This window comes from Mycobacterium innocens (assembly GCF_900566055.1).
Classification (GTDB): Bacteria; Actinomycetota; Actinomycetes; order Mycobacteriales; family Mycobacteriaceae; genus Mycobacterium; species Mycobacterium innocens.
In genome coordinates, this window is sequence record NZ_UPHQ01000025.1 from 1 (window position 1) to 50,471 (window position 50,471).

Genomic DNA, 50,471 nt, shown 5'->3' on the forward strand with positions numbered 1-50,471 from the left:
CGAGTACCCCAAGGGAATCAAGGTCAGCGACAAGCAGATTCGCGAACTGGAAGCCCGAGCCATCACCCGGCACGACTGGCACGGCGAATGGAACTACACCGTGACCGGCCCACCGCGGGCGCCGTAAGCACCGCCCGACGGTCAAATGCGCGTGTTATTTCCTCGCAGTCCCTTAGCTAGCCCCGAACAGTGCCGTGATGGCGGCCGAGACCTCGTCGGCGGCTGCGGGCAGCAATCCCGTCGTCGGCGCCGCCGCGGCGCTGTTGGCGGCGCGGATCGCCGGCTCGATTCCGGCCAGATCAGTTGCCGCTGCCGCTACGACGTCCGGCGCCGCAAACACAACTGGCATGAGCTACTCCCGGGTCCGCGCATCCTCGGTTAAAGGCGAGATCGTATCGCGCTGCGGACGCCGGATAGCGCCGTTGCGGCAAACTCCCCCCGGGCCCGTCCGCTACCTCGGCGCCGCGCGGGTCGCAGGGTGGACGGCCACCAGCCCTAACCGGCTGCGGCGTTTACACATTTCGGCCAGTTCCGCATACGCCTTCACGCCGAGCAGTTCGGTGAGCTCGTCGGCCAGGCTCTCCCATACCTGTCTGGTTCCGCTATGGGCGGCCGGATCGCCGGTGCAATACCAATGCAGGTCGGCCCCGCCGGAACCCCAGCCGCGGCGATCGTATTCGGTGACGGTGGTTTTCAGAATCTCGGTGCCGTCGGGCCGGGTCACCCACTCCTGACTGCGCCGGATCGGCAACTGCCAGCAGACGTCAGGCTTCATCGTCAGCGGCGCCACCCCCATCTTCAGTGCCTTGGTGTGCAGCGCACAACCGGGGCCGCCCTTGAAGCCCGGCCGGTTCAAGAAGATGCAGGCGTCCTTGTGTTTTCGGGTGCGGTACTGCGGTTGGCCGTCGTGCTCGTCGAGTTCCAGATATCCCTTGCGGCCCAGGCCTTTCTCGCGGAACTGCCAGTCCTCGTCGGTCAGGTTCTGCACCGCGTCGTCGAGCCGGGCACGGTCATCGTCATCGGATAGGAAGGCTCCGTGCGAACAACACCCGTCGTCCGGCCGGCCCGCCACCGTGCCCCGGCAGGCGGGCGTGCCGAACACACACGTCCAGTGCGAGAGCAGCCAGGTGAGGTCGGCCGCGATCAGGTGCTCCGGATTGTCGGGATCGTAGAATTCCACCCACTCACGGGGGAAATCCAATTCGACCTCTTGCCCCGGGTGCACCGGCCTCAGGCGCGAGTTTGCCACGGTTGCAACGTTAGTCCTCCCTACGGTCGTCCGGGCGGCCAGCGGCAGGCGCATCCTGCGCGGGCTCTCCCCGCAAGCCCGATGGTGCTCCCGCATCGGGTCGCTGAGCGACCCGCGTCGTCGCCAGCTAGTTTGATTTCGTGAGATTGGGCGTGCTGGACGTGGGCAGCAACACGGTCCATCTACTGGTGGTAGATGCTCACCGTGGTGGGCATCCGACGCCGATGAGTTCGACGAAGGCCACGCTGCGGCTGGCCGAAGCCACCGACAGCTCGGGCAAGATCACCAGGCGCGGTGCCGACAAACTGGTGTCGACCATCGACGAGTTCGCCAAGATCGCGGTGAGCTCCGGCTGCGCCGAGTTGATGGCCTTCGCCACCTCCGCCGTGCGGGAAGCCGAGAACTCCGAAGATGTGCTGGCCCGGGTAGGCAAGGAAACCGGTGTCGAGTTGCAGGTACTGGGCGGGGTCGACGAGTCCCGGCTGACCTTCCTGGCGGTGCGACGATGGTACGGCTGGAGTGCGGGCCGCATCGTCAACCTCGACATCGGCGGCGGTTCGCTGGAGTTGTCCAGCGGCGTGGATGAGGAGCCCGAGGTAGCGCTGTCGCTGCCGCTGGGCGCCGGCCGGTTGACCCGCGAATGGCTGCGCGACGATCCGCCCGGCCGGCGGCGGGTGGCGATGCTGCGTGACTGGCTCGACGCAGAGCTGTCGGACGCCAGTGTGGCCGTTCTGGAGGCAGGCAATCCTGACCTCGCGGTCGCCACATCGAAGACGTTTCGTTCGCTGGCACGGCTCACCGGAGCGGCGCCGTCGGCCGCCGGACCGCGAGTGAAACGAATGCTGACGGCCAACGGCCTCAGGCAACTCATATCTTTCATCTCTAGGATGACGACCGCTGACCGTGCAGAACTGGAAGGAGTCAGCGCCGAGCGCGCGCCGCAGATCGTAGCGGGGGCTCTGGTCGCGGAGGCAAGCATGCGAGCGCTGTCGATAGAAGCGGTGGATATCTGCCCGTGGGCGCTGCGGGAAGGTGTGATCTTGCGCCGACTCGACAGCGAGGCCGACGGGGCCGCCTTCATGGAAACTTCGCCGGTGGCGACATCGGTGCGCGATGCTGGAGGCCAGGTAGTAGATCGGAATGCCGCTCCCCGATCGAGAGGCAACAAACCATGACTGGACCACATTCCGACACGGAGGACACCAAGCAGATCTCGGTCGCCGAGCTACTGGCCAGAAACGGCACCATCGGCGCCCCTGCCGTGACCCGGCGGCGGCGCCGTCGCCGCGGTGATAGCGATTCGGTCACGGTGGCCGAGCTGACCGGCGAAATCCCGACCATTCGCGAGGACCGTCGCGAGGATCGTCACGGCGACCGGCGCGACAAGGCCGAGACTCCCGCGCCCGCTGTCCCGGCCGAACCGCCACGTCAGCCAAAGCCCGGCAAACCGCGAGTCGAGGTTGCCGAGCCGACCCCGCCGTCGCCTCCACAACCTGAGCCGGTCGCCGCAGAACCGGCAACCGAGGAGCCGGCCAAGGCCAGGTACTGGTCCGAACCCGAACCACGCTGGCCCAGATCCGAGCCGATCGCCCGACGCAAGTCGGGCCCCGAGCGCAGCGAGTACCCGCGACCGCTGCGTCACACCGAAGAAAGCGACATCTCCGAGCAGCAGTCCGGTGCCGAGCACATGAGTCCGGACCCGGTTGGGCACTACGTCGACACCTCGGTGGACGCGATGGACGTTGCGGTCGACGAGGCCGAACCGGTCGCCGACGAGACGGCTTACGTGCGTTCCTACCTGCGCGATGTGGACGGTGCCGCGGAGCGGACCCTGTTCGGCGGGCAGTCGCTGGCCGACGAGGTGGCCCGGCGGCGGGGCGAGGCGGCTCCGGCGGTGTTCGACGCGGAGCGGCTCGACAGTGACCTTGCCGACAAAACCGGAGGGTCGGGACGCGGTCCGGGCGCGCTGGTGGCCCTGTGGCGCGGCACGGTGGTGGTGCTGCAGTCAATTCTGGCCGTCGTATTCGGTGCCGGTCTGTTCATCGCCTTCGACCAGCTGTGGCGATGGAACAGCATTGTGGCATTGGTGCTCTCGGTCTTGGTGATCCTCGGGCTGGTGGTCGCGGTGCGAGTAGTCCGTAAGACCGAGGACATCGCCAGTACGTTGATCGCGGTTGCGGTCGGCGCGCTGATTACCTGGGGACCGTTGGTGCTATCCCTGCAAACAGGCTAGGCGCGCCGGTACACAGTGCGTCCAGCAATCAAAGTCGGCTTGTCAACGGCTTCGGTGTACCCGCTGCGGGCCGAAGCCGCATTCGAGTACGCGGCCCGACTCGGCTACGACGGAGTCGAGCTGATGGTGTGGGGCGAGTCGGTCAGCCAGGACGTCGACGCGGTCAGGAGGTTGGCGCGACGCTACCGACTGCCGGTGCTGTCCGTACACGCGCCATGCCTGCTGATCTCCCAACGGGTATGGGGCGCCAACCCGATTCCCAAGCTGGAGCGCAGTGTGCGGGCCGCCGAACGACTGGGCGCGCAGACGGTCGTGGTACACCCGCCGTTCCGGTGGCAACGGCGCTACGCCGAGGGGTTCGGTGAGCAGGTCGCCGCGCTGGAAGCGTCCAGCGATGTGATGGTCGCCGTCGAAAACATGTTTCCGTTCCGGGCGGACCGGCTTTTCGGGGCCGGCCAGTCACGGGAACGGATGCGCCGGCGCGGCGGTGGTCCGGGTCCGGCGATTTCGGCGTTCGCGCCGTCCTACGACCCGCTGGACGGCAATCACGCCCATTACACGCTGGACCTCTCGCATACCTCGACCGCGGGCACCGATGCGCTGGATATGGCCCGCCGGATGGGCCGGGGTCTGGTCCACCTGCACCTGTGCGACGGCAGCGGGCTGCCCGCCGATGAACACCTGGTGCCCGGTCACGGCACGCAGCCCACCGCCGAGGTGTGCCAGATGCTGGCGGGTGGTGGCTTCAGCGGCCATGTGGTGCTGGAGGTGTCCACCTCGTCGGCACGTTCGGCCAGCGAGCGTGAAGCCATGCTGGTGGAGTCCCTGCAGTTCGCCCGGACCCATCTGCTGCGGTGATATGAGCGCGATGTTCACCACCGCCATGGCGCTGCGGCAGGTCGACACTGCCGCCGATGACGCGGTATTTCACGGCGAGCTGAACCGGCACTGGACGATCGGTCCCAAGGTGCATGGCGGCGCGATGATGGCACTGTGCGCCAATGCCGCGCGGATGGCTTATGGAGGGGCGGCACCACAGCCGGCACTGCAACCGGTCGTCGTATCGGCCAACTTCCTGTGGGCGCCGGATCCGGGAGCGATGCGACTGGTGACGTCGATCCGCAAGCGTGGCCGCCGGATCGGCGTCGTCGACGTCGAGCTGACCCAGGGTGAGCGCACCGCGGCGCACGCCGTTGTCACGCTGGGTGAACCCGAGCACCAGGGGTGCGGCGCGGGGACCCCGCTGCTGTCGGCAAACCCGGTCGTGGATCTGATGGCACCCGAACCTCCCGACGATGTCGCGCCGATCGGACCGGGCCACCCGCTGGCCGGACTGGTGCACCCGGGCGAGGGCTGCGACGTGCGGCCGCTGCTGTCGACGCTGCAGCCCAATACCGACGGGCGGCCGCCGGTCATCCAGATGTGGGCGCGCCCGCGCGGGGTGGCTCCTGATCCGCTTTTCGCGCTCATGTGCGGGGATTTGTCGGCGCCGGTCACCTTTGCCGTAGACCGCACCGGCTGGGCGCCGACCGTCCAGCTCACCGCCTTCCTTCGGGCACTGCCCGCCGACGGCTGGCTGCGGATCATCGCCACCTGCACGGAGATCGGACACGACTGGTTCGACGAGGACCACACCGTCGTCGACAGCATGGGCCATCTGGTGGTGCAAGCACGTCAATTGGCGATGGTCCCGGCCGCTGGCTAGCAGTCCGGGGTCTGCGATGCTGTGCGGCATGGCAAGAATCGCGATCATCGGTGGGGGCAGTATCGGCGAAGCGTTGCTCGCGGGTTTGCTGCGCGCGGGCCGGCAGGTCAAGGACCTGGTCGTGGCCGAACGGATCCCCGAGCGCGCCAAGTACCTGGCCAGCAGCTACTCGGTACTGGTCACCTCGGTCAGCGATGCGATCGAGCACGCGACGTTTGTGGTCGTCGCGGTGAAACCGGCAGACGTCGAGGCGGTGACGGGGGACTTGGCGGCAGCGGCCACGGCTGCCGGCAGCGACAGTGTCGAGCAAGTGTTCGTCACGGTCGCCGCGGGTGTCACGACCTCCTACTTCGAATCCAAGCTGCCGGCGGGCACGCCGGTGGTCCGGGCGATGCCGAACGCCGCCGCACTGGTGGGAGCCGGGGTCACCGCGCTGGCCAAGGGGCGGTTCGTCACCCCGCAACAGCTGAAAGAAGTGTCCGCGCTCTTCGATGCCGTCGGCGTCGTGCTGAACGTTCCGGAGCAGCAGTTGGACGCGGTGACCGCGGTGTCGGGCTCCGGGCCGGCGTATTTCTTCCTGCTGGTCGAGGCCCTGGTCGACGCCGGCGTCGCAGTGGGCTTGAGCCGTCAGGTGGCCACCGAGCTGACCGCGCAGACCCTGGCCGGGTCGACGGCGATGCTGCTGGAGCGGATGGAGCAAGAGCGTCCAGGCGCCGGCGAGCCGGCGGGGTTGCGGGTCGACACCACGGCGCTGCAACTGCGGGCGTCGGTCACCTCCCCCGGCGGGACGACCGCCGCCGCGCTGCGCGAGCTGGAAAAAGGCGGGTTTCGGGCGGTTGTCGACGCGGCCGTCCAAGCCGCCAAAAGCCGCTCTGAGCAGCTAAGAATTACATCGGAATAATTCGGGAATTTTGAACTGATTTCCTCTCACCAGTACCAATAACCCCACTAGTCCCGCTATTCTCCTATTGTATGCACGTGTGGGTGCCAGCGGAGGGGAAGCCGCTGGCATTGCGCGTGCCTGACATGATTGGGTTGCGATGACGTCAACGAACGGGCCATCAGCACGGGATTCCGCAGGTAAATCGGTGCGGGACAGCGGCACGGGGGAAAGCCAGCAGGCCGGCACTCAATTCCTCACCGTGGCCGAGGTGGCTTCGCTGATGCGGGTCTCGAAGATGACCGTGTACCGGCTGGTGCACAACGGCGAGCTGCCCGCGGTTAGGGTCGGGCGGTCTTTCCGGGTGCATGCCAAGGCCGTCCACGACATGCTGCAGACCTCGTACTTCGCCGGCTAGCCGACAGCGCCGAGCGGGCTGCCACGGGTCTGCCTCGCCAGGCCCGGCGGCCACCAATCGGCGCCGGTTTGGTGTTGGGTGCGGCGGGCTGGGTAAAGTGACTGGGTCCTTTGTAGTCGTTGGTAGTCGCTTGTGAACATTGACAAGCGGGCACGGTCAGGTAGCGGAGTCCATGGGTTCAGTAATCAAGAAGCGGCGCAAGCGCATGTCGAAGAAAAAGCACCGCAAGCTGCTGCGCCGCACCCGGGTACAGCGCAGGAAACTCGGCAAGTAAGGCCCGACCGGCCCCCAGTTGTCGCGTACCGTCACCGGCTTGTAACGCTGCTGTCTCTCGTCGCCGCTAGGCTATCGGGGTGAACTCATCGAGCGGCCAGGGGGGCGGCGCCGGAGGAATCGGCGGCCGCAATGACGACACCCTGCATTACCCCAAGGTGGTGCTGGTTACCGGTGCGTGCCGGTTTCTGGGCGGCTACCTGACCGCCCGGCTGGCGCAGAACCCGTTGATCAACTCGGTGATCGCGGTGGATGCGATCGCGCCCAGCAAGGACATGCTGCGTCGCATGGGCCGAGCCGAGTTCGTCCGCGCCGACATTCGAAATCCCTTCATTGCCAAGGTGATTCGAAACGGTGATGTCGACACTGTGGTGCACGCCGCGGCGGCCTCCTACGCGCCGCGGTCCGGCGGAAGTGCGGCGTTGAAGGAAATCAACGTGATGGGCGCCATGCAGCTGTTGGCGGCTTGCCAGAAGTCACCCTCGGTTCGCCGCGTCGTGCTGAAGTCCACGTCCGAGGTCTACGGCTCGAGCCCACACGACCCGGTGGTGTTCACCGAGGACAGCACCAGCCGTCGACCCTTCCGCGAAGGTTTCGCCAAGGACAGTCTCGATATCGAGGGGTATGCGCGCGGGCTGGGCCGGCGTCGGCCCGATATCGCGGTGACCATCCTGCGGCTGGCCAACATGATCGGCCCCGCGATGGACACCACACTGTCGCGGTATCTTGCCGGGCCTGTCGTGCCCACGATGTTCGGCCGCGACGCGCGACTGCAATTGCTGCACGAGCAGGATGCGCTGGGTGTCCTGGAGCGCGCTGCGATGGCTGGCAAAGCCGGCACCTTCAACATCGGTGCCGACGGCATCATCATGCTGTCGCAGGCGATCCGCCGGGCCGGCCGAATTCCGTTGCCGGTACCGGGATTTGGGGTGTGGGCGCTTGATTCGCTGAGGCGGGCCAACGGATACACCGAGATCAACCGCGAGCAATTCGATTATTTGAGTTACGGCAGGGTGATGGACACCACCAGAATGCGTTCCGAACTTGGCTATCAGCCCAAGTGGACGACGGCCGAGGCTTTCGACGACTACGTTCGGGGCCGCGGCCTAACTCCCATTATCGATCCGCATCGGGTACGCTCCTGGGAGGGTCGCGCGATCGCGTTAGCGCAACGGTGGGGAACCCGGAAGCCAATTCCATGGGTGGGGGTCAGGTAGATTTGGGTAGCTATCGTGGCGGGTGAGACCAGAGCGAATGTCATTTCACTGCACAGTAATCGGGGTCGGGTAGCAGCGCGCCGCCGTGCCGGTCAACGCGCCGACGCGTCCCGTGAGCACCCGTCGTTGCTGTCCGATCCGAACGGCCGGGCATCGGCCGAACAGATCGCCGCAGTGGTCCGTGAAATCGACGAGCATCGGCGTGCCGCGGGTGCGACGGGCGTTCCCGGGTCGGGCGAAGCGCCCCTCAGCGATCTTGCGCAGCGTGTCGCCGCGGTCGCCGGATTCCTGCGGCAACGACTGACCGGTGATTACAGCGTCGACGAATTCGGATTCGACCCGCATTTCAATGACGCGATCGTTCGGCCTTTGCTGAGGTTTTTCTTCAGGTCATGGTTCCGCGTGGAAGTTAGCGGTATCGAGAACCTTCCGAGCGATGGTGCCGCGCTGTTGGTGGCAAACCATGCCGGAGTGTTGCCGTTCGACGGGTTGATGCTTTCGGTGGCGGTTCACGACGAACATCCCGCCCACCGGGATCTGCGGCTGCTTGCCGCCGACATGGTGTTCGACCTGCCCGTGGTGGGCGAGGCCGCCCGCAAGGCGGGGCACACCATGGCCTGCACCACCGACGCGCACCGACTGCTGGCCTCCGGCGAGCTCACGGCCGTGTTCCCCGAAGGTTACAAGGGCCTGGGCAAGCGCTTCGAGGACCGTTACCGCCTGCAGAGATTTGGACGCGGCGGCTTCGTATCGGCGGCGCTGCGTACCCAGGCGCCGATTGTGCCGTGCTCGATCATCGGGTCGGAGGAGATCTACCCGATGCTCACCGATGTCAAATTGCTGGCGCGGCTGTTCGGTTTGCCCTATTTCCCGGTCACTCCGCTGTTCCCGTTGGCCGGCCCCGCCGGACTGGTGCCGCTGCCGTCGAAATGGCGCATCGCATTCGGGGAGCCGATCCCCACGGCCGACTACGCGACCACCGACGCCGAGGACCCGATGGTCACCTTCGAGTTGACCGATCAGGTGCGTGAGACCATCCAGCAGACGCTGTACCGGCTGTTGGCCGGGCGCCGCAACATTTTCCTAGGCTGACGAACCGGGCGCGGCTTGCTAGGCGTGCGCGGGCGCAACGCCAGGGCGAAACTCCGGGGGGCCGGAATTCGCCCGTGGCGTTACGTTCGCGACTGAAGCAAAATGCGGGCGCTACTTCACCAATGTGAACTGGCAAACATCGGTGTAGTGGTCGCGGAACAGGTCCGAGCAGCCCCGCAGGTAGTGCATGTAGATGTCGTAGGTCTCCTGCCCCTTCAGGGCGATCGCCTCATCCTTGTGTGCCTCGAGCGCGTCGGCCCAGGCGTTCAGCGTCGGAACATAGTTGGAGCCGATGCGGTGGTAGCGCTCGACCTTCCAGCCGGCGTTGGACGAGTAGTGGTCGACCTGCGAGATCCGCGGCAACCGACCGCCCGGGAAGATCTCGGTCAGGATGAACTTGATGAAGCGCAGCAGGCTCATCGGCGACGTCAAGCCGAGCTCCTTGGCTTCGTCGGCATCCGGGATGATGATCGTGTGCAGCAGCATCCGGCCGTCGTCGGGCGTCAAGCTGTAGTACTTCTTGAAGAAGGTGTCGTAGCGCTCGAACCCGGCGTCGCCGGCGCCGTCGGCGAAGTGCTCGAACGCGCCGAGTGACACGATCCGGTCGACCGGCTCGTCGAATTCCTCCCAGCCCTGGATCCGCACCTCTTTGCGGCGGGGGCTGTCGATCTCTTCGAACTTCGCCACGTCGTGGGCGTACTGGTTCTCACTGAGCGTCAGGCCGATCACGTTGACGTCGTACTCCTGCACGGCGTGGCGCATGGTGGCGCCCCAGCCGCAGCCGATGTCGAGCAGCGTCATGCCCGGCTCGAGGTTCAGTTTGTCCAGGGCAAGTTTGCGTTTGGCGTACTGCGCCTCTTCCAGCGTCATATTGGGGCGCTCTTCGAAGTACGCGCAGCTGTACGTCATCGACGGGTCAAGCCAAAGCTTGAAGAATTCGTTGGATTTGTCGTAGTGGGAACGGACTGCTTCGACCGGCGGCTTGAGCTGCGTGCCACCCGTTTCACCCTGAGACGTCATTGAACGGACCCTACCTTCTTGCTTCAACTTGTTTCAAATAGCTGCAATTGCCGCCACGGTGGCATCGGCCTCGGCCTCGTGGTGCGCTGCTTCCCCCAACATGGTGACGACGCCGGTAGCGACCGGCTTGCCGTCGGCATCTGTGACTTCGCTTCGAATCTCGGCGAGCACTGTGCCGTGCGACTCGATCACAGAGTCTAGGTAAGTATGAAAGAAAAGTTTGTCGCCGGCCAGGATCGGCCGGTGGAACCGGAACTTCTGGTCGCGATGGAAGACCCGGGCGATGTTGATCGGAATGCTGAACTTGGTGAAAATCTCCATCTGCACGCGCCGCCCGGCGACCGCCAGGAAGGTCGGCGGGGCCACCAATGCGGGATAGCCCGCGTCGGCCGCAGCCGCCTCGTCGTAGTGCGCCGGATGCTCGTCGTTGACTGCGGCCGCGAACTCGCGGATCTTCTCTCGCCCGACTTCGAAATAGTCCGAGGCGCGGTAGTTCTTGCCGATGAGTCCTTCGGCTTCCTGGGGGACTGTCATGCCGCTGTGCTCTCTGCTCGAATGTGTGCTCAGCGGCGCAGCTTATCAGCGTGATTGGCGTCGGGACGCCAGAGCCGCCAACGCGCCGCCGGCCGCGCCCAGCGCCAGGGCCGACGGCACCCCAATCCGGGCGGCCTTGCGCGCGGTCCGGAAATCCCGAATTTCCCATCCGCGTTCGCGGGCCAGGCTGCGCAACCGCGAATCGGGGTTGATGGCGACCGCGGTGCCCACCAGCGACAGCATCGGCACGTCGTTGTAGCTGTCGGAATACGCGGTGCAGCGTTTGAGGTTGAGACCTTCCCGGATGGCCAGCGAACGCACCGCGTGAGCCTTGCCGGTGCCATGCAGGATGTCGCCGACCAGCCGACCGGTGAACACCCCGTCGACGGACTCCGCGACCGTGCCCAGCGCGCCGGTCAGGCCGAGCCGGCGGGCGATCGTCGCCGCGAGCTCGTACGGCGTGGCGGTGATCAGCCAAACCTGCTGACCGGCATCGAGATGCATCTGGGTGAGCTCGCGGGTGCCCGGCCAGATCTTGTCGGCGATGAATTCGTCGTAAATCTCCTCGCCCAGGTTCACCAGTTCGGCCACCGAACGGCCCTCGATGAAGGTCAGCGCCTTGCGCCGCCCGGCGGCGACGTCGTCGCTGTTCTCCACGCCGAGCAGCTGGAACTTGGCCTGCGCATAGACGAAGCCCAGGACATCGCGGTAGGTGAAGTAATGACGGGCGGCCAGCCCCCGGCCGAAATGCACCGCGGACGAGCCCTGGACCAGTGTGTTGTCCACATCGAAGAACGCCGCCGCGGTCAGGTCGATCGGCGGCTGCGGACGATCCTGCGCGGCGGCGGTGGCGCGCAGGCCGTCGAGGGCGCGTTCGGCGCTGGCGTTTGCGGCCACCGACTCCAGGTCGGCGCCGGTGATGCGATTCGAGGTGCCCAGATCACCCAGATCAGTGGAAGCCATCAGAAACCTCTCACAATCGCGGTACCCGGCCGGTGGGCGACACTTCGGCCAACATCAACCCTATCCGGCAAATGTGTTGGGGAGGTTTTCCAGGCTGGCGCGAGACGAACACGGGCCGGTATCCGAGTTTATCAACGATGTTGCGAGCTGCGCTTCTACAGTGGATCCGTGGACGACCGACTTGGGTTCCGAATCAATCGCCGGACGTTCGTGGGTGCCTCCGTCGCCGTGGGCGGTGTCGTCGCCGTCACTACCGTTGCCGGATCTGAGCGAACCGTCCAGGACGAAATCCACACCGCTGTGGTGCGGGCCGAGATCAACGGCGAACCTCGAGAAATCGCCGTCGACACCCGCACGTCGCTACTGGACATGCTGCGCGAGCGGGCGGGACTGCCCGGCACCAAGAAGGCCTGCGACCACGGCGCATGCGGTGCCTGCACGGTGCTGGTCGACGGTCGGCGAATCAACTCCTGCCTGACTCTGGCGGTCATGCACGAGGGTGCACAGATCACCACCATCGAGGGCTTGGCCGGTTCGGGCGGCCGACTCCATCCTCTGCAACAAGCGTTCATCGACGAGGACGCCTTCCAGTGCGGCTACTGTACCGCCGGCCAAATCATGTCCGGCGTCGGTTGTATCGCCGAAGGGCACGCGGGTTCGCCCGCGGAAATACGAGAGTGGATGAGCGGCAACATCTGTCGTTGCGGTGCCTACACCAACATCGTCAAGGCGGTCGCAACTGTGGCGCGAGACCGGTAGCACGTGTTCCCGTTCCGCTACCTCAAAGCGACCGACGAGCAGGCGGCGTTGCGGGCAGCGGCGGCCGGCGGCCGCTATATCGCCGGGGGCACCACGCTGGTCGACTTGATGAGGGAGACGGTCGAACGCCCCGATTCGCTGGTCGACATCAACGCGCTTCCGTACCGCTGGATCGACGTGCAGCCGGGAATGATCCGCGTCGGATCTCTGGTGCGGATGTCCGACCTTGCCGCTCATCCCGTCGTCCGGCAACAAGCCCCGGTGATCAGTCAGGCCCTCGAGCTCAGCGCTTCCGCTCAGCTTCGCAACATGGCATCGATCGGCGGCAACCTGCTGCAACGCCCGCGGTGTCTGTATTTCCGCGACGTGTCGGCCGCATGCAACCGACGCGCTCCGGGCACCGGCTGCTCGGCGATCGGCGGATGTAACCGCACCCACGCAATCCTCGGTACCAGCCGGCACTGCTGCGCTACCCACCCTTCGGACCTCGCGGTTGCGCTGCTTGCATTGGACGCCGTCGTCGTCAGTCGGGGAGCCGCCGGGCAGCGGCGATTTGCGCTGGCGGAGCTCTTCCGCCAGCCGGGTAACTCACCGCACCGCGAGCACAACCTCGAACCGGGCGAGCTGATCGTCGGGATCGAGGTACCTCTCGGGCCGGAGGCCCGCAGGTCCGGATATCTCAAGGTGCGCGATCGTCAGTCATACCAATTTGCGCTGGCCTCGGCGGCTGTGGCACTCGACATCGTCGCCGGCACGATACGCAGCGCGCGGGTCGCCGTTGGCGGCGTCGCCACCGTCCCGTGGCGGTTGCCGGCCGTCGAAAGGGAGCTGCAGGGCCGCCCGATCGACGCGGGCCTGTTCCGCCGCGCCGCCGAACTTTCGGTTGCCGGTGCTCAACCGTTGCGGGAGAACGGCTTCAAGGTCGAACTGCTCAAGCGCACTGTCGAAAGGCAATTGGCCACCGTGGCGGCAATGCCATGACCCACGCATTCACCGCCGCGCAGGTCGTCTCCGGCCAGCCGGTCAGCCGGGTGGACGGGCCGCTGAAGGTGACCGGTAAGGCCAGCTACGCCGCCGACAACCAGATTCCCGGATTGCTCTACGCCGCACTGGTCGGTAGCACGGTGGCATGCGGCGGGATCAAGCGCATGGACGCCGGTGCCGCGTTGCGGCAGCCCGACGTGCTTGCCGTGCTGACCGACTTCACCGGGGTGAAACTGCCCTTCGACACCCGGCTGGTGTCCTTCTTCGGACAGCCGGTCGCCGTGGTGATCGCGACGACGCTCGAGTCGGCGGTCCACGGGTCGGAACTGGTCGACGTCCGGTATTCGAGTCGGCCGCCGCTGACCGATATTGATGCGGCACAAGCGGACAAGCGGCCCGGCCGGTTCATCCGCGACTATTCCCGCGGGTTCGCCGATCAGGCGATTCGCGGTACCTCGGTGATGACGGACCTGCGGTTCAGCATCGCGCGCAACGATCACAACCCCATGGAGATGCCTGCGACGATTGCCACCTGGGAGCGCGATCGGCTCACGGTATGGGACAAGGTGCAAAACATCAGCGCAGCCCAGCAGTTCTACGCCGACGCCTTCGGTCTACCCATCGATCATGTCCGGCTGATCTCGCCGTTCGTGGGCGGTTCGTTCGGTAGTGCCAGCCGGACCTGGCCGCATCAGGTGCTGACCGCTTTCGCGGCTCGCCGGATGCGACGACCCGTCAAGCTGGTATTGACCCGCCGGCAGATGTACAGCGCAATCGGATACCGGCCCACCAGCCGGCAGCGTATGGCGATCGGGACAGACGAATCCGGGCGCCTCAGGGCGATGATCCACGAAGGGCATACGGAGACGGCCAGGTACGGGGACTATGAGGACGGACTCGTCCGCAGTCCGCGACTGCTCTACCGAGTCCCCAACATGCGTTCGACGTATCGCGTGGTGCCGTTGGACGTCGGCCTGCCGTGGTTCATGAGGGGCCCCGGCGCGGTCACCGGAGCGTTTGCGCTCGAGTGCGCCATGGACGATCTGGCACACCGGCTGCGCATGGACCCGATCGAATTGCGGATGCGTAACGAACCCGATGTCGACCAGACCACCGGGATGCCGTTTTCCACCCGGCGGCTCACCGAATGCCTGACCCGAGGCGCGGCGAGGTTTGGATGGAACCGGCGCAATCCGGCACCCGCCACCACCCGCGAGGGCGATCTCTTCGTCGGGATCGGGGTGGCCGCCGCCGCCTATTACACGTATCGCAGCCAATGTTCGGCGTCCGCAAAGGTTTTCGCCGACGGCACCGCCGAAGTGCGATGCGGAACCAGCGACATGGGGCCCGGGACCTACACGTCGATGACGCAGGTCGCCGCGGATGCCCTCGGAATGCCGTTGAGCCGGGTGCGATTCGCGTTGGGTGATAGCAGTTTTCCGCCGGCACCGCCGCACTCGGCCTCCCGAACCATGGCCAGTGTGGGTTCTGCGGTGTACACCGCCGCGAACATGCTGCGCGACAAGTTCATTCGCACGGCGGTCACCGACCCGCGATCCCCGCTGAGCGGCCTGCGTCCGGAGGACGTGGCGGTCGTCGACGGCCGCATGGTCGCCACGGCTTCCGGGGCCGGATCCGAGCCCGGCGAGTCGTATCAGGACTTGTTGCGCCGCCGCGGCTGGTCCGGTTTGGATTCACAACAGACCTGGACGCCTGACGACGCCGACCGCCGATACTCCATCTACGGCTACGGAGCCGTATTCGCCGAGGTCGTCGTCGACCGTTTGCTGCCGACGGTGCGGATCCGCCGCATGTATGCGTGCTACGACGCCGGCCGGGTGATCAATCCCAAACTCGCGCACAGTCAGGCGATTGGGGGCATGGTCGGCGGGATCGGGATGGCGTTGCTGGAGCGGACGGAGCTGGATTACCGCGACGGCCGGATAGTCAACGCGAACATGTCGGATTACCTGGTTCCGGTCAACGCCGACGTCCCCGCGCTGGACGCGACCTTTTTGCCGGCCGAGGACACAATTGCCGACCCGATCGGCGTCAAGGGACTCGGCGAGTTGGTGATCGTCGGAGTACCCGCAGCGATCGCCAATGCCGTGTTCAACGCCACCGGCAGACGCGTCACCGATTTGCCCATCACCCTGGAGAAGCTGCTGTGACCCGTCGGATCCGGCCGCCGCGTGGGACACCGGTAACGAGGTTTATCTGAAATCCGAAATGCATTCAGCAGGGCGGCGGTAGCGTCTACGCTGCGAACGCAAACGAGACATCGGATTAGCACGCACGTTGGAGATTTCGGGAGGTTCAGATTCGCGCACTGGGCGCTTTCGACCACGCTCCTTGATCGGGGGCGAGCCGGGGGCGACACACCCGATGCCGCAGTCTACGGTGTGGGCCCGGTGGCGGAGCACGAAGGTGAGGATGAGTCCGGTGACCACCGTTGTGAAACGAATGTGGCTGCTGCTGGCCGTCTCAGCCGTGGCGATTGTCGCAGCGCTCGGAATCTATCGTCTGCACCGCGTCTTCGGCGCTTACGAGCATCCCGCCGTGATGGCCAAGGCTGATATCGATGATGTCCCGCTGTTCAACCCGAAGCAAGTGATCTACGAAGTTTTCGGCCCTGCCTCGACCGCAAGGATCGCCTACCTGGACCCCGACGCCCACGTGCTGCAACTGCCGGAAGTGCCGCTGCCGTGGTCGCAGACGGTCACCACGACGCTGCCCGCGGTCAGTGTGAACGTGATGGCGCAGAGCGCCGCCGACACCATCGGCTGCCGGATCATCGTGAACGGCACCGTCAAGGACGAAAGGTCGGTCACCAGGCCCAAAGCCCTCACCTTTTGCCAGGTGACATCGGCATGAGCGAACGGGATGGCCCAGCGGCGCCAAAACGCCCGCTTCTGCCGCGGCTGATCCGCCGTTTTGCGGTGCTGATCCTGTTGTTATGGCTGGGGCTCACCGCGATCGTCAATCTCGCCGTTCCGCAGCTGGAAGCGGTGGGAAAGGCCCACTCGGTATCGATGAGCCCCAGCGACGCGCCGTCGATCGAGGCGATAAGGCGCGTCGGCCAGGTATTCAAGGAGTTCGACTCCGATAATGCCGTGACCATTGTGCTGGAAAGCGATAAGCCACTCGGCGACGAGGCGCACCAATTTTACGGCGAGCTGATGAAAAGGCTTTCAGCTGATACCAAGCACGTCGCGCACATTCAGGACTTCTGGGGTGATCCGTTGACCGCCGGCGGATCGCAGAGCGCGGACGACAAAGCCGCATATGTCGTGGTGTATCTCGTCGGTGACAACGAAACCGAAGCATACGCATCGGTGCATGCCGTCCGGCATATCGTGGACACCACACCGCCGCCGCGGGGGATCAAAGCCTACGTCACCGGTCCGTCGGCACTGAACGCTGATCAGGCCGAGGCCGGGGATAAAAGCATCGCCAAGGTCACCGCGATCACCAGCCTGGTGATCGCGGTGATGCTGCTTTTCATTTACCGCTCCGTGGTGACTGCGTTTCTCGTCTTGATCATGGTCGGGATTGACCTGGGGGCAATCCGGGGAACCATTGCCTTTCTCGCCGACCACAACGTGTTCAGTCTCTCCACCTTCGCAACCAATCTGCTGGTCCTATTGGCTATTGCGGCTACGACGGATTACGCGATATTCATGCTCGGTCGTTACCACGAAGCGCGCAACGCCGGCGAGGATCGCGAGACCGCCTTCTACACGATGTTCCATGGGACCGCCCACGTGATCTTGGGCTCCGGATTGACCATTGCCGGCGCTATGTATTGCCTCAGCTTCGCTCGGCTTCCGTATTTCAATACGCTCGGCCCGCCATGCGCGATAGGCATGCTCGTCGCGGTCTTCGCAGCCCTCACGCTTGGGCCCGCGGTGCTTGCCATCGGCAGTTTCTTCAAGCTGTTCGACCCCAAGCGGCGATTGAACACCCGCCGCTGGCGGCGCGTTGGGACGGCAATCGTCCGCTGGCCGGGGCCGGTTCTAGCCGCGACCTGCGTGATCGCGTTTATCGGTCTGCTGGCGTTGCCCAGCTACAAGACCACATACGATCTGCGTAAGTTCATGCCGGCCAGCATGCCGTCCAACGTCGGGGATGCGGCGGCGGGCCGGCATTTTTCGCGGGCTCGGCTGAACCCCGAGGTGCTGATGGTCGAGACCGATCACGATATGCGCAATCCGGTGGACATGCTGGTGTTGGACAAGATTGCCAAAAACATTTACCACAGTCGCGGTATCGAACAAGTCAAAGCGATTACCCGGCCGTTGGGAACAACCATCAAGCACACGTCGATACCGTTCATCATCAGCATGCAGGGTGTCTCGAACACCGAAAACATGCAGTTCATGAAGGCGCGCATCGACGACATGCTGGTGCAGGTACAGGCGATGGATGTCTCCATCGCCACCATGCACACCATGTACGAACTCATGGGTGCAGTCATCGACAATACCGTCGACATGGATCACCTCACCCACGACCTGTCGGATATCACGAACACATTGAGAGATCACATCGCGGATTTCGAGGACTTCTTCCGGCCGATCCGCAGCTACTTTTACTGGGACAAACACTGCTACGACATTCCCGTCTGCTGGTCCATCAGATCAATATTCGACATGATCGACAACGTCGACCAGATGAGCGAGAAACTCGAATATCTGGTCACGGACATGGATATTCTGGTGAAACTCCTTCCGCAAATGCGGGCCCAGATTCCACCGATGATCAACACGATGACGATCATGCGGGACATGCTGGTTGTCTGGCACGGGACGTTGCAGTCGTTCTATGACCAGTCCGACTCGGGTAGCAAGGATCCCGGCGCGATGGGTCGGGTGTTCGACGCCGCGCAAATCGATGATTCCTTCTATCTGCCGCAGTCGGCCTTCAAGAACCCCGACTTCCAGCGCGGCCTGAAGATGTTCCTGTCGCCGGACGGCAAAGCGGCCCGTTTCATCATTGCCCTGGAGGGCGATCCCGCGACATCGGCCGGTATCGCCCGGGTCGAGCAGATCAAGGATGAGGCGCGGGAGGCCATCAAAGGCACTCCGTTGCAGGGTGCCGCGATCTATCTGGGTGGTACCGCGGCGACGTTCCACGACATTCAGGAGGGCGCCACCTACGACCTGCTGATCGCCGGAGTGGCCGCGATCAGCCTGATCGTGATCATCATGATGCTCATCACCCGAAGTGTCGTCGCCGCGGCCGTCATCGTCGGGACGGTGCTGCTGTCGATGGGGTCCTCCTTCGGCCTGTCAGTGCTCGTATGGGAGGACATCCTCGGCATCGAGTTGTACTGGCTGGTATTGGCGATGTCGGTGATCCTGCTGCTGGCCGTGGGATCGGATTACAACCTGTTGCTGATCTCGCGGCTCAAAGAAGAAATCGGAGCCGGGCTCAATACCGGGATCATCCGCGCGATGGCCGGCACCGGCGGAGTGGTGACGGCCGCGGGCATGGTGTTCGCCGTGACCATGTCGCTCTTCGTGTTCAGCGATCTGCGGATTATCGGTCAGATCGGCACCACTATCGGGTTGGGCCTGTTGTTCGACACGTTGATCGTCCGCTCGTTCATGACACCGGCTATTGCCGCGTTGCTGGGACGCTGGTTCTGGTGGCCGCAGCGGGTACGGCCGCGTCCGGCGAGTCGGATGCTGCGGGCCTACGGGCCTCGCCGGCTGGTTCGCGCCCTGCTGCTCCCGCCGTCCAACGGCGCATCGGCAACCGGGGACCGGAGCGAGGGCGTCGGTCCCGGCGGAGCCCGATCAGCGATGTCGTCGCCGCACCCGACGGCATCCCGGCCTTTCGACGACGCCGACGATTCGGGCCCCGCCGGCCAACGCCACCGGCAAGCCCGGGACACCGACCCCGAACCCGCGCCCTGACGGACCGCGCACCCGGAAGGCGCGCTCCGCCGTGCACTCGAGAACCCGACGAGCCCGCATCCCGCGGCACCGGGACTGCCACACTGGTGCCCATGACGCCGTCAGCACCGCGGTCCGGGCGCCGGCGGGTGGAGCTGCTGACCCGCCGCGGCTGCGCGATCTGCCTGCGGGTACACGCGCAACTGGCTGAGCTGTCCCAGGAGCTGGGGTTCGAGTTGGTCAGCACCGACGTCGACGCCGCGGCCGCGGCCGGTAATACCGGCCTACGGGCCGAGTTCGGCGACCGGCTGCCGGTGATCTTGCTCGATGGCCGCGAACATAGTTACTGGGAAGTCGACGAAGCCCGGCTGCGCGCTGACCTGGCCGGCTGAGAAGGCGCTGGCAGGCGCTCAATTATTTGGTAGCCCACCTGACAAGCGTCTACCGTAGAAAGCAGTTCACTTCTCAAGGCGCAAGGGAGCGGGCCAGGTGATGCTGCTGTGAGCATCCTGCTCTTCGGGGTTTCGCACCGCAGCGCGCCGGTTTCCGTTTTGGAACAACTCAGCATCGACGAGTCCGAGCAAGTCAAGATCGTCGACAAGGTTTTGCAATCACCGCTGGTCACCGAGGCCATGGTGCTGTCGACGTGCAACCGCGTCGAGGTGTATGCGGTGGTGGAGGCGTTTCACGGCGGCCTGTCGGTGATCGGCCAGGTGCTGTCCGAGCACTCCGGCATGTCGATGGGTGACCTGACCAAACACGCCTATGTCCGCTACAGCGAGGCCGCGGTCGAGCACCTGTTCGCGGTGGCCAGCGGCCTGGATTCGGCCGTGATCGGCGAGCAGCAGGTGCTGGGCCAGGTCCGCCGCTCGTATGCCGCCGCGGAGGCCAACCGCACCGTCGGCCGGGTGTTGCACGAACTGGCCCAGCGGGCGCTGTCGGTGGGCAAGCGGGTGCATTCCGAAACCGGAATCGACGCTGCCGGTGCTTCCGTGGTGTCGGTCGCCCTGGGCATCGCCGAACGACACCTGGGCGGGCTGGAGGCCAAGACCGCCGTGCTGGTCGGCGCCGGGGCGATGGGTGCGCTGTCGGCCGCACACCTGACTCGGGCCGGTATCGGGCGGATCCGTGTACTCAACCGCTCGTTGCCGCGGGCGCAGCGGCTGGCGGGCAAGGTCCGCGGAGCGGGCGTGCCGGCCGAGGTGATGAGACTCGACCGCCTGGCCGAGGCGCTGTCCGATGCCGACGTGGTGGTCAGCTGCACCGGAGCGGTGAGTTCGGTGGTTTCGCTGGCCGACGTGCACCACGCGCTGGTCTACGCCCGCCGAGACGAAGAGACGCAGCCGCTGGTCATCTGCGATCTGGGGATGCCCCGCGACGTCGATCCGGCGGTAGCCGGCCTGCCGGGCGTCTGGGTCGTCGACGTGGACCGCGTCCAACACGAGCCGTCGGCCCACGCCACGGCGGCCGACGTCGACGCCGCCCGCCACATCGTCGCCGCCGAAGTTGCCGCCTACCTGGTAGGGCAGCGGATGGCCGAGGTAACCCCGACGGTCACTGCGTTGCGCCAACGGGCCGCTGATGTGGTGGAGGCGGAGTTGCTGCGCCTGGAGAACCGGCTACCCGGGTTGGAGCGCGCCGAGCGTGACGAGGTGGCCCGCACGGTGCGGCGGGTGGTGGACAAATTGCTGCACGCGCCCACGGTGCGGATCAAGCAACTGGCCAGCGCTCCCGGCGGCGACAGCTACGCCGAGGCGCTGCGCGAGCTTTTCGAACTCGATCAGACGGCCATAAGCTCCGTAGCTGCCGTCGCCACCGCAGCCGAACTGCCAACGGTGTCCAGCGGATTCGACGCGGGCATGCACCCCGGTGACCTGCCGCGCGACCGGAACCCGTTTGGCGAGTAGCTGATTGTCACACGTGATCCGGATAGGTACCCGGGGCAGTCTGCTGGCCACCACCCAGGCCGCGACGGTCAGAGACGCGCTCATCGCCAACGGCCACCCGGCCGAGTTGGTGACCATCAGCACCGCCGGCGACCGGTCGTCAGCGCCGATCGAGACGCTCGGGGTGGGCGTCTTCACCACCGCGTTGCGTGAGGCCATCGAAGACGGTCGCGTCGACGCGGCCGTGCACTCGCACAAGGATTTGCCCACCGCCGAAGATCGGCGGTTCACGATCGCGGCGATACCGCCGCGCAACGATCCCCGCGATGCGGTGGTGGCCCGCGACGGGCTGGTGCTGGGGGAGTTGCCGGCCGGATCGCTGGTCGGCACCTCCTCCCCGCGGCGGGCCGCACAGCTTAGAGCATTGGGTCTCGGTTTGGAAATCCGCCCCCTAAGAGGCAACCTAGATACCAGGTTGAACAGGGTAAGCAGTGGTGATCTTGACGCCATCGTGGTGGCCCGGGCAGGTCTGGCCCGGCTGGGCCGCCTCGATGATGTCACCGAGACGTTGGAGCCCGTGCAGATGTTGCCAGCGCCGGCGCAAGGTGCGCTCGCTGTCGAATGCCGGGCAGCTGACCACCGGTTGGCGGCAGTGCTGGCGGAGCTGGACGATGCCGACACGCGGGCGGCGGTCACCGCGGAACGAGCCCTGCTGGCCGAACTGGAGGCCGGTTGCTCGGCACCGGTGGGCGCGATCGCCGAGGTGGTCGAGTCCATCGATGAGGAGGGGCGGGTCTTCGAAGAGCTGTCGCTGCGCGGCTGCGTGGCGGCGCTGGACGGATCCGACGTGATCCGCGCGTCCGGCGTCGGCACCTCCGGTCGGGCACGGGAGCTGGGGCTCTCGGTTGCGGCGGAGCTGTTCGAACTGGGTGCTCGAAAACTGATGTGGGGAGCGCGGCACGACCCGCGCAAGGAAAAATTTGAGTGACGTGGGAGCGACAATGATGACGCGAGGGCGTAAGCCGACTCCGGGCCGCATCACTTTCGTGGGTTCTGGTCCCGGCGACCCGGGTCTGCTGACCACCCGGGCTGCCGCGGTGTTGGCCAACGCCGCTCTGGTGTTCACCGACCCCGACGTACCCGAGCCGGTGCTGGCGCTGATCGGCAAGGACCTGCCACCGGTATCCGGGCCGGCGCCGGCTACCGCACATGCGGGGGAGAACGTCGGCGTGGCTGCGGGAGAGCCCGCCCAGAGCGCCCCGGCGGTGGTCTCGAGCGGCCCCGACATCCGCCCGGCGCTGGGCGAACCCGCCGACGTGGCCAAGACGCTGACAGCCGAGGCCCGTTCGGGTGCCGATGTGGTGCGGCTGGTGGCCGGCGACCCGCTGTCGGTGGACGCGGTGATCACCGAGGTGAACGCCGTGGCACGCACCCACCTGCACTTCGAGGTCGTGCCCGGGCTGGCCGCCACCAGCGCGGTCCCGACCTATGCCGGGCTGCCGCTGGGCTCCTCGCACACGGTGGCCGACGTGCGCGGCGAACTCGATGACACCGACTGGGACGCGCTGGCCGCCGCCCCCGGACCGCTGATCCTGCAGGCGACCGCGTCGCATCTGGCCGACGCCGCACGCACCCTGCTCGACCACGAGCTGGCCGACACGACACCGTGCGTCGTCACCGCGCACGGCACCACCTGCCAGCAGCGCTCCGTCGAAACCACGCTGCAGGGACTGACCGATCCGGCCATCCTGGGCGGCGCCGACCCCGCTGGCCCGTTCGCCGGCCCGCTGGTGGTGACCATCGGCAAGACCGTGAGCAACCGGGGCAAGCTGAACTGGTGGGAGAGCCGGGCGCTGTACGGCTGGACGGTGCTGGTGCCCCGCACCAAGGACCAGGCCGGCGAGATGAGCGAGCGGTTGACGTCCTACGGAGCGCTGCCGGTCGAGGTGCCGACCATTGCCGTCGAACCGCCGCGCAGCCCCGCGCAGATGGAACGCGCCGTCAAGGGACTGGTCGATGGCCGGTTTCAATGGGTGGTGTTCACCTCGACCAACGCGGTGCGGGCCGTCTGGGAGAAGTTCGGCGAATTCGGTCTGGATGCGCGGGCGTTCTCCGGGGTCAAGATCGCTTGTGTCGGCGAGTCAACCGCCGACCGGGTTCGCGCCTTCGGGATCAGCCCTGAGCTGGTGCCGTCCGGCGAGCAGTCGTCGATGGGTCTGCTCGACGAATTCCCGCCGTATGACAGCGTTTTCGACCCGGTCAACCGGGTCCTGCTGCCACGCGCCGACATCGCCACCGAAACGCTGGCCGAGGGGCTGCGCGAACGTGGCTGGGAAATCGAGGACGTCACCGCCTACCGGACCGTGCGGGCCGCGCCGCCGCCGGCGGCCACCCGCGAAATGATCAAGACGGGCGGTTTCGACGCGGTGTGCTTCACCTCGAGCTCAACCGTGCGCAACCTGGTCGGCATTGCCGGCAAGCCGCACGCACGCACCATCATCGCCTGTATCGGCCCCAAGACCGCCGAGACCGCCGCAGAATTCGGGCTTCGGGTGGATGTCCAGCCGGAGAGCGCCGCGGTGGGTCCGCTGGTCGACGCCCTGGCCGAACATGCCGCCCGATTGCGCGCCGAGGGTGCGCTGCCGCCGCCGCGCAAGAAGAGCCGCAGGCGCTAGTGGCCGCGGGTCGCCGCGCATGAGCTCCCAGCGGCAGCGGCCACGCCGGCTCCGCTCAACCCCCGCGATGCGTCGTTTGGTGGCGCAAACCTCCTTGGAGCCAAGGCATTTGGTGCTACCGATGTTCGTCGCCGACGGTATCGACGAACCGCGGCCCATCCGTTCTATGCCGGGTGTGGTGCAGCACACCCGTGATTCGGCGCGCAGCGCCGCCGCCGACGCGGTCGCCGCCGGAGTGGGCGGGCTGATGCTGTTCGGCGTACCCCAGGACGAGGCGAAGGACGCGATCGGTTCGGCTGGCACCGACCCGGATGGCGTCCTCAACGTCGCGCTTCGGGACCTGGCCAAGGACCTCGGCGACGCGACGGTGTTGATGGCCGACACCTGCTTGGACGAGTTCACCGACCACGGGCACTGCGGTGTCCTCGACGAGCGCGGCCGGGTCGATAACGACGCAACCGTGGCCCGCTACGTTGAATTGGCTGTGGCACAAGCAGCCTCGGGTGCCCACGTGGTCGGTCCGAGTGGGATGATGGACGGCCAGGTGGGCGCAATCCGCGACGGCCTGGACGCCGCCGGTTACACCGACGTGGTGATCCTGGCCTACGCCGCGAAGTTCGCCTCGGCGTTCTACGGCCCCTTCCGCGAGGCGGTGAGCTGCAGCCTGTCCGGCGACCGGCGCAGCTACCAGCAGGAGCCGGGCAACGCGCGGGAGGCGCTGCGCGAAATCGACTTGGATCTGCAGGAGGGCGCCGACATCGTGATGGTCAAACCGGCGATGGGGTACCTGGACATAGTGTCTGCGGCGGCCGCCAATTCGCCGGTGCCGGTGGCCGCCTACCAGGTCTCGGGGGAGTACGCGATGATTTGCGCGGCCGCGGCTCACAACTGGATCGACGAGCGGGCCGCCGCGCTGGAGTCGTTGACCAGCATCCGGCGCGCCGGGGCCGATATCGTGCTCACCTACTGGGCCGCCCATGCGGCGGGTTGGCTTTCGTGACGGAGGCTTCCATGACATCAGCGGGGGACACCAAATCCAAGCCATTGTTCTACGAACCCGGCGCCAGCTGGTATTGGCTGTTGGCCGGTCCGATCGCGGCGGTGTCGATGATTTTGATCGAAATGTCCGGCGGCGGCGGGGTTGGGCTGGTGACTCCGGCGATTTTCCTGGTGATGGTATCGGTGTTCGTGGCGGTGCAAGTGAAGGCGGCGCGCATCCACACCTCCGTGGAGCTCACCGAAGACGCGTTGCGGCAGGGCACCGAGACCATCCTGGTGTCCGAGATCGTGAAGGTGTTTCCCGAGCCGGAGAATTCGGAGGCATCGGGCAAGCCGTTGGCCAAGTGGCAGTCGGCGCGGGCGCTCGGCGAACTGGTCGGCGTGCCGCGGGGCCGGGTGGGCATCGGTCTGAAGCTCACCGGGGGCCGCACCGCCCAAGCCTGGGCGCGTCGGCATCGTCACCTGCGGGCTGCGCTGACTCCACTGGTCACCGAGCGCGTCGAGCCCGTCCAGGTGGACGTCGACGACGACGACACCGAGCCGACGCGATGACCGCCCGTCACCGGGCGGTGGCAGAGCTGGCCGTGGCCTTGGTCGCGGCGGTGGCCACCGCGGCAAGCTGGCTGCACACCCGCTCGACGGTGGCCGTCGGACCGGTTGCCGACGGGCAACCGGTCACCGTGTCGGTGGTCTATCACCCGCAGCTGTTGGTGCTGACGTTGTTGCTGGCGACGGTCGCCGGAATTCTCGCGGTGGTGGGGACGGTCAGGTTGCGGCGCAGCGTCCGGCCAGCTCCGATCAAGGGCCCCGTCGACACCTCCGCCGGCGACTAAGCCGTCTTCTTGATCAGCGGCAGGACCAGCTGACGGCGGCTGACGATGGCGTCGGCCAGGTCGCGAAGCGCCTCGTGGACGGAGCCGGTGAGCGGAAACGGTGCATCGGCGCGGTTGTCACCGAGCAGTTGGCGGACGGCCGGGCCTGCGACCAGTGACCACTGCACACCGGCGGCATGGCAGTTCTCGTCGAGCGTCTGCAACAGTGAGATGCCGGCCGCGGAGAAGTAGCTGACGCCGCTCAGGTCGAGGACCACCGGGTGATCCTCGAGGATGAATCGCCGAAGGTACTTGCTGACCTCATCGATATTGACGGCGTCGATGTCTCCAAGGATGGTCAGCACCGTCGCCAGGTGACGACAGTGCGCCCGAATCTGCGCTCCGGCGCAGTCGTAAGTCCAGTTTCCCCGTCCACCCGTCGGATCAGCGACGTCGGCGATAGTCATGAGTGGCCTCACTCCCGGTGGCAGTCTGTGCCCAACGCTAACCCGCAAACCTAAGGAGACCGAAAGCCGCGTCTAACTCTTTGCTAAGAGCGATTTTCGCGGCAGTTGCCGAGCCTCCAGCAACGTCGGTCGCAGCGGGGCGGCGATTTCCCACGGCAACCTCCCAGGATGCGCCGGTGCCGTCGGTACCGTCTCGCTGTTAGGCTGCCATGGCTGCCCATCGCCAGTCGGCGGGCTGGAGAACAGGCGGGTCGCCCGCTTCGCCGAAGCAGCAGGCGAACGCCCGACGACAATGCGCGCCACGTAGCGGGGTGGGACACCGGCGCCACCCGTCCGTCGAGGAGCTCGCGAGGCAGGGCCGCGCAATCAGATGACGAAACAGCAGAGTCCAGACGGAAAGAGCGTCGTGCGCACCGGAGACATCACCGGAGACATCACCGCAGACATCAGGGGTGAGATCCGCGGGGAGATCAAGTCGCTGACCGGACTTCGCATCATCGCAGCGGTGTGGGTCGTGCTGTTTCACTTCCGGCCGATGCTGGGCGATGCATCGCCGGATTTCCGTGATGCCCTCGCGCCGGTGCTCAACTGCGGTGCACAGGGCGTCGACCTGTTCTTTATTCTCAGTGGCTTTGTGCTGACCTGGAACTACCTCGACCGCATGGGCCGGTCCTGGTCGGCCCGCGCCACCGTGCATTTCCTGTGGTTGCGGCTGGCCCGGGTGTGGCCGGTCTACCTGGTCACCTTGCACCTGGCCGCACTGCTGGTGATCTTGAGCCTGCACGTCGGGCATGTGCCGCTGCCGGAAGTGAGAGATCTCACCGCCATCAGCTACCTGCGGCAGATCCTGTTGGTGCAGTTGTGGTTTCAGCCGTTCTTCGACGGGTCCAGTTGGGACGGTCCGGCCTGGTCGATCAGCGCCGAATGGCTGGCCTACCTGCTGTTCGGTGTGCTCATCCTGGTGATCTTGCGAATGGAGCGCGTTACCCGCGCCCGCAGCCTGATGCTGCTGGCTTTCGCCGCGTCGTTGCCGCCGGTGCTGCTGTTGCTGGCCAGCGGCCAGTTCTACACGCCGTGGAGTTGGCTGCCGCGCATCGTCACACAGTTCATCGCCGGCGCGCTGGCCTGTGCCGCGGTGCGCCGGTTGCGGCTGTCCGATCGTGCGCGCCGCGTGGCCGGATACCTTTCCCTGCTGCTGATCGCGGTCATGGTGGCCGTCATGTACTGGTTGGATGCGCATCCCATCACCGGAGTCGTGGACAGCGGCGGCGTGGTCGACATGCTGTTCGTTCCGCTGGTGATCGCGCTGGCGGTCGGCCTGGGCAGCCTGCCGGGACTGCTGTCGACGCGGCTGATGGTTTACGGCGGGCAAATCTCATTTTGCCTGTACATGGTGCACGAGCTGGTGCACACCGGGTGGGGCTGGGCCGTTCTTCAATTCGATCTGACGCCGCGGGACAACCCGTGGAAATGGAACATCATCGGCCTGCTCGCGATCGCCGTGGGTGCCTCGATCTTGATTTATCACTTCGTCGAGGAGCCCGCGCGCCGCTGGATGCGCAAGATGGTAGATGTAAGAGCAGTGCCCCGGAAAAGCGAATCCGCTGAGTCGACGAGCGCCACGCTTCATCCGATCGACGGTGCGCGGGAAGCGGTTTCGGCCCGCGCGGTGTGACGGTTGCAGCGCGTCGACGGCGATTTCGCCTGGATTCCTCGTACGATGACGACGCCGTATCCCAGCGGAGGTTGGTAGTGAGTCGGGTGGCCATGTTCATCATTGGTCTGACTCTGATGGCCGGCGCAACCCCGGCAACCCCCGGCTACCGCCCGCTGACCATGGATTTCCGGCTCACCCACCTCGCGGTGATCGGTGATTCCTATACCGCCGGCACCGACGAGGGAGGCCTGGGCTCCACGTCGTGGACGGCGCACGCCTGGCAGGCGCTGGCTCGGTCCGGAGAGCGGATTGCCGCCGATGTGGCAGCCGAGGGCCGAGCCGGTTACGGGATGCCCGGTGACCATGGCAGCGTCTTCGAGGATCTGACCGCCAGGGCCGTCAAGCCCGACGATGTGCTGGTGGTGTTCTTCGGCTCCCGCAACGACGAGGGCGTCGAGCCGCAACTGCTGGCCGAAAAGGCCGGCGCGACTTTCGATCTGGCGCGCCGCTTGGCGCCGTCCGCGAGGTTGCTGGTGATTGGGCCGCCGTGGCCCACCGCCGAGGTGCCCGACTCGGTGCTGCAGATTCGCGACGTGCTCAACGCCGCGGCGCACGCCGCGGGAGCAGCATTCGTCGATCCGATCGGCGACGGCTGGTTCGTGGACAGGCCCGAGTTGATCGGCGCTGACGGCGTGCACCCCACCGATGCCGGGCATCAATATCTGGCAGACAAGATCGCACCGCTCATTCGCGCGCAGTTGCTTCGATGAGCGGACTGATTTTCGTCCAAACCTTCAGCCGCACACGGTGTTAAATGTCGCCGTTCAGTCTTCTGCGTGCCTTTCGTAGTCCCAACGCTCAAGGCGCGCTTGCAATTGCACGAGACCGAGCCCGGCGACTGGCATGAGCGCCGTCACAAATATCACCATCAACGGACTCATCTCGAAACCTCCACGACCCTTTCAGTGATAACACGTTCTGCGTGGTTATGTGGTTCATTCGCAAAGAAATTCATCCGTGTCGTAATCCAACTTCACCCTTCGGCCAGGGCGCGATCGGCCAGCGCGCCGATAACCGGTGTCAGCAGCTGCGAGTACTCGGTCGTCACGTGGTTGTCGTCGCGGAACACCAGGGTGTTGCCCACGATCACCGGGCATCGCTCGGTGCTGCAGAACAGGTCGGTCAGATCCGCATAGTGGCCGCCGGCGGCTGCGGTGGCCGCCTGCTCGGCGGCGATGCCGTCGCCGTTGGCGGCCACCGACCGAAGGGGCGCGCAGCCGCGTGCGTCGTCCAAGTGGGCGGAAAGGCACGTCGGCACCGAAGACTGCGGATCGGCGGCCGGGCCCAGCACCAGCACCGCCGAACCGTTGCTGCGCAGCTGGGCCACCGTCCGGAACAGCGCATCGATCCAGGCCGGGTCGTAGGACGCGAAGCTGAAGTCCGCGTGGTAGCGGCGGCTCATGCCCAGCACCACCAGGCGCGGCCGCTCGGCCCGCAGCCGGTCGAGCATCTCGGCGCGCCATTGTTCGCACTCGGTGTACCTGCGGCCCAGGTACGGGCTGACGATCGGCAGGTCCAGCAGCGGGCAGGTCACTTTGGCCAACGTCTCCAGCCGCCAGTGCCGCTGCTCGGCGGCCTGCTGCAGAGCCGGGTCCCACATGGCGGCATGCGAGTCGCCGACCAGCGCGATGGTCGTCGCCGACGCGGTGTCGGCCGAAGCGCACTCGCGCTGACCGACGTCACGCCAGGACCGCAGGCAGCCGTTGACGAAGACGGGGGCCTTGTCGCCGGGCGCCGCCGCCAGCGGCGGGTTCAGATTCGACGGCACCGCCCGCAGGTCCGCGGCGGCTGCGACGGCGTCGCGAACCCGGGCGAAGAGACTCCGGATTGCCGCCTCCTGCGGGCTCGGGGCTGTCGCGGTCGCGGCCGCCGACGGTAGCGCGGCGATCTTGGCCTCGGACGCGGCCGCTCCGTGGCCGGCCGGCACCGGTATCGCGGTCAGCAGTACCGCGGATGCGCACGCCGCGACGCCGCTGGCCGCACCGGCCAGCGCCAGGCTCGCCTTGGCGGATCGGCGCAACGCCGCGGCGAACCGGCCCGGATTTTCGATCAGATGCAGCGTGATCACCGCGAGCCCGGCCGAGACGATGGTGGCCGCCAGCCTGGCCGGCAGTCCGGGGGAATCGCCGAGCAGCGGCGGCATCAGGAGCAGCACCGGCCAATGCCAGAGGTACCACGAGTACGACACCCGCCCGATCGCCCGCATGGCCGGGCGGCACAGCACGCGACCGACTCCCATCGCGCCGGTGACGCAACCGCTGCCGATCACCAGCGCGGTGCCCAGCACCGGCAGCAGCGCCGCGGTGCCGGGGTAGGGAGTTCCCGGGCCCAGCTGGGTGCAGGTCAGCAGGATCAGCGCCAGACCGCCCCAGCCGACGACTGCCGCGGGCGCCAGCGGCAGCCGCCGCCAATGACCGATCGAGAGGGCCACCAACCCGCCGACGGCCAGCTCCCAGGCGCGGGTGGGCAGCGAGAAGAACGCCCACGACGGCGACGTGCGGGTCCAGATCGCCGTCGCTGCCAGCGACGCCGCCGCCACCAAACCCAGGGCGACGGCATACGGCATGGCCCGCGACCCGGTGCCGCGACCGAAACGTCGGACCAGCCACCCGGTACCGATGATCAGCGCCGGCCACACCAGGTAGAACTGTTCCTCGACGCCCAGTGACCAGTAGTGCTGGAAGGGCGACGGCGGCTGGTCGGCGGACAGGTAATCGGTGCCCTGCCCGGCGAACCGGTAGTTGCCGACATACAACGCGCTGGCAATGCCGTCGACGAAGACCCGCCGCGCTTGCAGGGGTGGCAGCAGAGCGGCGGCGCCGATCGCGGTGGCCACGCCGACGGTAGCCGCGGCGGGCAGCAGCCGGCGCGCCCGCGCACCGTAGAAGCGGCCCAGCCCGACGGTGCGGGTGGTGGTCACCTCGCGCCACAGCAAGCCGGTGATGAGGAAGCCGGAGATGACGAAGAAGACGTCCACGCCGATGTAGCCGCCGACAACGCCCGGTATGCCGGCGTGGTAGAGCACGACGGCAACCACCGCGACCGCGCGCAAACCCTCGATGTCCGGGCGGAAACCGATCCCCCGACGGGGTCGCACTCCTGGACGCAGCGGGCCCGCGGGGTCTGCTGGGTTTGCTGGGTTTGCTGGGATTTCCGGGGGGAGTGTCATCGGGCTCGCTTCAGGACGCCATCCAGGCCAGCTCGCCGGGCAGTTGTCCGCGCCAATAGTCCGTGTCATGCCCGCCGGCGGAGAAGCTGCCCGCCGGGGCCGTTTTCAGTTGGCTGACGAACTGCCGCGCGGCGAAGTAGAACCGATCGCCGATGCCGCAGTCCACCCGCAACGGAATCTGGTTCAGCGCCGGCAGACCGATGACACTGTGGGCCACCCAGTCGTCGTAGCTGTCGAACGCGCCCGGTGCGCTGCCGGTGAACGAGGTGTACAAGGCCGGGCTGATCGCGCAGATTCCGGCCGTCCGCGCCGGGCCCAGCCGAGCACCCAGCAGCAGCGCGCCGTATCCACCCATGGACCATCCCAGGAATCCCACCCGGGTGGTGTCCATCCCCATCGAGGCCAGCAGCGGCAGCAGCTCGTCGAGCACCATCGCGCCGGAGTCGGTGCCGGATGCCCTGCGGTGCCAGTAGGTGTTGCCGCCGTCGACACCGACCACCGCGAACGGCGGCTTGCCCGCCTTGACCAGTTGGGCCAGCCCCTCTTCGACGCCGAGGTCGAGCATCATGCCGGCGTTGCCGTCCTTGCCGTGCAGGGCGATGACCGGCCGCAATAACCTGGTCTGGCCCGGCGGCAGGGCGATCACCCAGTTCGTCTGGATACCGCCGCGGGCTGCCGAGATGAATGAGCCGGACAGCTTGGTCGGCAAGCTGCTGCCGGCTGCCGGGGGCTCGAAGGGGGCGGGCGCCCGCGGTGGCGCCGCCTGGGGTTTGAGCGGATCCAGCAGGGCGCTCAGAGCCCACACACCAGCGGCTCCTGCGCTGGCTCCGGCGCCCATCCGCAGTACCGCGCGACGGGTCAGGTCAGCCACGGGGCCATAATGCCGCCCCGACAGGGTTTTTCCCGCCGAGCCACGCCGCATCGGTGGCCCAATCGTGACGCTGGGCCGGGGCTGCGTGGATTCCAGGGGTCCGCACGCGGCAAATGCACACTCTTGCACCACCCGTCGCTCGGATTGGGGAGGTTTTCGCCCTTGGGCGGCGGTGGTGTGGCCTCAATCATGGAAAGCACGCGGTCGGGCATCGGAGATGACCAGGGCAGGTCAAAGTCAGCTCAAAGTCAGCGACCCGCGCGCGGCTCGGCGTTGTTGGGCACGATCGGCCGTTGACCTTGGTAGCAGAAAGAGGACCCGGATGAGCCTGGCTTTTCATTGGTTTCTGCCGACGTACGGCGATTCACGCAATCTGGTTGCGGGTGGGCACGGTACCGCGATGCGTGGTGACCGGCCCGCGACGCTGAAGTACCTGCACCAGATCTGCGCGGCCGCCGAAACCAACGGTTTCGAGGCGGTGCTCACCCCCACCGGGTTGTGGTGCGAGGACGCCTGGCTGACGACGGCGATGCTGGTCGAGCGCACCGAGACGCTGAAGTTTCTGGTCGCCCTGCGTCCCGGCCTGACCAGTCCCACCCTGGCCGCCCAGATGGCCGGCACCTTCCAACGGCAGTCCGGCGGCCGGCTGCTGCTCAACGTCGTCACCGGCGGTGAACCGCACGAGCAGCGCGCCTACGGGGACTTCTTGGACAAACAGTCGCGGTATGCCCGCACCGGCGAGTTCCTGCAGGTGGTGCGGCAACTGTGGACGTCGAGTGAGCCGGTGACCTTCACCGGCGATCACATCCGTGTCGAAGGCGCAGCGCTGAACAACCGGCCCGACCCGGCTCCCGCGGTGTTCTTCGGCGGATCGTCCGGCTCTGCCGGGCCGGTCGCGGCGAAGTATTCCGACGTCTACCTCACCTGGGGCGAGCCGCTCGGCGCGGTCGGCGACAAAGTGGACTGGATTGGCGGGCTGGCGGCCGAGCACGGCCGAACTCTGCAGTACGGCTTACGGATTCACGTGATCAGCCGGGACACCTCCGCGCAGGCGTGGGCCGAGGCCGAACGGCTGCTCGACGGTATCGACCCGGCAGATGTCGCCAGGATGCAGGCCAACCTGGCGCGCAGCGAGTCGGAGGGCCAGCGCCGCATGGTCGAGCTGCGCGGCGACAACAACGACCGACTGGTGATCGCGCCCAACCTGTGGGCCGGGGTCGGCCTGGTGCGCGGCGGGGCGGGCACCGCGCTGGTCGGGTCGCACGACGAGGTCGCCGACCGGCTGGCCGAGTATGCGCAGGTGGGCATCACCCACTTCGTCCTGTCGGGATATCCGCACCTGGAAGAGGCCTACTGGTTCGGTGAAGGCGTGCTGCCGCTGCTCGAGCGCAGGGGTCTGTGGGCGCGGCCCAACGGTCAGTCGCCACCGGCCCCGGTGCCGTTGGCGGTTGTCTCGGCGCATTAGCCTGTCACCGATTACCCTGCCCGCCAGGATATTTGGCGGGCCAACCGGCACGCGGGCAGCGTGCTGACCCCGCGACCGGCAGCGCATCCTCACACCACCTTATTGTAGACGATTACGTTCCTTACGTAGGTCGGCTATGGTGGGATCTTAGTGAACGACATCGTATACAAAGCGGACGTGCGTTCCCCCGTCGACAAGGAGGCGAGAATCCCATGACAACCGAGGCCAACGTTGCCGGTTTCGAGCCGTTGTACGGCGATGCGGAACTGACCGACTGACTGATCCCGTGGGACATCGGCGGCCCGCAGCCGGTCGTCGAGCAACTGGTCGCCTTTGGCGGCATCCGCGGCGAGGTGCTCGACCCGGGCACGGGTCCCGGCTACCATGCGATTCACTGTGCATCACAAGGGTTTTCGGTGACCGGGATTGACGGGTCGCCCTCGGCCATCGAGCGGGCCAGGCGCAACGCGGAACGCGCCGGCGTCACGGTCGACTTCCAGGTGGCCGATGCCACCCGCCTGGACGGCTTCGAGGGCCGGTTCGACACCGTGGTGGACAGCGCTTTCTAGCACGTCTTCCTGGGCGACGAAGCCATCCAGACGCGCTACGCGCAGGCGCTGCACCGGGCCACCAAACCCGGGGCACGTGCTCTACATGTTCGAATTCAGCCCGCACAATGTCAACGGCATCCAGTGGGCCGGCATACCGGCGGACAACTTCGACCGGGCGCTCGGCGCAGGCGGGTGGCGGGTGGATTACCTGGGCGCCACCACCTATCAGGCGCGCTTCCTGCCGCAGACCTTCGACGCGATGACCAAAGTGGTCTCGACGAGTCAAGACGAGATGCTCGAGCGCATGCGACCGCTCATGCAACAGCTGAACGTGCTGCAGCCGCTGTTGCAGGACCACCGGGTACACCTTCCGGTGTGGGCCGTGGTGGCCACCCGCCTGGACTGAGGCGACCGCCCGCCTGGGCTGAGGCCGTCGCGTTGGTAGCCAAACCCTCATGAGTCCAACGGTTTTCGTGTCACCGCCGGCTAGGACAAGGTGCGCCGACGGCCGCTGCGTGACCGACGTGTGACCGGCGACCACGCGATTAGGGACCAACGCCTCCTGACGCCGGGGCCGAGGTTTGCCTAACGTCCGTGATGAGGTGGTGCACCGGTGCCGGTGGATGCGATTGTGGGATACGACGGTTCGCCGGGGGCGAGTGCCGCGATAGCTGCCGGTGCATTGTTGTTTCCCGGAGCGCACGGATGGATTACCTATCTGTGGGTTCCGCCGTTCGCGAGTGACAAGGTGCGCCGGCGGCTGCGCCCCATGGCTCGTGATGCGAACGAGCTGGCTGAAATGGTCGAGCGCGAGGGTGAGTGCGAGGCCCAGCGAATAGTCGGGATGGGGGTGACGCTGGCTCGCGCCGCCGGGTGGCATGCCGAGCCGCTGCTGAAGCGGACCTGGGGTCCGGAGGGGCTGCGAATAGCGCAAGCGGTCGACGATGTGCAGGCGGACCTGGTGGTTGTCGGGGCTCGCGGGCTCGGAGGGACCCAAGCGGTGCTGGGCAGCGTGTCCGACATGGTGCTGCATTACTGCCGTTGCAAGTGAGTGATCTTTAGTGGTCACGCGACTTGCACCCCGTCTCGGGGTTGTTCGGCAGCCGTGCGGCTGCGTCCCTTCCGCGCTTCGCAGCCACCCGCCGGGCGTGGCCCGGTCTTACGGTCGGCTCCACGCTTGACGGCGGCCCCAACTGGGCCGACGACGCTAATGGTGTTCTCGTAGCGTGCGAGGTTGATCGCGGCGTTGTCATCACGTTGGTGGATGACCGAGCAGCTGCCGCATTGCCATTTTTCGTCCCACCCGATGTCTTGCACATGCCCGCAGGCGTGGCAGGTTTTCGACGAAGGGAACCAGCGGTCGGCGACCACCAGTTCTGACCCGTACCAGCCTGTCTTGTAAGACAAATGCCGGCGCGGAGCGCCCAGAGCCGAATCTGACAATCCGCGCCGTCTGGCGCGGGCGCCCGGAAGGCCCTTTTGCCGCAGCATCCCTGCCGCGTCCAGTCCTTCGACAACGATGCGGCCGTGGGTTTTAGCCAATCGTGTTGTCAGGACGTGCAGATGATGCGTTCGGACATCATTGACCCGGCGATGCAGCCGGGACAGTTCAGTGGTGCGCTCACGATATTGGCGTGAGCCTTTCGTGCAGCGCGAGCGGGCACGGGAAACATGCCGCAACTCGCGCAGCGCCGCGGCCAGCGGTTGCGGGTTGGCCACCTGCTCGATCACGACGCCATCAGCGTCGGCGACGGTGGCCAGACGCCGCACACCCACATCGACACCGACGCGGGAGTCAGGCAGCCAGACGTTAGGCCGGATAGGGCGTTGGACAAGCGCTCGCACGCTCGCATCCAACCGAGTACCGTTACGCCGCACGCTGATCGCCAACACCCGCGCTCGGCCTTTGGTGATGAGCCGTTCGATACGGCGGGTGTTCTCGTGGGTACGAACGGTCCCAATGACCGGCAGCGTCAGGTGCCGGCGATCAGGCTCGACGCGCATCGCCCCAGTTGTGAACGTCACGCGGTCCTGGTCACGGCCCTTCTTCCGAAACTTCGGGAACCCAACCCGCTTACCCGCCCTGGCTCCCGCACGGGACTGCTGCCAGTTCCAGTACGCATCGACCGCACCATCGATACCGTCGGCGTAGACCTCTTTCGAGCACTCCGGCCACCACACCGCGCCGGTCTCAGCGTTGACGCACACCTCGTTCTTGACGGTGTTCCAACGCTTCCGCAGCACCCGCAGCGACGGTTTCGCCGTCTCGACACCGGTCTCACGCCACGTCTGGATATCAGCTTTCAGCACGGCGACGGTCCAGTTGTAGGCCTTGCGGCGAGCGCCGAAATGGCGCGCCAACGCGCGGGCCTGGTCCTCGGTCGGATCCAGGGTGAACCGGAACGCCTGCACACACCATCCGTCTGGAACCTCGAAACGCGCCATCTCAGGCCGCCTCCGCGTCGCCCGTAGCTGCGGCAGCAAGAGCACGCTTGGCCCGGTTCTGCGCAGCGCGTTTGCCGTAGAGCCGAGCGCACATCGACGTCAAAATCTCGGTCATATCGCGCACGAGGTCATCGTCGACCTCAGCCGAGTCGACCACCACCAGCGCACGGCCCTGGGCGGCCAGTGCGGCTTCAACATACTCAGAGCCGAACCGGCAGAACCGATCCCGGTGCTCCACCACGATCCGCGTCACCGCCGGATCGCACAGCAGTGCGAGAAACTTTCGGCGGTGCCCGTTCAACGCGGACCCGACTTCGGTGACAACCTTGTCGACCGGCAGCTGCCGGGTCGTGGCCCACGCGGTCACCCGGGCCACCTGTCGATCCAGATCGGATTTCTGGTCCGCTGAGGATACCCGCGCGTAAACCGCAGTCCGCCTGCGCCGTGATGTCTCGGCTGCCGCATCGTTCACGAGAATGAGCCGACCTACTCGTTGTGCCGGAACCGGCAACAGCCCGGCTCGAAACCAGCGATACGCAGTCACCCGCGCAACGCCGTTGCGCTCAGCCCACGCCGCCAGATTCATACACCTGTTCCTACAGCACACCACTGACAACTACCGACCACTCAGACCGCAACAGCTGGCAGCCCCCGGCCGGTGGTCGTGGTGCCGCATCCGATGCTGTCAGCCGAGTACGAAGCGCTCGCCGACGGGCCGATCCTCGTCGGCTGGGACGGCTCGAAGTGGTGCCGCTACGGCGTTGGCGGCGGCCAAGCGGCTGTGCCCGCAGCGAGATGTGTTGCTGATATCAGTCGGCGATGGCCCAGCGCCCGCACCGCCGGTCGATTCCTCGGGAGCGGCCGCCGCAGACGTTCTCCGGTTGACCGTCAACCGCGGTCACGGTTTCCGCGCTCGTGCCGTCTCGGAGAAACTGGTGGCGGCCACCGACGACCACGATGCGGCTCCGGTGGTGGTCGGCTCCCAGGGACGTTCCGGCGCGCGGGACGTGGTGCTGGGCAGCGTAGCCGTGGGAACCGTGCACCATTCCCATCGACCGGTGATGGTCGTCCCGGGCGGGTGGGAGGTCGTCTCCGGATCATGATCGGCCGGCCTGGGCCGTCGGCGGTTCCGCGGCCGGCGTCGGCAATGTGAAACGAACAAGTGGTTGGTCAGTGCGCAAGGGGTGAGGTGAGTGCCGGAATCCACGGCTCATCACGGTCTGTCAGCGCACGAAGTGGTGCTGCTACTGGAGACCGATCCGCACCGCGGACTGTCCGGCGGCGAAGCGGCGGAGCGATTAGAACGCTTCGGACCCAACACCTTGCCGGTGGCTGCGCGGGGCGGCTTGTTGGTGCGCATTCTGCGGCAGTTTCACCATCCGCTCATCTACGTCCTGCTCGCCGCGGGGCTGATTACCGCGGGACTGCGGGAATACGTCGATTCCGCGGTGATCTTCGGCGTCGTTGTCGTCAACGCCATCGTGGGTTTCATCCAAGAATCCAAGGCCGAGGCCGCGCTGGAGGGGTTGCGGTCGATGGTGCGCACCCAAGCCAAGGTGGTTCGTGGCGGCCACGAGCACACCGTGCCGTCGGAGGACCTGGTTCCCGGGGACCTGGTGCTGCTGGAGAGCGGCGACAAAGTGCCCGCCGACCTGCGGCTGGTGCGGGTAACCGAACTGCACGTCAACGAATCAGCGCTCACCGGAGAGTCGGTGCCGGTCCATAAGGACGCGGTCGCACTACCGGAGGCCACTCCGGTCGCGGATCGCTGCAATATGGTCTACTCCGGCACCCTGGTGACCGCGGGGCACGGCGCCGGCATCGCCGTCGCGACCGGCGCCGAAACGGAACTGGGTGAAATTCATCGGCTGGTCGGTGCCGCGGAAACCCTGATGACGCCGCTGACCGCGAAGCTCGCCTGGTTCAGCAAGGTCCTGACTATCGCCATCCTCGCGCTGGCGGCGGCCACCTTCGCCGCGGGATTGCTGCGCCGGCAGGATGCCGTCGAAACCTTCACCGCCGCGATCGCTCTCGCGGTCGGGGCCATCCCCGAAGGCCTGCCGGCCGCCGTCACCATCACGCTGGCTATCGGTGTGGCCCGAATGGCCAAGCGCCGCGCGGTGATTCGCCGGCTGCCGGCGGTGGAGACGCTGGGCAGCACCACCGTCATCTGCAGCGACAAGACCGGAACGATGACCGAGAACCAGATGACCGTCCAGATGATCTGGACCCCCGACGGCATGGTCGAGATGACCGGAACGGGCTATGCGCCCGACGGTGTCCTGCAGGATCGCGACGGCGCCCCTGTGTCGATCGATGCCCATGCGGCACTGCGCTGGTCACTGATCGCCGGTGCGCGCTGCAACGACGCGGCACTCAGCCACGACGATGGGCGCTGGAGTGTTATCGGTGACCCGACCGAGGGCGCGATGCTGGTTGTTGCGGCCAAGGCTGGTCCTCCCCGGGCCGCCGCGTCATCCGCCGTGGCGGCCTGTCACACCGCCGGTATCGCGGTCAAGATGATCACCGGTGACCATGCCGGTACCGCCACCGCGATCGCGGCCAAGGTCGGATTGCTCGACGACGAGGAACCGACGGCAGGCGCGGTGCTCACCGGTGCTGAGTTGGCTGCCCTGAGCAGCGACGAGTATCCCGACGCCGTGGACCGGGCCAAGCTGTTCGCCAGGGTCTCGCCGGAGCAGAAGCTGCGGCTGGTGCAGGCGTTACAGGCCAGGGGGCACGTGGTCGCCATGACCGGCGACGGCGTCAACGACGCACCGGCCTTGCGGCAGGCCAACATCGGCGTCGCGATGGGCCTCGGCGGCACCGAGGTCGCCAAGGACGCCGCCGACATGGTGTTGGCCGACGACGACTTCGCCACCATCGAGGCCGCGGTCGAAGAGGGCCGCGAGGTCTTCGACAATCTGACGAAGTTCATCACCTGGACACTGCCCACCAACATCGGTGAGGGACTGGTGATCCTGGTTGCGATCGCAGTCGGCGCCACGCTGCCGATACTGCCGACCCAGATTCTGTGGATCAACATGACCACCGCGGTCGCGCTCGGCCTCATGCTCGCCTTCGAGCCCAAGGAAGCCGGCATCATGGCGCGTCCGCCGCGCGATCCCGACCAGCCGCTGCTGACCCGCGGGCTGGTGGCCCGGATTCTGCTCGTCGCCACCATGCTGGTCGCCACCGCCTGGTGGCTGTTCGAATGGGAAATCGGCAAAGGCGCCAGCGTCGAAGCAGCCCGGACCGCGGCGCTGAACCTCTTTGTGGTGGTTGAGGCCTTTTACCTGTTCAGCTGCCGGTCGCTGACCCATTCGGCCTTCCGGATCGGCGTCTTCTCCAACCGCTGGATCATCGTGGGCGTGACCGTGCAGGCCGTCGCTCAACTTGCCATCACCTATCTACCCGCGATGAACACGGTGTTCGGTACGGCACCGATCGGTGCGCCCGCCTGGATACGGATCTTCGCCTTCGCCACGGGTGTCACCCTCGTCGTGGCCGTCGACAAGTTGTTGCGGAGAGGCCGCTGCGCGCACCGCTCATCAGACGACGATCGCTCACGAGACGTCCAGCCAACTGGCGGTGGTCGCTGACAACTACTGCTAGCGTCCGGTAATGCGGCAGACGCAGAACCGAGCGCACCGCGGGGCTCGCACGAACATCGAGAGCGGGCCGGCCCGCCCGGCTGCGAGTACGACTGCCCAACTGCGCCAAGGACTGTCGCAGCGTCAGCTCAACATGATCGCCATCGGCGGGGTGATCGGCGCCGGCTTGTTCGTCGGCTCCGGCGTGGTGATCCAGGCGACCGGGCCCGCGGCGTTCCTGACCTACGCCATGTGCGGAGTGCTGATCGTGCTGGTGATGCGGATGCTCGGGGAGATGGCCACCGCGAACCCGTCCACCGGATCGTTCGCCGACTACGCGGCCACCGCCCTGGGGGGCTGGGCCGGGTTTTCGGTGGGCTGGCTGTATTGGTACTTCTGGGTGATCGTCGTCGGTTTCGAGGCAGTGGCCGGCGGCAAAGTCCTCAACTACTGGTTTCCTGCGCCGCTGTGGCTGTTGTCGCTATGCCTGATGGTGCTGATGACCGCGACCAACCTGTTCTCGGTGTCGTCCTTCGGGGAGTTCGAATTCTGGTTCGCCGGAATCAAAGTCGCGACCATCGTGATCTTCCTCGGGGTCGGCACCGCGTTCGTGCTCGGCTTCCTGCCGGGCCACGGCATGGATTTCGCCAACCTCAGCGCGCATGGCGGGTTTTTTCCCAAGGGCATCGGCGCCGTTTTCGCGGCCATCGTAGTGGTGATCTTCTCCATGGTCGGCGCCGAGATGGTCACCATCGCCGCGGCCGAAAGCCGGGATCCACAGCGCGCGATACAACGGGCGACCAACTCGGTGGTGGCGCGGATCGCGATCTTCTTCGTCGGCTCGGTATTCCTGGTGGTCGTCATCATGCCTTGGGACTCAGTGGAACTCGGCGCCTCGCCGTATGTCGCGGCGCTCAAGCACCTCGGTCTTCCCGGCGCGGACCAGATCATGAATGCGGTGGTGCTCACCGCGGTGCTGTCCTGCCTCAACTCCGGCCTGTATACCGCGTCGCGGATGCTGTTCGTGCTTGCCGACCGGCGCGAGGCGCCGGCATTTCTGGTCAGGGTCAGCCGGCGCGGGGTACCGCACATCGCCATCCTGTGCTCGTCGGCGGTGGGGTTCGGTTGCGTCGTCATGGCGTGGCTCGCGCCCGGCACGGTGTTCCTCTTCCTGCTCAACTCCTCAGGCGCGGTGATCTTGTTCGTCTACCTGCTCATCGCGCTGTCGCAGATTGTGCTGCGCCGCCGCACACCCGCCGAGAAGCTGAAGGTGAAGATGTGGTTCTTCCCGGCGCTGTCGATTCTCACGGTCGCCGGAATCATCGCGGTGCTGGTGCAAATGGCGTTCGACCGCAACGCGCGCACCCAGCTGTGGCTCAGCCTGCTGTCCTGGTTGGTGGTGGTCGCGGTGTACGTCGTCGCCAGGGTGGCGACGCGCAGGCCCTTGCGCCGCGTGTGATACTGCAACGCATGAGGACGGCCGGGGTGCGTCGCGGAACGGAACTGATGTTTTCACCCGGGGCGCCGCCGGAGACCGGTGGTCTGATAGCTCTGGCCGGTCTGCGGCTACTGGCCGGGTTGATCTGGCTCTACAACGTGGTCTGGAAACTGCCACCGGATTTCGGGCAGCGCAGCAACAGCGGGTTGTACCACTTCACCCACCTGGCGATCGAACACCCGGTGTTCAAACCGTTCAGCTGGGCCGTCGAGCACCTGGTGCTGCCGTACTTCACCGCCTTCGGTTGGGCGGTGCTGGTCGCCGAGTCCGCGCTGGCGGTGCTCCTGCTGACCGGGACGGCGGTGCGGCTGGCCGCCCTGATCGGCATCGGACAGTCACTGGCGATCGGCCTCTCGGTCGCCGAGTCGCCCGGGGAATGGCCGTGGGCCTACGCGATGCTGCTCGGCATCCACGTCGTCCTGCTCTTCGTGGCGTCGACCCGGTACGCCGCCGTCGACGCCGTGCGCGCCGCGACCTCGCCATCGGCAGCGCGGCCGCTAGCGCGACAGCTGCTCACCGGGTGGGCAATCGCGCTCGGCCTGATCGGCCTGATCGCGGTGTGGTGCGGTCTTGCCGGTAGTTGGCCCGCCTACGTCGGCATACGACCGCTGGAATTCTCACTCGGCCAATACAACCTGCGTGGAGCCGTGGTACTGATCGCGGTTGCGCTGGCGATGCTGGCAGCGGCTAGGGTCGGCCAGCGCTTGATCGCGATCGCGGCCGCCGCGGTAGCAGCGCTGGCCGCGGCCTCCATCTACGTCCAGGTAGCCGGGAATTCGGTGTGGCTCGGTGGAACCAACACCACCGCAGTGGTTTTCGTCTGTGCGGCGGTGGTGAGTCTGGCAACCGGACCGAGAATCGGACGGACGAAAGGGGCGTGATGACCGCGCCGGGGGTTGTGCCGCAAGTCGTTGCCGTCGCCGCGGAGCATGCCGAGCGAGTGGACGCCGACTGTTCCTTTCCGGTGGAATCGGTGGATGCCCTGCGGGCCAGCGGCCTCCTTGGTCTGGTGCTACCGGCAGATGTCGGTGGAATGGCCGCCAGCCCAAGGGAATTCACTCAGGTAGTGGCGCAACTGTCGGCTGCCTGCGGATCGACCGCCATGATCTATCTGATGCATGTGGCCGCGGCCGTCGCCGTCGCCGCCGCGCCCTCGCCCGGCCTGCCGGATCTGTTGGCGGACATGGCCTCCGGCAAAAAGCTCGGCACGTTGGCGTTCAGCGAGAAGGGCTCTCGTTCGCACTTCTGGGCGCCGGTGTCCGCCTCGACGGCCGACGGGGACGACATCGTCGTGCAGGCCGACAAAAGCTGGGTGACTTCGGCGGGGTTCGCCGACGTCTACGTCGTCTCCACCGGTTCGGTCAGCGGCGTCGCCGGAGACGTTGATCTCTACGCGGTTCCGGCGGACACACCGGGCCTGCGGGTGACCGGCACCTTCACCGGGATGGGCCTGCGCGGCAATGCCTCGGCGCCGATGTCGGTCGACATTCGCGTCCCCGCCTCCTATCGCGTGGGCCCGCAGGGCGGCGGGTTCACCATGATGATGGAAACGGTCCTGCCGTGGTTCAACCTCGGAAATGCCGCCGTGTCACTGGGTTTGGCTACCGCCGCCACCAGCGCCGCGGTCAAGCACGTCACCAGCGCCCGGCTGGAACACCTCGGTGGCAGCCTGGCCGAGCTGCCGACGATCCGCGCCCAGATCGCCCGGATGGGTACTGGGCTCGCGGCGCAGGAGGCGTATCTGGCGCAGGTAGCCGACCGGGTGAGTTCACCCGACGACACCACGCTGACACATGTGCTGGGAGTCAAAGCGTCGGTCAACGACGCCGCGCTGACCATCACCGAGTCGGCGATGCGGGTGTGTGGCGGCGCCGCGTTCTCCAAGCATCTGCCCATCGAACGGGCTTTCCGCGACGCTCGCGCCGGGGCGGTGATGGCACCGACCGCCGACGCACTGTACGACTTCTACGGCCGGGCCGTCACCGGGCTGCCGCTGTTCTAGGGAGGGATATGTCAGCCGAACCGCTGGTTGTCGGGGCAGTGGCATACACGCCCAATGTGATCCCGATCTGGGAGGGCATCCGGAGCTATTTCCAGGACGCCGAAAGCCCGGACGGACAAATGGATTTCGTGCTCTACTCCAACTACGGGCGGCTGGTCGACTCGCTGATCGCCGGCCACATCGACATCGCCTGGAACACCAACCTGGCCTACGTGCGAACCGTGCTGCAAACGGGCGGGCACTGCACCGCGCTGGCCCAGCGAGACACCGACGTGGACTACACCACCGTCTTCGTGGCGCGCGCCGGCGGTGGACTGCATGGCGCCGGCGCTATTGCCGGAAAACGTCTTGCGCTCGGGTCCGCCGACTCCGCACACGCGGCGATCCTGCCGCTCTATTACCTACGGCGCGCCGGCATCCCCGAGACGGACCTGCACGTCATCCGATTCAACACCGACATCGGCAAACACGGCGACACCGGCCGCAGCGAACTGGACGCGGTCGACGCCGTGCTGGCAGGGGAGGCCGACGTGGCGGCCATCGGCAGCTCGACGTGGGCGGCGATGGGTGCTGCGGAGCTGATGGGAGAATCGCTGGCCGAAGTATGGCGCACCGACGGCTACTGCCATTGCATGTTCACCGCCTTGGACACCCTGCCCGCCGAGCGGTACCAACCATGGCTGGACCGGTTGCTGGCGATGAGCTGGGATAACCCCGAGCATCGAAAGATATTGGAACTCGAGGGATTACGACGCTGGGTGCCGCCGCATCTGGACGGATACCAGCCGTTGTTCGAGGCCGTCGAGCAGCAGGGCATCGACCCACGATGGTGATTCTGGACTTGATGCGCCAGGTGGGCGGGCTTGCGCAGGGCGCCACCGTCGAGGTTGCCGTCAGCAGTCACCGCGACCGAGAGCTTGCCGAAAAGTGGTGCGCCAGAACCGGAAACACGTTGGTTCGCGCGGACTTGGACGAGGCGGGAGTCGGTGCCGTGGTGGTGCGGCGCGGTCATCCGCCGGATCCCGCCGAGGTGCTGGGCGCCGACCGGCTGCCCGGGGTCCGGTTGTGGCTCTATACCAACTTTCACTGCAATCTGTCCTGCGACTACTGCTGTGTCTCGTCGTCACCGCAGGCTGCGCACCGCGAACTCGGAGCAGGGCGAATTGGCCGCATTGTCGGTGAAGCCGCGCGCTGGGGGGTGCGGGAATTGTTCCTCACCGGCGGTGAGCCGTTCCTGCTGCCCGACATCGCCACGATCATCTCGGCCTGTGTCCAGACGCTGCCCACCACCGTCCTCACCAACGGGATGGTGTTCAAAGGCCGGGCGCGCCGGGCCCTGGAATCCCTGCCCAGGGATGGGCTCGCCTTGCAGATCAGCCTGGACTCGGCGACGCCGGAGCTGCACGACTCGCACCGCGGCGCCGGGACGTGGCAAAAGGCGGTCGCTGGAATCCGTTTCGCGTTATCGCTGGGCTTCCGGGTACGGGTGGCCGCGACGGTCGCCGCCCCCGCACCCGGCGAACTGGCCGCATTTCACGAGTTCCTCGACGCACTCGGCATCGCGGGGGAGGATCAGCTGGTGCGGCCGATCGCCTTGGAAGGCGTTGCGTCCGAGGGTTTGTCGCTGCGCCGCGAATCGCTGGTTCCGGAGGTGACCGTCACCGCCGACGGCGTGTATTGGCATCCGGTGACCGCCACCGACGAGCGGGCCCTGGTGTCGCGGACCATCGAACCACTGACCCCGGCACTGGAAGCGGTAAGCCGGCTGTTCACCGAGCAGTGGGCGCAGGCGGCCGAGGCGGCCGCGCTGTTCCCGTGCGCGTAGCGCCGGACGCTACGTAGCGAATCAGTCACCGCCCCACTGCCTTTCCACCGACTTGGCCACCGCCGTCAAGGTCGCATTCACCGGTGCCGGCACCCCGACGCGGGCGCCGTAGCGCGGGACCGCACCGTTGATGACGTCGATCTCGCTGATCCGGCGCGCTTCGTGGTCCAGCAGCGCCGACGGCTTCGCGTCGGGCATCGCGGCGCCGAAGGACCGGACATGGGTGACGGGGTCGGTGACCGCCACCGCGATACCCGATGCCCGCGCCACCTCCCACGCCTCGGTCGCGGCCGCGCCGCTGACCGGGCCCATCTCCGGGTCGTCCATCACTCCCCCGCAAGCGGGTGGTACCCCCTGGCCAACCGTCATCCCGGTCAATGCGCAGGGCGCGCTGTAGGCCACATTGCAGATCAGCTTCTCCCACTGCATGGCGGCGATGTCGGTGACCGCGGCGGCATCGAAGCCGGCTTCGGTCCAGACCCGCGCGATCGACTCGACCGTCGCAAACGGCAGCGACGCATAAGCCCCGAACCGCATTGCCCGCATGGCGTTGTGGCGCACGTGCCCGGGCGCGATCCGCGCCGCGCCGAAGCCGCTGGCGATCCCGACCGCGACCCGCCGGTTTCCGACGATGCCGGCGACGGTCTCGGCCGACCCCAGACCGTTCTGGATGGTCAGCACCGGAGTACCGGCGCCCAGCATCGGAAGTGCCTGCTGCGCAGCAGTTCTCACGTCGGCGGCCTTGACGGCCAGCACGACCAGGTCCATCGCCTCGGCGGGCGCCGTGGTGGCGGCGCGCAGCGGCACCAGCTGCTCATAGCCGGGCCCGGTGACCCGCAGCCCGTGCCGGGTGATCTGCTCGACGCCGGCCTGCTGCCGATCGATGACCACGACGTCGTTGCCCCCGGCGGCCAGCTTGGCAGCGTAGATGGAACCCATTGCGCCACCACCTATTATCGCGATTTTCATCGGGGTGCTCCTAGGCTGTCAGCTCGGTGATCAGCTCGGCCACCAGTTCGGCCAACCCGGATTTCTGCTCGAGCCCGAAGCCCGACGCGTCCGTCGGCGAGATCCGGCCCTCGGTTACCGCGCACCCGTCGGGATATCCGCCAAAGGGCTGGAACACTCCCGGGTAGGACTCGCAGCCGCCCAGGCCCAGGGCCGCCGCGATGTGCAGGTTGATCAGGTGGCCGCCGTGCGGGAAGGCGAACCGGCGATCGAATCCGTGCGTCTCGATCACGTCGAGCATCCGCGCATACTCGCCCAGCCCGTAGCTCAGACCGGCATCCATCTGGAAAACGTCGCGGCCCGGCCGCATGCCGCCGTAGCGGAGCAGGTTGGTCACATCGGGCGCCGAGAACAGGTTTTCACCGGTGGCTACCGCGCCGTCGTAGCAGCCGGTCACCTCGCGGTTGAGGTCGAAATCGAGTGGATCACCGGGCTCTTCGTACCAGCGCAGGCCGTACGGCGCCAGCGCCGTGGCCCATTGCGTCGCGGCGGACCGGTCGAACCGGCCGTTCGCGTCGACCGCGACGTGTTCGGCGCCGACGACGTCGATCACCGCCTCGATGCGGGCGAGGTCGTCGGCCAACGCGGCGCCGCCGATCTTCATCTTGACCGCCGCGTAGCCCTGATCGAGATAGCCGCGCATCTCGTCGCGCAACTCGGCCAGGCCGAGCCCCGGGTGGTAGTAGCCGCCGGCGGCATACACCGCGACCGCGCGCGCCGGTCTTCGCCCGAAGCGACGTGCGATGGTCGCGTAGGCGGGTTCGTCGTCGAGTTTGGCGTTGAGGTCCCAGCACGCCAGTTCCAGGGCGGCGGCCGCGGCCGCCCGATCACCGTGCCCGCCGGGTTTCTCGTCGGCCAAGGCGCATGCCAAGACAGCGGCCGGGTCTATCCGTCCGGATCGATCCAACAGGGCGTCCGGCGCCGCGGACAGGACCCGAGGGATCATCCGGTCGCGCAGGATCCCGCTCTGGGCGAATCGCCCGATCGAGTCGAAAGCCACCCCGGCCACCGGTTTTCCGTCGCGGACGACGTCGCTGACCAGTGCCACCAGCGAGACCGTGTGCTGTGCGAAGTTGACGACCGCGTTGGCAGGGCTGCCGTGTAGTGCGACCGGTCGCTCGCCGATCGCGGTGACCCGCATCGCCCGGTCTCAGGAGGTCCGGGTAAACAGCACCGCGCTCTCGAACGGCAGCCGCGCGAAAATCGGCCGCCAGCCGGCAGTGACCTGCGCCGCCGCCTCGGCCATGCTCACCACCCGCGGATCGGTGATACCGAAAGTCTTGGCGCGCCGCCGCATTCGCCCGCCACCGGCCGCCCTGAGGTTCTTCAGCCAGTCGCGGTCCGGCCCATAGGTCAGCACAACCGCCACCCCGGGTTTGCCGTCGACGGTGGCTTCGAAGGCGTTGACCGGGGTGCGGTACGGCTTGCCCGATCGTCGCCCGACATGCTCGATGGTCGCGAACGGAGGTAGCCAACCGGCCCACATCCGCTGAATGGGGTTGGTGACATGGCGGTTGAACCGGGCGAGCCGTTGCGGAAATTGCATGCCACTATCCAACTCATTTCCGGGGCCACATCTCAAGGCGGGCAATCGGCCGCGCCGGCCCCGGAAACCGTGCACTATCGAAGCCGACAGGGAGGTGGGCGAATGATTCGCGCCGTGTGGAACGGGACCGTGCTCGCAGAAGTGCCGCAGACCGTCAAAGTGGAGGGCAATCACTACTTCCCGCCGGAATCGGTGCACCGCGAGTATCTGAGAGACAGCCCCACCACGTCGGTGTGCCCGTGGAAGGGGGTGGCCAACTACTACACCGTCGTGGTGGACGGCCAGACCAATCCCGATGCCGCCTGGTATTACCCGGACCCCAGCCCGCGGGCCAGTGACCTCAAGAACCACGTGGCGTTCTGGCGGGGCGTGAGCATCGAGGGCGAGCCGGGCTAACGGCTTGGACCGCGGAAGATGGTCCGCCAACGGGAGGACGCGGCCGCCTGGTCGAGAAGCCCCGGAGCCCGGCTGCGGACCGCGTCGACGACCTGATCGGCCGTCGGGTTGACCATGGCGATATCGCCGACGACGACGGTGGGCACGGTCTCGTTGCCGTCGGCGATCGAGCGGACCACCGCTGCCGCGTCGGGATCGGTCCAGATGTTCACCTCCCGGGTGGGCAGCCGGCGCCGCCGTAGCGCCCTGCGCAGCCGCCAACAGAACGGGCAGCCCGGACGCCAGTAGACCACCACTTCGCTGGCCATGCCGTTACCCCAGCGACCGATCGATACTCAGCAGCTCGTCGACCGACCACTGGTCGTCGGCGTGACGCCCGTAATGCACCGCGACCAGGCTGCCATCCGGATCGATGAGGAAGTCCGCGGGCAGCCCCAAATGCGTTGTGCCGTCGGTAGATCCGACGCCGGCGTAGGCCGGGTCGCGGCGGTGCCGCAGCGCGGCGCGGTAGCCGCGGACAGCTGCTGACCAGGCGCGCAAACTGGCCAGAGAGCGCCAGCTCCGTTCCACCCCGAACCGGCGGTAGTGCACCTTATCGGGGTCGGCGACCACGGCGAACGGCAGCACGGTCTGATATCCGCGCAGCGCGTCGGCCGGCGAGTGAAAGAACACCACTTCGGTGATACCGGCGTCGGTGAGCTGCTCGTGGCGGTCGGCGAAGCTGTGCAGATGCAGACTGCAGATCGGGCACCCGGCAAACCGGCGAAACTGCAGATGGGTACGCCCGCGGGGCACCGGCACCGACACGGACGAGCCGGTGATGGTTTCCAGTTCGTGCGCGGGAATAGTCGCGCCCGTCGACAGTCTGCCGGGGTTCCTCATAGGGGTAGTACACCTTGCCCGCTCTGCTGTGCCAACTTCAGGCCAACTCCAGGCTTTCAGACCGACTTCAGCGAGCCGCGCTCTGCGCTGCCGGCAGAAAGTGGGCGGCGTGGTCGGCGTACTCGGCGGTGACATAGACGTGGTAACGGCGCGCCAGCAGGGTCTGCTCGCTGGTGAAGTCTCGCTTTCCACCCGTCGACGCGTGTGCCGCGAAGCCGAAGATAGCGCCCCAGAGTGCGCCGAAGGCAATCGGCAGCAGGAGCACCCATACCCAAAGCCATAACGGGCCGACGGCAAAGAGCAAGAACAGCAGACCGATCAGCGCACCGATCCAGGCGCCACTGGCCGCACCCGCGAGCGCGGCCTTGCCCTTGGTCATGCGGCCGGTGACTTGTTCGACGCTGCGCAGGCCGTCGCCGACGATGCGCACGTGCTCGACGGGGAATCCGCCGTCGGACATGCGATCTACCAGCTCCTGAGCCGCGTCATATTTGTCAAACGATGCGACCAGCCGTTGCCCGGTGCTCGATGTCGTGCGTTCCCCGGCGTGCTCGGTCATGAGTCCTCATCCCTCTCGATATCCTTATCGATGCTTCAACTGTCTGCCGTCTCAGAGGGTTACCCCGTGCCGGGTGGTCGTATGCACGCTGCGCCGAATCCAACTGAAAGCGGTTGGCTGCCATCGTTTTTCAACCTCGGGCTACTGCCGGCTGGGACACGCCTCGATGGGCACCCGCATGGTCAGGTCGCCGTAGTTGTCGAATACGGTCGAACACCAGGGTCACATCCACCGACGTACCCGGTCTGGCGGATTCCCGCACGCCGTCCACGCTGACGGCGAACGGTTGGCCGGAAGCGCCCTTACCGACCTGTTCGATCGGCCCGGCGGCGATCGACGACTGCGGGGGGGATTTCCAGCGGCGCGGCGGGAGAGATGTGGACGGCCTCGGCCGCGTCGGTGGCGATCGCGAGCAGGCGTTCCGATTCGGTGCCGCGATTGTTGGTGGCCGTGAAAGCGAGCGCCGCGGCGTCACCCACCTGTATCGCACACGACCCCGGTTGAAAGCGCGGCACGATGTAGGCGTTCTGCACCGTCGTGTCCTTGGTGTGGGAGTTCGAGCCGCGGTTCGGCGAGTCGATCACCGGGTTGTCGCTGCCACAGCCGCCGGCCAGCACGGCCATCACCAGGCCCGCGGATGCCGCGCCCAGTCTGGTCGGGTTGCATACGCCCATCGGGCATGCTTTCCCCGCCCTCGGCGTGCTTAGCGCGGATTTCCGCGTAGCTGATTCGGGGCAATCTCCCGCGGCGGGCGCAGGCGGCTGACCTGGGGATTTGTGTGATCCAGGCGTGTTTACGCTCGGATCTGTTGCTCTGATATAGCTGCTACTTTGCGATTTGATCAGATCGTTATCGTGTCGTGATCTTCGGATTTCCTG

At 66.8% G+C, this 50,471-nt stretch carries 51 protein-coding genes and 3 pseudogenes; 36 read left to right on the plus strand and 18 right to left on the minus strand.

Annotation, left to right across the window (positions count from 1 at the left end; genetic code table 11):
- The first annotated feature begins 16 nt into the window (after window positions 1–16).
- Window positions 17–127: a hypothetical protein gene (locus EET03_RS31095; protein ID WP_482805330.1), complete on the plus strand. Its 111-nt coding sequence runs from the start codon at window positions 17–19 to the stop codon at window positions 125–127.
- A 45-nt stretch (window positions 128–172) separates the two neighbouring features.
- Here the strand turns inward: EET03_RS31095 and EET03_RS02765 are convergent, their stop codons facing one another.
- Window positions 173–349, minus strand: coding sequence for a PE family protein (locus EET03_RS02765; protein WP_082274702.1), 177 nt, complete (start codon window positions 347–349; stop codon window positions 173–175).
- Between the two features lie 102 nt (window positions 350–451).
- The gene (locus EET03_RS02770) at window positions 452–1,303 is read right to left on the minus strand and encodes a DUF3109 family protein (RefSeq protein ID WP_075543173.1); all 852 of its coding nucleotides are present in this window, start codon (window positions 1,301–1,303) and stop codon (window positions 452–454) included.
- A gap of 86 nt (window positions 1,304–1,389) precedes the next feature.
- Here EET03_RS02770 and EET03_RS02775 point away from each other — a divergent pair, with 86 nt between their 5' ends.
- From EET03_RS02775 to EET03_RS02815, 9 genes are all read left to right on the plus strand, one after another.
- Window positions 1,390–2,424 (plus strand): Ppx/GppA family phosphatase, encoded by a 1,035-nt coding sequence (locus EET03_RS02775; protein WP_075543174.1) that lies wholly within the window; start codon window positions 1,390–1,392, stop codon window positions 2,422–2,424.
- A complete protein-coding gene (locus EET03_RS02780; RefSeq protein WP_075543175.1) occupies window positions 2,421–3,482 on the plus strand; it encodes a hypothetical protein in 1,062 nt (353 codons plus the stop codon). The genes EET03_RS02775 and EET03_RS02780 overlap by 4 nt, the downstream gene beginning before the upstream one ends.
- A 15-nt stretch (window positions 3,483–3,497) precedes the next feature.
- On the plus strand, window positions 3,498–4,340 hold the full coding sequence (locus tag EET03_RS02785) for a sugar phosphate isomerase/epimerase family protein (RefSeq protein WP_075543176.1): 843 nt from the start codon (window positions 3,498–3,500) through the stop codon (window positions 4,338–4,340).
- A 1-nt stretch (window position 4,341) separates the two neighbouring features.
- A complete protein-coding gene (locus EET03_RS02790) occupies window positions 4,342–5,187 on the plus strand; it encodes a thioesterase family protein (protein WP_075543177.1) in 846 nt (281 codons plus the stop codon).
- Window positions 5,188–5,215: 28 nt separating this feature from the next.
- The gene (gene proC / locus EET03_RS02795) at window positions 5,216–6,088 is read left to right on the plus strand and encodes a pyrroline-5-carboxylate reductase (RefSeq protein WP_208648981.1); all 873 of its coding nucleotides are present in this window, start codon (window positions 5,216–5,218) and stop codon (window positions 6,086–6,088) included.
- A gap of 139 nt (window positions 6,089–6,227) precedes the next feature.
- The gene (locus EET03_RS02800) at window positions 6,228–6,485 is read left to right on the plus strand and encodes a helix-turn-helix domain-containing protein (RefSeq protein WP_075543179.1); all 258 of its coding nucleotides are present in this window, start codon (window positions 6,228–6,230) and stop codon (window positions 6,483–6,485) included.
- Between the two features lie 172 nt (window positions 6,486–6,657).
- Complete coding sequence (locus EET03_RS02805; protein WP_003402602.1) at window positions 6,658–6,759, plus strand: 30S ribosomal protein bS22; 102 nt, start codon at window positions 6,658–6,660, stop codon at window positions 6,757–6,759.
- Window positions 6,760–6,838: 79 nt separating this feature from the next.
- Complete coding sequence (locus EET03_RS02810) at window positions 6,839–7,975, plus strand: SDR family oxidoreductase (protein ID WP_075543180.1); 1,137 nt, start codon at window positions 6,839–6,841, stop codon at window positions 7,973–7,975.
- Between the two features lie 15 nt (window positions 7,976–7,990).
- Window positions 7,991–9,067 carry a lysophospholipid acyltransferase family protein gene (locus EET03_RS02815; RefSeq protein ID WP_063471349.1) on the plus strand — a complete coding sequence of 359 codons (1,077 nt, stop codon included), beginning with the start codon at window positions 7,991–7,993 and terminating at the stop codon, window positions 9,065–9,067.
- 111 nt (window positions 9,068–9,178) lie between these two features.
- Here the strand turns inward: EET03_RS02815 and cmaA2 are convergent, their stop codons facing one another.
- The 3 genes from cmaA2 to EET03_RS02830 are packed head-to-tail and all read right to left on the minus strand — an operon-like array spanning window position 9,179 to window position 11,584.
- The gene (cmaA2, locus tag EET03_RS02820; RefSeq protein WP_023370452.1) at window positions 9,179–10,087 is read right to left on the minus strand and encodes a cyclopropane mycolic acid synthase CmaA2; all 909 of its coding nucleotides are present in this window, start codon (window positions 10,085–10,087) and stop codon (window positions 9,179–9,181) included.
- Between the two features lie 33 nt (window positions 10,088–10,120).
- On the minus strand, window positions 10,121–10,621 hold the full coding sequence (locus EET03_RS02825; RefSeq protein WP_075543183.1) for an FAS1-like dehydratase domain-containing protein: 501 nt from the start codon (window positions 10,619–10,621) through the stop codon (window positions 10,121–10,123).
- A gap of 45 nt (window positions 10,622–10,666) precedes the next feature.
- Window positions 10,667–11,584 carry an HAD family hydrolase gene (locus EET03_RS02830; protein WP_063471352.1) on the minus strand — a complete coding sequence of 306 codons (918 nt, stop codon included), beginning with the start codon at window positions 11,582–11,584 and terminating at the stop codon, window positions 10,667–10,669.
- 168 nt (window positions 11,585–11,752) lie between these two features.
- Between EET03_RS02830 and EET03_RS02840 the strand changes: the two genes are divergently transcribed.
- The 12 genes and pseudogenes from EET03_RS02840 to EET03_RS02895 all read left to right on the plus strand — a co-directional run bounded on the left by EET03_RS02840 (window position 11,753) and on the right by EET03_RS02895 (window position 25,620).
- On the plus strand, window positions 11,753–12,343 hold the full coding sequence (locus tag EET03_RS02840; RefSeq protein ID WP_167470572.1) for a (2Fe-2S)-binding protein: 591 nt from the start codon (window positions 11,753–11,755) through the stop codon (window positions 12,341–12,343).
- Between the two features lie 3 nt (window positions 12,344–12,346).
- Window positions 12,347–13,324 (plus strand): FAD binding domain-containing protein, encoded by a 978-nt coding sequence (locus tag EET03_RS02845; protein WP_075543184.1) that lies wholly within the window; start codon window positions 12,347–12,349, stop codon window positions 13,322–13,324.
- A complete protein-coding gene (locus EET03_RS02850) occupies window positions 13,321–15,498 on the plus strand; it encodes a xanthine dehydrogenase family protein molybdopterin-binding subunit (RefSeq protein ID WP_075543185.1) in 2,178 nt (725 codons plus the stop codon). The genes EET03_RS02845 and EET03_RS02850 overlap by 4 nt, the downstream gene beginning before the upstream one ends.
- Window positions 15,499–15,754: 256 nt before the next feature.
- The gene (locus EET03_RS02855) at window positions 15,755–16,201 is read left to right on the plus strand and encodes an MmpS family transport accessory protein (protein ID WP_244232214.1); all 447 of its coding nucleotides are present in this window, start codon (window positions 15,755–15,757) and stop codon (window positions 16,199–16,201) included.
- Window positions 16,198–19,092: pseudogene (locus EET03_RS02860) on the plus strand (MMPL/RND family transporter); the annotation flags it as partial. The gene EET03_RS02855 and the pseudogene EET03_RS02860, both read left to right, overlap by 4 nt.
- A 248-nt stretch (window positions 19,093–19,340) precedes the next feature.
- Window positions 19,341–19,677: pseudogene (locus tag EET03_RS02865) on the plus strand (glutaredoxin family protein).
- Window positions 19,678–19,727: 50 nt separating this feature from the next.
- Window positions 19,728–21,134 carry a glutamyl-tRNA reductase gene (locus tag EET03_RS02870; protein WP_075543188.1) on the plus strand — a complete coding sequence of 469 codons (1,407 nt, stop codon included), beginning with the start codon at window positions 19,728–19,730 and terminating at the stop codon, window positions 21,132–21,134.
- 13 nt (window positions 21,135–21,147) lie between these two features.
- Window positions 21,148–22,101, plus strand: a complete 954-nt coding sequence (hemC, locus tag EET03_RS02875; RefSeq protein ID WP_075543189.1) for a hydroxymethylbilane synthase — start codon at window positions 21,148–21,150, stop codon at window positions 22,099–22,101.
- A gap of 16 nt (window positions 22,102–22,117) precedes the next feature.
- Window positions 22,118–23,788, plus strand: a complete 1,671-nt coding sequence (locus EET03_RS02880) for a bifunctional uroporphyrinogen-III C-methyltransferase/uroporphyrinogen-III synthase (RefSeq protein ID WP_099194313.1) — start codon at window positions 22,118–22,120, stop codon at window positions 23,786–23,788.
- Between the two features lie 19 nt (window positions 23,789–23,807).
- Complete coding sequence (gene hemB / locus EET03_RS02885; RefSeq protein WP_082274703.1) at window positions 23,808–24,788, plus strand: porphobilinogen synthase; 981 nt, start codon at window positions 23,808–23,810, stop codon at window positions 24,786–24,788.
- Window positions 24,789–24,799: 11 nt separating this feature from the next.
- Window positions 24,800–25,339, plus strand: a complete 540-nt coding sequence (locus EET03_RS02890) for a DUF3093 domain-containing protein (RefSeq protein ID WP_075543192.1) — start codon at window positions 24,800–24,802, stop codon at window positions 25,337–25,339.
- Complete coding sequence (locus tag EET03_RS02895) at window positions 25,336–25,620, plus strand: hypothetical protein (protein WP_075543193.1); 285 nt, start codon at window positions 25,336–25,338, stop codon at window positions 25,618–25,620. The genes EET03_RS02890 and EET03_RS02895 overlap by 4 nt, the downstream gene beginning before the upstream one ends.
- Here EET03_RS02895 and EET03_RS02900 read toward each other — a convergent pair.
- On the minus strand, window positions 25,617–26,066 hold the full coding sequence (locus EET03_RS02900; RefSeq protein WP_075543194.1) for an STAS domain-containing protein: 450 nt from the start codon (window positions 26,064–26,066) through the stop codon (window positions 25,617–25,619). The two genes, EET03_RS02895 and EET03_RS02900, sit on opposite strands and share 4 nt — an antisense overlap.
- A gap of 457 nt (window positions 26,067–26,523) precedes the next feature.
- Here EET03_RS02900 and EET03_RS02905 point away from each other — a divergent pair, with 457 nt between their 5' ends.
- Both EET03_RS02905 and EET03_RS02910 read left to right on the plus strand, forming a co-directional pair.
- The gene (locus tag EET03_RS02905; RefSeq protein ID WP_425271495.1) at window positions 26,524–27,741 is read left to right on the plus strand and encodes an acyltransferase family protein; all 1,218 of its coding nucleotides are present in this window, start codon (window positions 26,524–26,526) and stop codon (window positions 27,739–27,741) included.
- 92 nt (window positions 27,742–27,833) lie between these two features.
- On the plus strand, window positions 27,834–28,493 hold the full coding sequence (locus tag EET03_RS02910) for an Rv0518 family GDSL lipase (protein ID WP_099193940.1): 660 nt from the start codon (window positions 27,834–27,836) through the stop codon (window positions 28,491–28,493).
- 263 nt (window positions 28,494–28,756) lie between these two features.
- On the opposite strand, the gene EET03_RS02915 is transcribed toward EET03_RS02910, so the two are convergent.
- Complete coding sequence (locus EET03_RS02915; protein ID WP_082274704.1) at window positions 28,757–30,952, minus strand: acyltransferase family protein; 2,196 nt, start codon at window positions 30,950–30,952, stop codon at window positions 28,757–28,759.
- Window positions 30,953–30,962: 10 nt separating this feature from the next.
- Complete coding sequence (locus EET03_RS02920) at window positions 30,963–31,874, minus strand: alpha/beta hydrolase (protein ID WP_063471367.1); 912 nt, start codon at window positions 31,872–31,874, stop codon at window positions 30,963–30,965.
- 271 nt (window positions 31,875–32,145) lie between these two features.
- Here EET03_RS02920 and EET03_RS02925 point away from each other — a divergent pair, with 271 nt between their 5' ends.
- On the plus strand, window positions 32,146–33,288 hold the full coding sequence (locus EET03_RS02925; protein ID WP_099193941.1) for an LLM class flavin-dependent oxidoreductase: 1,143 nt from the start codon (window positions 32,146–32,148) through the stop codon (window positions 33,286–33,288).
- 134 nt (window positions 33,289–33,422) lie between these two features.
- On the opposite strand, the gene EET03_RS30665 is transcribed toward EET03_RS02925, so the two are convergent.
- Window positions 33,423–33,674 carry a hypothetical protein gene (locus tag EET03_RS30665; RefSeq protein ID WP_136625635.1) on the minus strand — a complete coding sequence of 84 codons (252 nt, stop codon included), beginning with the start codon at window positions 33,672–33,674 and terminating at the stop codon, window positions 33,423–33,425.
- On the opposite strand from EET03_RS30665, the gene EET03_RS31100 reads away from it, so the two are divergent.
- The 3 genes and pseudogenes from EET03_RS31100 to EET03_RS02935 all read left to right on the plus strand — a co-directional run.
- Entirely contained in the window at window positions 33,642–33,857 is a 216-nt protein-coding gene (locus EET03_RS31100; RefSeq protein WP_321182591.1) for a class I SAM-dependent methyltransferase, read from the plus strand. The genes EET03_RS30665 and EET03_RS31100 overlap by 33 nt on opposite strands.
- 85 nt (window positions 33,858–33,942) lie before the next feature.
- Window positions 33,943–34,245, plus strand: coding sequence for a hypothetical protein (locus EET03_RS31105; RefSeq protein ID WP_244232215.1), 303 nt, complete (start codon window positions 33,943–33,945; stop codon window positions 34,243–34,245).
- Window positions 34,246–34,452: 207 nt separating this feature from the next.
- Window positions 34,453–34,878, plus strand: a pseudogene (locus EET03_RS02935) (universal stress protein); the annotation flags it as partial.
- A gap of 26 nt (window positions 34,879–34,904) precedes the next feature.
- Here EET03_RS02935 and tnpB read toward each other — a convergent pair.
- Both tnpB and EET03_RS02945 read right to left on the minus strand, forming a co-directional pair.
- Window positions 34,905–36,284, minus strand: coding sequence for an IS607 family element RNA-guided endonuclease TnpB (gene tnpB, locus EET03_RS02940; RefSeq protein WP_075543198.1), 1,380 nt, complete (start codon window positions 36,282–36,284; stop codon window positions 34,905–34,907).
- Between the two features lies 1 nt (window position 36,285).
- Window positions 36,286–36,870, minus strand: a complete 585-nt coding sequence (locus tag EET03_RS02945) for an IS607 family transposase (RefSeq protein WP_075543199.1) — start codon at window positions 36,868–36,870, stop codon at window positions 36,286–36,288.
- A 295-nt stretch (window positions 36,871–37,165) separates the two neighbouring features.
- Between EET03_RS02945 and EET03_RS31110 the strand changes: the two genes are divergently transcribed.
- From EET03_RS31110 to EET03_RS02980, 7 genes are all read left to right on the plus strand, one after another.
- Window positions 37,166–37,387 carry a universal stress protein gene (locus EET03_RS31110; protein ID WP_244232217.1) on the plus strand — a complete coding sequence of 74 codons (222 nt, stop codon included), beginning with the start codon at window positions 37,166–37,168 and terminating at the stop codon, window positions 37,385–37,387.
- Window positions 37,388–37,477: 90 nt separating this feature from the next.
- A complete protein-coding gene (locus EET03_RS02955; RefSeq protein WP_099193942.1) occupies window positions 37,478–39,886 on the plus strand; it encodes an HAD-IC family P-type ATPase in 2,409 nt (802 codons plus the stop codon).
- 22 nt (window positions 39,887–39,908) lie between these two features.
- On the plus strand, window positions 39,909–41,336 hold the full coding sequence (locus EET03_RS02960; RefSeq protein ID WP_099193943.1) for an amino acid permease: 1,428 nt from the start codon (window positions 39,909–39,911) through the stop codon (window positions 41,334–41,336).
- A gap of 11 nt (window positions 41,337–41,347) precedes the next feature.
- The gene (locus EET03_RS02965) at window positions 41,348–42,256 is read left to right on the plus strand and encodes an Rv1678 family membrane protein (RefSeq protein ID WP_075543212.1); all 909 of its coding nucleotides are present in this window, start codon (window positions 41,348–41,350) and stop codon (window positions 42,254–42,256) included.
- Window positions 42,256–43,377: an Rv1679 family acyl-CoA dehydrogenase gene (gene fadE16, locus EET03_RS02970; RefSeq protein ID WP_075543202.1), complete on the plus strand. Its 1,122-nt coding sequence runs from the start codon at window positions 42,256–42,258 to the stop codon at window positions 43,375–43,377. The genes EET03_RS02965 and fadE16 overlap by 1 nt, the downstream gene beginning before the upstream one ends.
- A gap of 8 nt (window positions 43,378–43,385) precedes the next feature.
- On the plus strand, window positions 43,386–44,210 hold the full coding sequence (locus EET03_RS02975) for an Rv1680 family SBP-like protein (RefSeq protein ID WP_063471022.1): 825 nt from the start codon (window positions 43,386–43,388) through the stop codon (window positions 44,208–44,210).
- Window positions 44,207–45,202, plus strand: coding sequence for an Rv1681 family radical SAM protein (locus tag EET03_RS02980; protein ID WP_099194314.1), 996 nt, complete (start codon window positions 44,207–44,209; stop codon window positions 45,200–45,202). The genes EET03_RS02975 and EET03_RS02980 overlap by 4 nt, the downstream gene beginning before the upstream one ends.
- 21 nt (window positions 45,203–45,223) lie before the next feature.
- On the opposite strand, the gene EET03_RS02985 is transcribed toward EET03_RS02980, so the two are convergent.
- Genes EET03_RS02985 through EET03_RS02995 form a run of 3 tightly spaced genes read right to left on the minus strand, consistent with a single transcriptional unit; the run spans window position 45,224 to window position 47,756 of the window.
- Window positions 45,224–46,171 (minus strand): ketopantoate reductase family protein, encoded by a 948-nt coding sequence (locus EET03_RS02985; RefSeq protein ID WP_075543204.1) that lies wholly within the window; start codon window positions 46,169–46,171, stop codon window positions 45,224–45,226.
- Window positions 46,172–46,181: 10 nt separating this feature from the next.
- The gene (locus EET03_RS02990; RefSeq protein ID WP_075543205.1) at window positions 46,182–47,351 is read right to left on the minus strand and encodes an enolase C-terminal domain-like protein; all 1,170 of its coding nucleotides are present in this window, start codon (window positions 47,349–47,351) and stop codon (window positions 46,182–46,184) included.
- Window positions 47,352–47,360: 9 nt separating this feature from the next.
- Window positions 47,361–47,756 (minus strand): nitroreductase family deazaflavin-dependent oxidoreductase, encoded by a 396-nt coding sequence (locus EET03_RS02995; RefSeq protein ID WP_075543206.1) that lies wholly within the window; start codon window positions 47,754–47,756, stop codon window positions 47,361–47,363.
- Window positions 47,757–47,858: 102 nt separating this feature from the next.
- Here EET03_RS02995 and EET03_RS03000 point away from each other — a divergent pair, with 102 nt between their 5' ends.
- Window positions 47,859–48,152, plus strand: a complete 294-nt coding sequence (locus EET03_RS03000) for a DUF427 domain-containing protein (RefSeq protein WP_075543207.1) — start codon at window positions 47,859–47,861, stop codon at window positions 48,150–48,152.
- Here EET03_RS03000 and EET03_RS03005 read toward each other — a convergent pair.
- The 4 genes from EET03_RS03005 to EET03_RS03020 all read right to left on the minus strand — a co-directional run bounded on the left by EET03_RS03005 (window position 48,149) and on the right by EET03_RS03020 (window position 50,216).
- Window positions 48,149–48,460 carry a glutaredoxin family protein gene (locus tag EET03_RS03005; RefSeq protein WP_075543208.1) on the minus strand — a complete coding sequence of 104 codons (312 nt, stop codon included), beginning with the start codon at window positions 48,458–48,460 and terminating at the stop codon, window positions 48,149–48,151. The two genes, EET03_RS03000 and EET03_RS03005, sit on opposite strands and share 4 nt — an antisense overlap.
- Window positions 48,461–48,464: 4 nt before the next feature.
- Entirely contained in the window at window positions 48,465–49,034 is a 570-nt protein-coding gene (locus tag EET03_RS03010; protein WP_082274706.1) for a peroxiredoxin-like family protein, read from the minus strand.
- Between the two features lie 67 nt (window positions 49,035–49,101).
- On the minus strand, window positions 49,102–49,593 hold the full coding sequence (locus EET03_RS03015; protein ID WP_075543209.1) for a YflT domain-containing protein: 492 nt from the start codon (window positions 49,591–49,593) through the stop codon (window positions 49,102–49,104).
- Between the two features lie 302 nt (window positions 49,594–49,895).
- On the minus strand, window positions 49,896–50,216 hold the full coding sequence (locus EET03_RS03020; RefSeq protein ID WP_136625636.1) for a hypothetical protein: 321 nt from the start codon (window positions 50,214–50,216) through the stop codon (window positions 49,896–49,898).
- Window positions 50,217–50,471 lie beyond the last annotated feature (255 nt).

Coding starts and splice junctions, on each gene's coding strand:
- EET03_RS02765 (WP_082274702.1), bottom strand. CDS start 349: ATGCCAGTTGTGTTTGCGGCGCCGGACGTCGTAGCGGCAGCGGCAACT.
- EET03_RS02770 (WP_075543173.1), bottom strand. CDS start 1,303: ATGCGCCTGCCGCTGGCCGCCCGGACGACCGTAGGGAGGACTAACGTT.
- EET03_RS02780 (WP_075543175.1), top strand. CDS start 2,421: ATGACTGGACCACATTCCGACACGGAGGACACCAAGCAGATCTCGGTC.
- EET03_RS02790 (WP_075543177.1), top strand. CDS start 4,342: ATGAGCGCGATGTTCACCACCGCCATGGCGCTGCGGCAGGTCGACACT.
- proC (WP_208648981.1), top strand. CDS start 5,216: ATGGCAAGAATCGCGATCATCGGTGGGGGCAGTATCGGCGAAGCGTTG.
- EET03_RS02800 (WP_075543179.1), top strand. CDS start 6,228: ATGACGTCAACGAACGGGCCATCAGCACGGGATTCCGCAGGTAAATCG.
- EET03_RS02805 (WP_003402602.1), top strand. CDS start 6,658: ATGGGTTCAGTAATCAAGAAGCGGCGCAAGCGCATGTCGAAGAAAAAG.
- cmaA2 (WP_023370452.1), bottom strand. CDS start 10,087: ATGACGTCTCAGGGTGAAACGGGTGGCACGCAGCTCAAGCCGCCGGTC.
- EET03_RS02825 (WP_075543183.1), bottom strand. CDS start 10,621: ATGACAGTCCCCCAGGAAGCCGAAGGACTCATCGGCAAGAACTACCGC.
- EET03_RS02830 (WP_063471352.1), bottom strand. CDS start 11,584: ATGGCTTCCACTGATCTGGGTGATCTGGGCACCTCGAATCGCATCACC.
- EET03_RS02850 (WP_075543185.1), top strand. CDS start 13,321: ATGACCCACGCATTCACCGCCGCGCAGGTCGTCTCCGGCCAGCCGGTC.
- EET03_RS02880 (WP_099194313.1), top strand. CDS start 22,118: ATGACGCGAGGGCGTAAGCCGACTCCGGGCCGCATCACTTTCGTGGGT.
- hemB (WP_082274703.1), top strand. CDS start 23,808: ATGAGCTCCCAGCGGCAGCGGCCACGCCGGCTCCGCTCAACCCCCGCG.
- EET03_RS02890 (WP_075543192.1), top strand. CDS start 24,800: ATGACATCAGCGGGGGACACCAAATCCAAGCCATTGTTCTACGAACCC.
- EET03_RS02895 (WP_075543193.1), top strand. CDS start 25,336: ATGACCGCCCGTCACCGGGCGGTGGCAGAGCTGGCCGTGGCCTTGGTC.
- EET03_RS02900 (WP_075543194.1), bottom strand. CDS start 26,066: ATGACTATCGCCGACGTCGCTGATCCGACGGGTGGACGGGGAAACTGG.
- EET03_RS02910 (WP_099193940.1), top strand. CDS start 27,834: ATGTTCATCATTGGTCTGACTCTGATGGCCGGCGCAACCCCGGCAACC.
- EET03_RS02915 (WP_082274704.1), bottom strand. CDS start 30,952: ATGACACTCCCCCCGGAAATCCCAGCAAACCCAGCAAACCCAGCAGAC.
- EET03_RS02920 (WP_063471367.1), bottom strand. CDS start 31,874: ATGCGGCGTGGCTCGGCGGGAAAAACCCTGTCGGGGCGGCATTATGGC.
- EET03_RS02925 (WP_099193941.1), top strand. CDS start 32,146: ATGAGCCTGGCTTTTCATTGGTTTCTGCCGACGTACGGCGATTCACGC.
- EET03_RS30665 (WP_136625635.1), bottom strand. CDS start 33,674: ATGGTAGCCGGGACCCGTGCCCGGGTCGAGCACCTCGCCGCGGATGCC.
- EET03_RS31105 (WP_244232215.1), top strand. CDS start 33,943: ATGTTCGAATTCAGCCCGCACAATGTCAACGGCATCCAGTGGGCCGGC.
- tnpB (WP_075543198.1), bottom strand. CDS start 36,284: ATGGCGCGTTTCGAGGTTCCAGACGGATGGTGTGTGCAGGCGTTCCGG.
- EET03_RS02945 (WP_075543199.1), bottom strand. CDS start 36,870: ATGAATCTGGCGGCGTGGGCTGAGCGCAACGGCGTTGCGCGGGTGACT.
- EET03_RS02960 (WP_099193943.1), top strand. CDS start 39,909: ATGCGGCAGACGCAGAACCGAGCGCACCGCGGGGCTCGCACGAACATC.
- EET03_RS02965 (WP_075543212.1), top strand. CDS start 41,348: ATGAGGACGGCCGGGGTGCGTCGCGGAACGGAACTGATGTTTTCACCC.
- fadE16 (WP_075543202.1), top strand. CDS start 42,256: ATGACCGCGCCGGGGGTTGTGCCGCAAGTCGTTGCCGTCGCCGCGGAG.
- EET03_RS02975 (WP_063471022.1), top strand. CDS start 43,386: ATGTCAGCCGAACCGCTGGTTGTCGGGGCAGTGGCATACACGCCCAAT.
- EET03_RS02985 (WP_075543204.1), bottom strand. CDS start 46,171: ATGAAAATCGCGATAATAGGTGGTGGCGCAATGGGTTCCATCTACGCT.
- EET03_RS02990 (WP_075543205.1), bottom strand. CDS start 47,351: ATGCGGGTCACCGCGATCGGCGAGCGACCGGTCGCACTACACGGCAGC.
- EET03_RS02995 (WP_075543206.1), bottom strand. CDS start 47,756: ATGCAATTTCCGCAACGGCTCGCCCGGTTCAACCGCCATGTCACCAAC.
- EET03_RS03000 (WP_075543207.1), top strand. CDS start 47,859: ATGATTCGCGCCGTGTGGAACGGGACCGTGCTCGCAGAAGTGCCGCAG.
- EET03_RS03005 (WP_075543208.1), bottom strand. CDS start 48,460: ATGGCCAGCGAAGTGGTGGTCTACTGGCGTCCGGGCTGCCCGTTCTGT.
- EET03_RS03010 (WP_082274706.1), bottom strand. CDS start 49,034: ATGAGGAACCCCGGCAGACTGTCGACGGGCGCGACTATTCCCGCGCAC.
- EET03_RS03015 (WP_075543209.1), bottom strand. CDS start 49,593: ATGACCGAGCACGCCGGGGAACGCACGACATCGAGCACCGGGCAACGG.
- EET03_RS03020 (WP_136625636.1), bottom strand. CDS start 50,216: ATGGCCGTGCTGGCCGGCGGCTGTGGCAGCGACAACCCGGTGATCGAC.